Below are 57,671 nucleotides of genomic sequence, written 5' to 3'. Positions count from 1 at the left end.
AAGGCTGGAATCGCAACATCGGCCTCAACGATCCCACCGCGCACGCGGAGATCCAGGCCCTGCGCGCGGCGGGGCAGGCGGTGTCCAATTACCGTTTTCCGGGCGCCACCCTGTATGTCACCCTGGAGCCGTGCACGATGTGCGCCATGGCGATGATCCATGCCCGCGTGGGCCGCGTGGTCTATGGCGCCACCGATCCGAAGACGGGCGCCGCCGGCAGTGTGTTCGATACCCTGGTATCGCCGTTGCACAATCACCGCGTGGAGGTCGTAGGCGGGCTTCGCGCGGATGAGGCGGGCGACATGCTGCGCCGGTTTTTTCGCGCGCGGCGCTGACCGCCCGCATTACACCGCGTAAGGGGCGAGCGCCTGGGCCACGCCTTCGTCGATCTTGAGGTCGATCAGGGCATCCGCGCGCGTGACGCCGCGGTTGATCGAGGCGATGGGCAGGCCGCGCCGAGAGGCTTCGAGCACGAAGCGATACCCGGAATACACCATCAGCGACGAACCGACGACGAGCACGCCGTCGGCGCGTTCGAGGTGGGACCACGCGGTATCCACGCGCGCCCTCGGTACGTTTTCGCCGAAAAAGACCACGTCGGGCTTGAGGATACCGCCGCAGATGGTGCACTCAGGTATCCGGTAGGTCGAGAAATCGACGTGGTCGAGGTCGGCGTCGCCGTCGGGTGCGACCGTCGCGTTGAGTGCGAGCCAGTCGGGGTTGGCCGCTTCGAGCCGGGTCTGCATGGCGTCGCGTGAGGTGATGTCCCCGCATTGCATGCAGCGAACCCGATCGAGCCGTCCATGCAGGTCGACCACGTTGAGGCTGCCGGCTTTCTCGTGCAGGCCGTCGACATTCTGGGTAAGCAACAACTCGACGCGGCCGGCGCGCTCCAGGGCGGCGAGCGCGCGATGGGCGACGTTGGGCGACACGCTGGCGAAGTGCCGCCAGCCGATCATGCCGCGGGCCCAGTAGCGGGCCCGTGCCGGGGGCCCGCTCATGAACGCCTGCAGCGTCATGGGTGGGCGGCGTTTCCACGCGCCGTTGCCGTCACGGTAGTCGGGAATGCCCGAGTCGGTGCTGATGCCCGCACCGGTGATCACGAACAGCCGCGGATGCGCCTCGATGTAGGTGCGTAGCGTCGGATCGGCGGGGGCGGCGGCGGGCTGGCTCACGGGGGGTGACTATATCCGATGGGTGCCGACGTGCGCGCGAAGGGTGTCGAGCACGCGGCCCGCGTCGTGGCCGAAACGCCGGATGGCATTGTCGATCCATTCGCTGCGACCGTGGTCGAGATCGGCCTCGAGGGTGAGCCCGACCCGCGCCAGGTCGGTGGCCTCGGCCATGCCCAGCACGCCGGCCACGCGATGCAGCCAGGTCTGCAGATCGGCGACGCCGCCCTCGGCCAGCAAGGCGTCGAGCGAACGGATGTCACGGACGAGGGCATCTTCGAGAGCGTCGACCAGCTTCTGGAGCGACGCGTCGCCGCCGAGCGTCGTTCGCAGGGCGGTCACGTCGACGTCGACGCCGCGGGGCGGCAGGCTGAACGCCAGTTCGGCGATCAGGTGACGCCGGTGGCGCTCGTCGCTCTCGTTGTAGAACGCGCCGCCGAGCGCTTCGAGCAGGGCGATGGCCTCGCCGAAGGTGGATGCGTCGGCGGGCGTCGCGTCGCCGAAGACCGTGACGGTGAAATGCACCAGCTGGCTGCGCGCGTCGTCGCCGACCACGTCGACGCTGAGGCTCACCCGTTTCGCCGTCGTCACCTGCATCGCATGGGCGATCAGCCGCTCGAGCACGGCGCCGAAGGCGCCGAACGGACCGCGAAGGTCGATCGCCAGCGCGGGATCGACGTCGAGCGTGAGAATGACATCCATGCGGCGGGCGAGCGGCGTGAATCGGCGTCCGACACGGCGTAGCAGGTCGGGAAGCGACGTCGCGCGGTGGATCCGCGCCCGGTGCCGCCCATAAGCGCGCATGCCGGCGGTCAACGACGCCTCCAGCCGGGAAAGCAGTGACATGATCGGTTCGCGTATGTTCAACTCGTCGCCCCGCGTGGTAAGCCGGCGAGCGACGCGGCGTGGAATGGATCGGTTCTGGAGAAGGGATTACTCATGGCTTATCGCGTCATCCTGGCTGACGACCACCCGGTGGTGCTCAAGGGGCTCACCCTGGCGTTGACCAAGGACCGGGTCGCCGAGGTGGTGGGAGAAGCGCAGTCGCCGAACGCGCTGCTTTCGTTGCTGGGGGAGACCGCCTGCGACGCGCTCGTGACCGACTTCAGCATGCCTGGGCACGAGGACGACGGCCTGCGTTTGCTGGCGGAGGTGAAGCGTCGCCATCCCGCCTTGCCGACGATGGTGATCACGACGGTGGTCAACCCCGCGCTTTATCGCGAGATGCTCGCCACGGGCGTCATGGCGCTGGTGGGCAAGACCGGCGACGCCCGGGAGATTCCGGAGGCGTTCGTATCGATGATGTCGCAAAGCGTCTACCTCGGTTCGTCGGTGCGTGAGCTGCTCAGGCGGCCGTCCCGCGTGAGCGCCCGGGACGGGAGCTGGGGCACGCTGACGGCGTTGTCGCCACGGGAGTTGGAAGTGCTGCAGTTGTTCGCGGCCGGGCAAAATGTTTCCGAGATCGCCCGGGCGACCGGCCGGGGACTGTCGACGGTGAGCCAGCAGAAGACCAACGCGATGCGCAAGCTCGGGCTGGGCACGGACACCGAGGTGTACGAGTACGTCGACTACCTCCAGTTGCCGAAGCCATCCGACTCCGGCTCACCACGATAGCCGCCGCAGGCGTCGCGGGACATGGAAGAAATCTCAAATACGCGTCGGTCTTGCACGCCAGGTTGACGTCGCAGTCAGGTAAGCGACCTACAATGCGTCCGCTATGCGCCATGGGGCGCGTTCGAGGAGATCGCTTCGGTGAGTACGCATACCAGCCCGCTGGCGGGCAAGCCGGCGACGGACGGCAAGCTCGTGGATCTGGGCGCCCTGACGGCGGCCTACGTCGACCTGCGCCCCGATCCGTCCGTGCCCGAACAACGGGTGGTCTTCGGCACCTCGGGGCACCGTGGCTCGTCCTTCGAGCGCTCGTTCAACGAGTGGCACGTGCTGGCCGTGGTCCAGGCCATCTGCGACTACCGTCGGCAGGTCGGTGTGACCGGCCCGGTCTACGTGGGCATCGACACCCACGCGCTCTCGCAGCCCGCGTTCGAGAGCACGCTGGAAGTGCTCGCCGCCAACGGCGTGGAGACCTTCGTCTCCACCGACGGGGAATACACGCCGACCCCGGCGGTCTCCCACGCCATCCTGGCGCATAACCGCGGGCTCGAGACCGGACAGGCCGATGGCATCGTCATCACGCCGTCCCACAACCCACCCGACAGCGGTGGCATCAAGTACAACCCGCCGCATGGCGGCCCCGCCGATACCGATGCCACTTCGTGGATCGCCCGGCGCGCCAACGAACTCATCGAAGGCGGGTTGCGCGAGGTGCGGCGCATGCCATTCGCGCAGGCGATGAAGGCCTCTACCACGCACGCGTTCGATTTTCTCCAGCGCTACGTCGGCGACCTGGGCGATGCGCTCGACCTGGAGATCGTTCGCGCCAACGGTGTGCGCATGGGCGTGGATCCCCTCGGCGGCGCGGGCGTGCACTACTGGAGCGCCATCGGCGAACGGTATGGCCTGCACCTGACCGTGGTCAGCGAGACGGTGGACAAGACCTTCGCCTTCATGTCACTGGACTGGGACGGCAAGGTCCGCATGGATCCGTCCTCGGCCTACGCGATGCAGCGCCTGATCGGGCTGAAGGATCGCTTCGACGTGGCCTTCGCCTGCGACACCGACCATGACCGTCATGGCGTGGTGGCGCCGAGCATGGGCCTGCTGCCGGCCAACCATTACCTGGCGACCGCGGCGTGGTACCTCTTCCAGAACCGTCCGGGCTGGCGTCCTGACGCTGCCGTGGGCAAGACCGCGGTGAGCACCGGCCTGATTGATCGCGTCGCCGCGCACCTGGGCCGTCCGCTGCGGGAAGTGCCTGTGGGATTCAAGTATTTCGTCTCGGGCCTCTTCGACGGCAGCCTCGGCTTCGGATGCGAGGAAAGCGCCGGCGCGTCGTTCCTGGCGAAGGACGGGTCGCCGTGGTCGACCGACAAGGACGGCATCGTCGCCGCGTTGCTCGCGGGAGAAATGACCGCGCGCATCGGCCGCGATCCGGGCGAGATCTACCGCGAGATCACCGGCAAACTCGGCGACCCGGCCAATGCGCGCATCGACGCACCGGCCAGCCACGCGCAGAAACAGAAACTGTCCCGGCTCGATCCGGCCCAGGTGACCTCGCGCACGCTGGCCGGCGATCCCGTCGTCGGCGTGATCAACCAGGCCGATGGCCAGCCCATCGGTGGCATCAAGGTGATGTCGGCGCAGGCATGGTTCGCGGCGCGACCGTCCGGCACCGAAGACATCTACAAGGTGTACGGCGAGAGCTTCCGCGGCCAGGCGCATCTTGAGCTGGTGCTCAAGGAAGCCCAGCAGATGGTGGACGCCTCGCTGGCCTGATTTCCGCCGCCGGTGTTCGTGTGCCCGCTATCATGGCGGGCATCCGTTCGACGAGTCATCCCCATGTCGTCTTCCTCCCCTCCCTTGCGCGTGCTGGTCGGCTCGCGCAATCCGGTCAAGATCGCCGCCGTGCGGAATGCCCTCACACCGCTTTTTCCTGGGCGTGACGTGGCCTGCGAGGGCGTGTCCGCACCATCCGGCGTGCCTGACCAGCCGATGACCTCCGCGCAGACTCGCGAGGGCGCCCTGAACCGGTTGAACGTCTGCCGTCAATCCGGAGAAGCCGACTTTTACGTGGCGCTCGAGGGAGGCGTCGACGTGACTGTCGACGGTCCGGGCACCTTCGGGTACGTCGCCATCGCCCACGGTGACCGGGTGTCGGTCGGATGCAGCGCCTGGCTGCCGCTGCCGCCCGTGGTCTACGAAGCGCTGCTCGACGGTGACGAACTGGGGACGGTCATGGACCGTCTCTTCGGCACCGTCAACATCAAGCAGCAGGGCGGCGCCATTGGCCTGGTGACCAACGGCCATGCCACCCGCGAGAGCGCGTACACGCAGGCCCTGGTGCTCGCGATGGCGCCCTTCCTGCATCCGGCCCTTTACGGCGTCGTCGACGATTGACGCGGTGGCGGCCGGCGAGCGGCCGCCACCGCGATCCGTCAGCGCATGCCGCCAGCGACGAACAGCAGCTCGCCGGTGAGCCAGCGTGCATCGTCGGAGGCCAGGAAGGTGACGACCGACGCGATGTCGTCCGGCTGGCCGATACGGCCCAGCGGCGTCTGCGCCACGAGCGCGTTCTGGAAGTCCGAACCGATGAAGCCGGCGCTGTTGGTGCCTTCGGTCTCGACCATGCCCGGGTTCACCGAATTGACGCGGATGCCGCGCGGGCCGAGTTCGCGGGATAGCACGCCGGTGATCGCGTCGACGGCGCCCTTCGTGGCGGAGTAGACGAGGCTGGCCTCCGGCGTAAGGCGCGTCACGGACGAGCCGATGTTGACGATGCTGCCACCTTCGCCGAGGTGGGCGGCGGCGGCCTGGCTCACGTAGATCAGGCCGCGCACGTTGACGTCGAAGGTGCGCTCGTAGTGCGTGTCGTCGATGTCGCCCAACGGACGGAACTCATAGACGCCGGAGTTGTTCACCAGCACGTCGAGCCGGCCGAACGTCTTGATGGCGGCGTCCACCAGGGCCTGGGCCTCGGCTTTCTTCGACACATCGCCGCCCACGGCGATGGCCTTGCCGCCGGCCGCTTCGATCTCGGCCACCACCTTGTCGGCGCCGGCCTTGCTCGAGGCGTAGTTGACCACCACCGAGGCGCCGGCGGCGGCGAGCGAACGGGCGATCGCCGCGCCGATACCCTTCGACGCGCCGGTCACCAGGGCGACCTTGTTCTGCAGCTTGCTCATGAGGAGATTCCTGTTTGTTGGGATGTGGACCCGCTTGCGGCGCAGGCCGCGGAAGGGGAGACCGCGAGCGGCCTGTGCCAAGGGATGGGGACGCCCGGCGCAGGGAGTCATAGCCCGTGGTTCAAAACATCTTTGACCATCGCTCACGATTGAAGCGCCCGCGAGGTGCTTGAAAGCGAGCGCATGCCCCTCATCCATGGACGATGCCGCGGCGCCCGCCGTGGTTCTTCCGATCGCTGGAACCCCCTGCATGAGCCACATCGCTGCTTCCGAACGGGTCGACACCTTCGACTACGTGATTTTTGGCGCCACCGGCGACCTCACCATGCGCAAGCTGTTGCCGGCGCTCTATCGCCGCTTTGCCGCCGGGCAGGTCCCGGACGACGCGCGGATCGTGGGCACGGCCCGTTCCCCGCTCGACGACAAGGCCTGGCGCGAGCGTGCGCGCCAGGCGCTGGGTGAGCACGTGAACGATGCCGATTCGTCCGTGGTCGACCGTTTCCTTGCGATGCTGCGTTACGTGAGCCTCAACGGCGCCGACGCAAACGCCCATTGGGACGGGCTGCGTTCGCTGCTCGACCGCGACGACCGCGTGCGGGTGTTCTACCTCGCCACCGCCCCGGCGCTCTACGGTGACATTGCGCGAAACCTCGACGCGAAGGGGCTGCGCACCGAGACGTCGCGCATCGTGCTGGAGAAGCCGATCGGTACCGACCTGGATACCGCGCGTCGCGTCAACGAGGACGTCGGCCGCTATTTTCCCGAGAACAGCATCTTCCGCATCGATCATTACCTGGGCAAGGAAGCCGTGCAGAACATCATTGCGTTGCGTTTCGCCAACCCGATGCTGGAGCGCATGTGGGATCGCCAATCGGTGGATTACGTGCAGGTGACCGCGGCCGAGACGGTCGGTCTGGAGGGCCGTGGCGGTTATTACGACGGGTCGGGCGCGTTGCGCGACATGATCCAGAACCACCTGCTGCAGGTGCTCACCGTGGTAGCGATGGAGCGGCCGGTCTCGCTCGACGCGGATGCCCTGCGTGACGAGAAGGTGCGGGTGCTGGCATCGCTCAAGCCGCTTGACCGCGACGACCTGGGCGCCAGCGTGGTGCGCGGCCAGTACGTCGAGGGCACCAGCGGCGGGAAGGCGGTGCCCGCGTACAACGATGAACTCGACGGCGAGGCGCCCAGCCGCACCGAAACCTTCGTCGCCCTGCGCGCCGAGATCGACAACGCGCGCTGGCGCGGCGTGCCGTTCTACCTCCGCTCGGGCAAGCGCCTGCCGCGCAAGCTGACCGAGATCGTGGTCCAGTTCCGCGCTACGGAGCCCGGCCTGTTCGGGGACGGGCATACCGGCAGCCGCCTGGTGATCCGGGTGCAGCCGGACGCGAGCGTCACCCTCCCGCTGTTCGTTAAGCACCCGGGCAATGGGTTCGCGCTTGAGGAGGCCGATGCGTCGTCGCGCTTGGACCCGGGTGCCGCCGGTGGCTTCCAGGATGCCTACGAGGGGCTGCTGCTCGACGCGGTGAAGGGCAATCCGGCGCTGTTCGTGCGCAAGGACGAAACCGAGGCCGCCTGGGCCTGGGTCACGCCGATCCTGGAGGCGTGGCAGCGTGATGAGGGCGGCCCCGACGCCTATGAAGCGGGCACCTGGGGCCCGGCCTCCGCCCGGCATATGCTCCAGCGGGAAGGGCATGCCTGGGCCGAGGACGCCGCGGCGTAACGGCAGGGTGGGCGGCCATGCCGGCCGCCCATTGCATCTGGCATTCCCGGCCGCATTATCGGGGGAGTTTCCCGTCCCTACCGGAGCGCCTGATGGCCACCTACGGCAAGACCCCCGACGCCCTCGCGAAGCTCACGCCCGAACAGTTCCGCGTGACCCAGCAAAACGGCACCGAGCGTCCGTTCCACAACGCGTTCCACGATGCGAAGGATGCCGGGCTCTACGTCGACGTCGTCTCCGGCGAGCCGCTGTTCACCTCGCTCGACAAGTTCGACAGCGGCTGCGGCTGGCCCAGTTTCACCCGTCCGGTGGAGAGCGCCCACGTGAAGGAACTGCACGACGGCAGCCACGGCATGATCCGCACCGAGGTCCGTTCCGCGCATGGCGACAGCCACCTGGGGCACGTCTTTCCCGACGGTCCGCGCGATCGGGGTGGCCTGCGTTACTGCATCAACTCGGCGTCGCTGCGTTTCATTCCCGTGGCCGATCTGGACAAGGAAGGCTACGGCGACTACGTCAAGCTGTTCGGGGGTGAGGCATGAGCGAGAAGGCGATTCTGGCCGGCGGTTGTTTCTGGGGCATGCAGGACCTCATCCGCAAGCAGCCCGGGGTGATCGCCACCCGGGTGGGCTACACGGGCGGCGACGTGCCCAACGCCACCTACCGTCACCACGGCACCCATGCGGAAGCCATCGAGATCGAATTCGATCCGGCAAAGACCAGTTATCGCAAGATGCTTGAGTTCTTCTTCCAGATTCACGATCCGACCACGCTCAACCGCCAGGGCAACGATGTCGGCATGAGCTATCGGTCAGCCATCTTCTACCTCGACGAGGCTCAGAAAACCGAAGCGGAAAACACCATCGCCGACGTCAACGCCTCCGGACTGTGGCCTGCCAAGGTGGTCACCGAGGTCGCGCCGGCCGGTCCGTTCTGGGAAGCCGAGCCTGAGCACCAGGACTACCTCGAACGCTACCCCAACGGCTACACCTGCCACTTCATCCGGCCGGACTGGGTGCTGCCTCGCCGTCCGGTTTGACCAAGCGCGAGGTTGATCGTCTTACGACCTCGCCGATACGTCATGGCGAGCAACGTTCCGATGTAACGCGCTCGCGCTAACCCATGGCATCGCGGCGGGTCCCGGCCTGCGCCGGGACGACGGTTGGGGGCGTCGCACCGGCGATCGGGTCCCCTCTACGCCGAACGACGGTCGCCCCGCAGTCCCGGCACATCCAGCAACGCGGGCATGCGGTCGATCACGGCCAGCGCGCCGACGCCGTGGAGATCGAGTGACTTGTGGTAGCCGTAACTCACCATCACCACGGGCACGCCGGCATCGTGGGCCGCCAGCACGTCGCTTTCCGAATCGCCCACCATCACCACGCGGTCGAGCGATACGCCGGCCACGGTGGCCAGATGCTTGAGCGGCACGCCGCTGGGCTTGCGCTCGGGCAGGGTGTTGCCGCCGACGATGCCGTCGATGTAACGCATCATGCCGCGGGCCTCGAGCAGCGGGCGCACGAATTCCTCGTTCTTGTTGGTGCACACGGCGAGTTTGATCCCGCGCTCGTGCAACGCCTCCAGCGTATCGACCACGCCCTCGTACGCGATGCCGTCCAGGGCCGTCTCGGCGTAGTGCCCGAGGAAGCCCGGCATCACGTCGTCGATATCGGCATCGCTGCCCGCGTGTTGGAACGCGTAGGTGATGAGCTTGCGTGAGCCTTCGCCCACCCAGCCGGTGATGGTGGGCACATCATAGGTGGGCAGCTTCCAGTCACGGAGCGTGCGGTTCACGGCGTCGGCGATGTCGGCCGCGCTGTCCACGAGCGTGCCGTCGAGGTCGAAGATGACCAGGGAGAAAGAAGACATGGAGGGCTCCGGGGCAGGGCGCCCGATTCTAGCCGGGTTGCAGGCCTTGCCTGAGGAGGGCGACGGCGTGCCGTGCGATGTCCGCGGGCGTGACGTGCCCACGCACGGGATCGCCATGCCATCGCCGTGACGCCGTCATCGGCAGCACGGTGAGGCTGAGCACGGTGCCCATCAGCAGCGCGGGGTCGAGGTGGGGGTTGAGTTTGCCCTGGGACTGCCAGCGGCGGATGGTCTCGATCAGGCGGATAGGGCGTTCCTCGTCCCCGAAGCGACGGCGGATGTGCTCCTTGAAGACGTGGCTGTCGCTGATCATCTCGCCGAAGATCACCGGTCCCACCCAGCGATGTTCGCCGGCCAGCTCGACGAAGCGCTCGGCCAGTTCGGTGAAGGCATCGACCGGGTCGTCCGCGTGCGATTCGAAGATGCCGCCGATGCGCTGGCGCATGGGCAAGATGTGCTCATCGTAGACCGCATCGAACAACTGCTCGCGGGTCTTGAAATAGTAGTGCACGGCGGCTGGTGTCATGCCGGCCTCGCGGGCGATGGACGCGAGCGTGGTCTCGGCGAAGCCCTTGTACGCGAACAAGCCCAGGGCGATCTCGATCAGGCGCTGGCGCTGGTCGGGACCGTCGGGCCGTGAAGGCGGTCGGCCGGGGCGCCGGCCGCGACGTGGGATGGAATCGACCACGGGTTCTCCAGGGGAAGACACAACCGGTCATGCATAGCACGGGCGACGGCCCATTGACGATGGCCGACGTTGACGCATATATTAAATCATCACTTAATTAATTTTAGCGAGCCGCCGTGTCTTCTTCAACGCCCGCGACCGCGACGCCGTCGTTGCGCCTCCTGTTTCCCGCCCTGATGCTCGCGATGCTGCTGGCGGCCCTCGACCAGACGATCGTGTCGACGGCGTTGCCAACCATCGTCGGCGAGATGGGTGGGTTCGACCAGCTCTCCTGGGTGGTCACGTCCTACCTGCTGACATCGACCGTGGTCGTGCCCCTGTACGGCAAGTTCGGCGACCTCTATGGCCGCAAGGTCGTGCTGCAGACCGCCATCGGCATCTTCCTCGTCGGTTCGGTGCTGTGCGGCGTGGCCCAGGACATGACCCAGCTCATCCTCATGCGCGCCCTGCAGGGGCTGGGTGGCGGCGGACTGCTGGTGGTGACCATGGCGGCGATCGGTGACGTCATTCCACCGGCCGAACGCGGCCGTTACCAGGGCCTGTTCGTCGGCGTCTACGGCCTGGCGACGGTGATCGGCCCGCTGATGGGCGGTTTCATGGTCGACCATCTCTCCTGGCGATGGATCTTCTACGTCAACCTGCCGTTGGGCGTGCTGTCGCTGATGGTGATCGCCACGGCCTTCCATCCGCACGTGAGCCACGTAAGGCACCGCATCGACTACTGGGGCGCCGGCTGGCTCACGCTCGCGTTGAGCTGCCTGATCCTGTTCACTACCGAAGGCGGCACGGTGCTGCCCTGGTCGTCGCCGCAGCTGTGGTTCGTCCTGGCCTTCGCGGTGGTGGGCGTCGTCGGCTTCGCCTACGAAGAAAGCGTGGCCGAGGAGCCGATCATTCCCCTGGCCCTGTTCCGTCATCGCACCTTCCTGCTGAGTTGCCTCATCGGCTTTTTCGTCGGCGCGGCGCTGTTCGGCTCCACCACCTTCCTGCCGCTTTACCTGCAGGTGGTCAAGGGCGTCTCGCCCACCGGTGCCGGTCTGCAACTGTTGCCTTTGATGGGCGGCGTGATGGTGAGTTCGATCGTCAGCGGTCGCGTGATCAGCCGCATCGGCCGCTACCGCTTTTTTCCGATCATCGGCACCTTCCTGGCGGCCGTGGCATTGATCCTCCTCGGCACCCTGCACGACGACACGCCGCTGGCGTTCCTCTACGCCTATGCCGCGTTGCTTGGCCTCGGCCTGGGCATGGTGATGCAGGTGCTCGTGCTGGCCACGCAGAACAGCGTGGACATGCGTCTGCTCGGCGTGGCCACGTCCGGTGTCACGCTGTTCCGCTCCATCGGCGGATCGCTGGGCGTGTCGATCTTCGGCGCGATCTTCAGCGACGGCCTCGCATCGCGCCTGGGCGAGCAGGCGGTGCAGGGGCGCCGTGGCATGGGGCCGGAGGCGCTGGCGAAGCTCCCGCCGGCCGCGCATGCCGCGTACACCCACGCGTTCGGTGCGTCGTTGCATACGGTCTATCACGTGGCGGCGGGCGTCATCGCCGTCGCGTTCGTCCTGGCCTGGGGCATGCGCGACGTGCCGCTGAGGCAGCACCGCCGCCCCGGTTAGCAGGGTGGGCCGTACGAATACGGACGATCGCTGTCCGTCGTCGTACGGTTTGCCGGGCGATACGTACGCGGCATCGCGGCCCAGCGCCTTGGCACGGCTCCTGCTATGTCACATCGCATGGACATCGCTCGCCCCGCCGTTCCGCTATTTCGCCGTCCCCGCACGCTCTGGCTCGCGGGTGCATCTGCCGCGCTGCTCGTCACGCTCGCCGCGACCTTGGCGATCGGCCAGGCCGCGCCCCATGTCGACCGCAACGACGTCTGGATCGGTACGGCGCAGTGGGGCCAGATGCAACGCGAGATCCGCGCCACGGGCACGCTTGTGCCAAAGCAGATCCGCTGGATCACCGCTGGCGCGGCGGCCACGGTGCAGCAGGTTGTGGTGGAGCCGGGCGCGCGCGTGCGGGCGGACACGGTGATCCTGCAACTGGTGAACCCCGAACTGCGGGCCAACCTCGAGAAGCAACGTGCCGCGCTGGCAGGCGCCGAGGCGGCCGTCGTCGCGCAGCGGGCGCTGCTTCGTTCGCAACGGCTGGATGCCGATGCCCTCCGTGCCCAGGCAAACGCCGACCTCCTGGTCGCCGACGTCCGGCGGATCGCGAACGAACGCGCCTTCGCGAAAGGGGCGTCGGCCGAGATCGACGTCGCGCAGAGCCGGATCACGGTGGCGCAGGATCGCAAGCGCCTCGCCATCCAGGACAAGCGCGTCGCGGCCATCCGCGCCAACGCCGATGCCCAACTGCGCGCCGAGGAGGCTCGCCGCGATGAAGCAGCCAGCGCGCTCGACATCGCCCGCCAGCAGGTCGAGTCCTTGAGCGTGCGGGCCGGTATCGACGGCATCCTCCAACAGGTGGAGGTCGAAGCCGGGCAGCAGATCGCCACGGGCGCAAAGCTCGCGCGCGTCGCCCGGCCCGACGAACTCATCGCCCGCCTGCAGGTGCCCGAGACCCTGGCCCGAGACGTGGCCCTCGACCTGCCCGTGGAGGTCGATACCCACGGGGGCCTTGCCCGGGGCCGCCTCGTGCGCGTCGACCCGTCGGTGCGCAACGGCAGCGTCACGGTCGACGTCGCGTTCGACGGCCCGTTGCCCGGTGGCGCACGGCCGGATCTCTCGGTGGACGGCCGCATCGTTCTCGGCACGCTGTCGCACGTGATCAGCGTAGGGCGTCCCTATGCCGCGACGCCCGATGGCCCCGGCACCCTGTTCGTGTTGCGTGGCAGCGACGACCGGGCGCACCGCGTACCCGTCCGTTTCGGCGTCATGTCGAGCGACCGGGCGGTGGTGCGCGAGGGCCTTCGCGCGGGCGACCGGGTGATCCTTTCGGACACGAGCCGGTGGAACGGCTACGACACGTTACGCTTACGCTAAGAGGGAGAGCGACCGCATGACCGACACGCCATTGATCCGCCTCGAGGGGCTGGGCAAGGTATTCCACACCGACGATGTCGAAACGCACGCCCTGTCAGGCGTATTGCTCGACATCGCGGCCGGCGATTTCGTGGCGATCACCGGGCCGTCCGGCTGCGGCAAGTCCACGCTCCTGTCGGTGCTGGGCCTGCTCGACTCGCCCAGTTCCGGGCGGTTGCTGCTGGATGGCGCCGACGTGGCCGGGCTCGACCTGCGCCGGCAGGCCCACGTGCGCAATGCCAAGATCGGCTTCATCTTCCAGGCCTTCAACCTCATCGCCGACCTCACCGTGGAAGAGAACGTCGCCCTGCCGCTTACGTTCCGCCCCGATTACCGGCGCGACGCGGCGCAGCGGCGCGTCCGCACGGTGCTCGACCAGGTGGGCATGAGCCATCGCCACCGGCATTACCCAGGGCAACTATCCGGTGGCCAACAGCAGCGTGTCGCGGTAGCCCGCGCCCTCGTGGGCGAGCCTCGCATCCTGCTCGCGGACGAACCGTCGGGCAATCTCGATTCGCACAACGGCGAGGCGGTGATGCAACTGCTTGAGCAGCTCAACGCCGACGGCGCGACGTTGTGCATGGTGACGCACGATCCGGCCTTCGCCCGGCGCGCGCACCGCGTGGTGCATATGCTCGATGGCCGCATCGTCGACGAGGACACCTTCGAGCGTCTGCGCGGTGACGACGGCGCCGCGATGCCGTTGCTCGGCGAGGCATCGCCGTGATCCCCGCGACGATCGTATTCGCCGAGCTGCGGCAGTCGTGGCGTGGCCTGTGGCGCCGGCCGGCTTTCCTAACCCTGGCCACGTTCACGCTCGCGCTGGGCGTGGCGACGATCACGGCCACGTTCTCGCTGCTCGACCAGGCCTTGCTCAAGCCGTTGCCGTTTCCCCATGCCGAGCGCCTGGTCACGCTCGGCTCGTACTGGATGGACGACCAGAACCTCGCTGCGCCGGGGTATTACGCGCCGCTCAAGACCATGGACGCGATCGAGTCCGCGGGCTTTATCGAGGGCGGGCCCGCCAACGTGAACATCGCCCCCGGTGGGCGCCCCATGGTGGTGGCAGGGATAAAAGCGGACCGCGGCTTTTTTGAAACCCTCGGCGTGTCGATGGCCCTGGGGCGCAATTTCGACGAGGACGAGGGACGTCCCAACGGGCCGCCGGCAGTGTTGCTCTCGCAGGCCACCTGGCGTGACCGCTTCGGCGGCGATCCCACGGTGGTGGGCCGTTCGCTGAACGTCGAGGGGCGCGACATGCCGATCGTCGGCGTGCTGCCCGCGTCGTTCCAGTGGCCCTGGCCGATCGACCTGGTGATCTCGATGCAGCTACCGGCGGTATCGGACGACATGAACACCAACCAGCTGATCGTCGCGCGAATGAAGCCGGGTGCGACGTTGGCGGGCGTTTCGGCGCAGACGGCGGCGATACTCACGCCCCTGATGCTCGCAGGGACCCCCGCCAACGAGGCGAAGCAGGCCCGCGATGCGCTGCGCCAACAGCCGCCCAACGCGTTGCCGCTGATGTCGAGCGTATTCGCCAGCAGCACGGGAAAGACCGTGTGGCTCTTCCTGGGCGCGGGTGCATGCGTGCTCCTGATCGCTGTGATCAACCTTGCGAGCCTGGTCATGCTGCGCTCGCTGACGCGGACGCACGCGATCGCGGTGCGCGCCGCGCTGGGGTCGTCGCCGGGACGCCTCAGCCTGCCGGCGTTCGGCGAGGGCGCCTTGGTCGGCCTGCTCGGTGCCGTGTCGGGCCTGGCGATGGCATGGGGCGGGCTGCGGCTCATCGGTGGCATCGTGCCCCCCGAATGGATGCGTGGCGAGCGCGTCACGCTGACGGGCACCAGCGTGCTGTTTGCGCTGGTCGCGGGCGTGCTGGCGGCGGCCGGCGCGACCCTGCTCGCCGTGGTACGCAGTCGTCGTCGCGACTGGCGGCGCGAACTGGTCGGTGGCGGACGCGGAGGCATCAGCCGCGAGGACGGGCGCGCGGGGCGTGCCCTGGTGGTGGCGCAGGTCGCGGTCGCCGTGGTGTTGCTGATCGGTGCCGCGCTGTTCATGCGCACGCTGCATCGGTTGGAGTCGGTGCCGATGGGCTTCGTCAGTCGCAACGTCAGCACCTTTACGCTGTCGCCGATGAAAAAGCGCTACGTCACCATCGGCGACGTAGCGCGCCTGACCGACGACGTGGTGCGCCGCCTGCGCGACCTGCCGGGCGTGGAAAGCGCCGGGGCGGCGAGCAACCTGCCCACGGGCAGCCAGCTCAACTGGCCGATCGTGCTGCCGGACGGCACGACGTTCGGCGTGCAGTACCGCTTCGCAAGCCCCGGTTTCTTCGATGCCGTGGGCATGCCGTTGCTGGCGGGACGGGGCATCGAGGCCACCGATGTCGCCGGCGCGGATCCGGTCTGCGTCGTCAGCGCGTCGTTCGCGCGCACCTACATGAAGGAGCCCGATCCGATCGGTCACGTCGTCACGCTGTTCGTGGGGCCCCAGTTACACGTGGCCCTGCGTGTCGTCGGGGTGGTGGGCGACGTACGCCAGAAAGGGCCCGCGGAACCGGCACCGCCGATCCTTTACACGCCGCTGGCCCAGGTGCCTCCGGTGGTGTGGTCGTTCCTGCAGGGCTTTGGCCCGCTGAGTTTCGCGGTGCGCAGGCATCCCGGCACGGGGCTCGACGACGCGACGCTGGGCGGCGCGGTCGAATCGGTCGCGCATGACCAGCCCATTTCCGACGTGAGCACGCTGGACACCGTGGTCGCGTCGACCACGGCGGTGCAGCGTCTCAACCTCTTGCTGGTCGGGCTGTTCGCCGTGCTGGCGTTACTGCTCGCGTCGGTGGGCCTGTATGCGGTGATGTCGGTGGCCGTCGCGGCGCATCGCCACGATTACGGTGTCCGCGCTGCGCTGGGGGCGACGCGCGCTCGTCTGCTCTGGACGGTCGTCCGGTCGGCGGCGACGCAACTCGGCTGGGGACTGGCGATCGGCCTGGCCGTGTCCATGGTGCTTTCAAGGATGCTTTCGGGCTTCCTCTTTGGCGTGCAGCCGCTCGATCCCGTGGCGATCGGCGCGGTGCTGCTCGTTCTTGGCGGCTCCGGCCTCGTCGCCAGCCTGCCGCCCGCGTGGCGCGCAGCGCGCGTGCGACCCATGCAGGCCCTGCGTACCGACTGACCGCGCCTACCCGACTGATCTAGACTCGCTTCCCATGTCCGATATGCCAGCGACGGCCGACACCCTTCCTCACGTTCTCGTGGTCGACGACCAGGAGGCCGTGCGCGACGCGCTACGCCTGTTGCTCAAACATGCCGGCTACCGCGTCACCCTCGCGGCGTCGCCCGCCGACGCGCTGGCGTGTCTGCGGGACGACGATACATCGGCAGCACTGGTCGACATGAACTACGCCCAGGACACCACGTCCGGCGAGGAGGGCCTGGCGCTCATCCGTGCCATGCGCGCGCAGCGTCCCGAGGTGCCGATCGTTGCGATGACGGCATGGGCGAGCATCGACCTGGCGGTGCGGGCCATGCGCGAAGGCGCGGTCGATTTCGTCGAGAAGCCTTGGCAGAACGCGCGACTGCTGAGCGTGCTGAACGCGCGCATCGCCTTGCAGCGGCGTGAGCGCGACGTGCGTCGGCTGGGTGAGGCGCAGTCGCTGCTGCTCGACGACGGGGACACGTTCGTGGCCGAGTCGGCGGCGATGCGTCGCCTGATGAACGACGTGGACCGCATCGCCCGCAGCGACGCCGCCGTGCTGCTGCTCGGTGAGAACGGCACGGGCAAGAGCGTGATCGCGAAGCGCCTTCACCAGGCCTCGTCCCGACGGCAGCGGCCCTTCGTCAAGGTCGATATCGGCGGGCTGGCGCCCACGTTGTTCGAGGCCGAGTTGTTCGGCCACGTCAGGGGTGCCTATACCGACGCGCGCCAGGATCGGGCGGGGCGCTTCGAAACGGCCGATGGCGGCACGCTGTTCCTCGACGAGATCGGGAACCTGCCCCTTGAGCAGCAACCGAAACTGCTGCGCGTACTGGAGGATGGCGAATTCGAGCGTCTGGGCGCATCGCGCACGCAGCGGGTCGACGTCCGCATCGTCGCCGCGACCAACGCCGATCTGGATGCCGAGGTGGATGCCGGGCGCTTCCGCGAGGACCTCCTGTACCGCCTGAGCGTGTTTCCCCTGCGCGTGCCGCCGTTGCGCGAGCGTCCCGACGACGTGGTGCCGCTGGCCAGGCATTACCTGACCGCGGCGAGCCGGCGTTACCGGCGCGATACCCCTGTCATGGACGCCAGCGTGGAGCGCGCGCTGATCGAGTATGCGTGGCCGGGCAACGTGCGCGAACTGGCCCATGCCATGGAGCGGGCCGCCTTGCTGGGCGGATCGCGGGTGAGCGTGGCCGACCTGCGCCTGCGCCGATCGGCGCGCACGCGGGGCGTGGAGGACATGACCCTCGACGATGCCGAAGCGATGATGTTGCGCGGCGCCATCGAACGCCACGATGGCAACCTGCTGCGTGCGGCAGAGCACCTGGGGATCACCCGGCAGAGCCTCTACCGGCGCATGGAAAAACACGGACTGCAACGCGATGAGGCGTCATAACCTGCTCGTCGCGTCGCCGGCCCTGCTGGCGCTCGCATGCGTGTTGTGCGTCGGGCCACCCGAGCCCGCCGAAGCGCTGGCCCTGTTCGTGCTCGTGGTGGCGCTGACGTTCGCCGCCTCGCATGTGCTCAGCCACCGGCCAAGCCGGCTGCAGACCGTCGCCAGCCTGTTGGAGGCGTTGCGTGAAGGCGACTACGGCGTGCGTGCCACCGTTACCGGGCATCGCGAGGGCATCGGCGACATCGCCGTACGCTTCAACGAACTCGCCGAACGGCTTCAGGACGAACAGCGCAGCCTGCAGGAGTCGGTACAACTGCTCAGCAAGACGCTCGCCGCCCTGGACGGCGCGGTGTTCGCCTTCGAACGTGACGGGCGCCTGCGCCTGGTCAATCCGGCCGGCGAGCGCCTGCTCGGGCGTCCCGCGGTCGGATTGCTCGGTGCCGACGCCTTGTCGCTGGGACTTGCTCCGTTATTCGACGTCGCGTCCGGCGAGATCGTCGCCCATGCGTTCGCCGGCTCATCGGGGCGATGGCAGGTCGGGCACGCGCGTTTGCGCAGCCGGAGCCAGGATGGCCGGCTGCTGGTGCTGCAACCCATGGAGCGGGCGTTACGGGAGGAAGAGGCCCACGCCTTCCGGCGCCTGCTTCGCGTGCTCAGCCACGAAATCGCCAATTCGATGGGGCCCATCGGCTCGATGGTCGACACGTTGCAGGGCCTGCTTCCCGGACCGGGACGGTCGTTGGATGCCGACCTGGACGCCGACCTTCGCCACGGCTTGACCGTGATCGGCCAGCGCAGCGCGGCACTGCAGCGTTTCGTCGGCCAGTACGCGCGTATGGCGCGCCTGCCACCGCCGTGCCTGGCACGTGTCGACGTGGGGGCGCTGTGTGCACGAGTCGTCGACCTGTTCGACGATCCCCGGTTGAGGCTTCGCGCCGGCGGCGCCTTGGCCGTGCAGGGCGACGCCGACCAACTGGAGCACGTGCTGATCAATCTGCTGTGCAATGCGGTGGAGGCGGGCGGCGAGGCGGCCGTGGTCCTGGCCTGGCGACGGGAAGGCGCCGTGGCGGTCGTCGATGTCAGCGATCTTGGGCCCGGTATTCCCTCTAGCGGCAATCTCTTCGTGCCGTTCTTCACCACCAAGCCGCAGGGCGCGGGCATCGGCCTGGCGTTGTCGCGACAGATCGTCGAGGCGCAGCACGGCACGCTCGAACTGCACCCGCGCGACGATGCCCGGGGCGCCATCGCCCGGATGACGCTGCCTGTCGACGGGGCGGAGTAAGTGGGAACCGTTCGCATGTTCTTTCGAATCGACGCGTCGATTCGGCAAATCGTCCCCTCGGTGGCGACGGGGCCGGGCGGGGTGGCGCGGGACGCTTAGTATCGGACAGGTTCGCCACGGCATGCCGCTGGCGAGCACCACCAGTGCGTTTCCCACCGTGCAATCACTTCAGGAGAGTTCTGCCATGCAGCCGTCCAACGAATCGATCACGACCCGCGCTTTCGCCCGCATCAACGCTTCGGACGTCACCGAGGTGACCAAGGACAAGGACGACAAGGGCCTGTTCCTCACCATCGACACCACCGACCGTCCGGAACCGGAACACTTCATCCTCTGAGCGTCCGCCACCGGAACGACATGCCCCGGAAGGGGCGTGTCGTCCTGGACCGTCCTCGTCGTCCCTCGCGGATCAGGCCATGAAACGTCCCCTCATCCTTGCACCCGATATCGATCCCCACGCCTGTGCCGCGGCCTGGGCACTCGAACGGCAGGGCGTCACGCCGTTGTGGATGCCTTCGTTGCAGGCGCGCCCCGGGGTGCACTACACCTTCCATATCGCCAACGACGCGCTGTCGCTGGAGGATTCGCTGCGCGGCGACGACCGCATCGGCGCGGTCTGGAACCGCCGCCTGCACGATCCCGCGCCACACTGTGCCGACGCCGATCGCACGTTCGCCGAGTGGGAGTGGAAGCTCTTCCAGCGTGGCCTGTTCAGTATCGCCCAGAGCGTCGGCGATGCGTTGTGGATCAACCCGCTACCCGCCGCCCAGCGCGCCGAGCTCAAGCTGGTGCAACTGGACGCCTGCCGCCGGCTTGGCATCCCGTTTCCCGACACCGTGGTCACCACCGACGCGGAACAGGTGGATGCCCTGCGTCGTCGCTGGGGACGCATCGTCTTCAAGAGCTTCCTCGTGCATCACTGGGAAGAGAGCGACAGCGGCCGCATGCACGCGGTCGGCGTGACCCTGCTCGACGACCACAGCGATCTGCCGCCGGAGGCCATCGCCGTCTGTCCGGGCATCTACCAGCGATACATCGAAAAAGCGGCCGACGTACGCGTGACCGTGATGGGTGAGCGCATGTTCGCGCTCAAACTGACCCGGCGCGCCGGAGGCGGCGGTTTCGTCGACTGGCGCGGCCACGCAAAGAGCGGCGAGCTGCTCGCGCAAGCCTTCACGCTGCCGGGCGACGTGGAACAGAAACTGCGCGCCCTGATGCGCGAGTTGAATCTCGTGTTCGGTGCGGTCGACCTCGTGATCGATCGCGAGGGCGGTTATCACTTCCTCGAGGTGAACCAGGCGGGCCAGTTCCTCTTTATCGAAGAGATGGCGCCGGAATACCCGATCCTGCGTTGCCTTACCGCGATGCTCCTGACCGGACGCACCGACGCGCCGCTCGAGGCGGTGCAGGGCGTGGACATGGCATCGTTCCGGCAGTCCGAGGCCATCGAGGCGCTCGGCGAGCGGATAAGCGAACGGCCGCCGGAGCGGCCGTTGCTGACGATCGAATGAGCCTGTCGGCGGTTGCCGCGGCCCTCGGGGACCGCGGCAACGCCAGGATCAGAACTTCTGGTCGTAGCTGACGTAGAAGAAACGATCCACGTCGAACGCCGAGTTGTACGGCGGCACGCCCGAGGACGCGGCGTCGTAGTACAGCGGGCCCTTGCGGTTGAACACGTTGTTGATGCCCAGGGTGAAGGTGCCCTGCCACGGTGCGCGGTAACGGAACTGCGCGTCGTTGAAGGTGACCGATCCCTTGCGGGCGACGCCCAGCGTACCGGTGTCGTTGTTGACCTGGTTCGGGTTGGAGCACTCGAAGCTGTCGACGCAGACGTCCTTGAGCCCGGAGAAGTAACGCATTGTCCAGCTCGCGCCGAACGACTTGTATTCCCAGTTCAGGGCCAGGTTGGAGCGCACGCGGAACTCGCCGGCGGAGGCGTTGGTGGCCACGGCCTGGTTGACCTGGTAGCCGACCAGGTGGCGTGCCGGGGCGCCCGGACCCGCCGTCTCGTCGTACTGCTTCAGGTAGGTGCTGTCCGACGCGATCGAGAACGTGCCGATCGACGTCTCCGGCAGGCGGTAATGCACGCCGAAGTCGTAGCCCTGGGTCTGGATCGTGCCGACGTTGGCGGGCGTTTCCAGCAGGTTGGTGATCGTGCCGGTCGCGTCGCGCGTCACGTTGTTGCAGAACGACGGAATGTTCTGGATGTAGCAGAAGTTCAGGACGCCGTTCGCGGTCAGGTTGGTGATCGCGTTGGTGACCTGCACCTTGTAGTAGTCGAGCGTGAAGTCCAGGCCCTGCACGTAGTGCGGGCTGTACACGAGGCCGACGGTGCGGGTGATCGACTTCTCCGGCTTGACCTGGGTGCTGCCGCCCTGCAGGAACGGCACCTGGCCCGAATCGCCGTTGGCGCTGGCGATGGGCTGGCCGTTCTGGTTGACCTGGCGGAAGTTGGCCGGCACGCCCTGGGCGGCGCAGACCGGCTTGGCGGCGGCCGAACCGTAGACCGCGTCGCACGGGTCGAGATAGTTGTCGAAGGTCTGCGCCGTGCCCTGGAAGAGATCCTGGATGCTCGGCGCGCGGAAGCCCTGCGCATAGGTGCCGCGGACGAGCAGGTCGTCGATCGGGCGGTAGCGGAAGCTGTACTTGTTGTTCGTGGTGCTGCCGAAGTTGCTGTAGTGCGAGTAGCGGCTGGCGACGTTGACGCCGAGCTCCTTCGCGCCGGGCAGGTCACGCAGCAGCGGCACGTCGAGTTCGAGGTAGGCCTCGTTGACGATGTAGCTGCCGTTGGTCGGCTGGCTGGCGGGGTTGGTCGTCAGGCCGAGCGCATCGGTGGCGTCCGGCGTGAAGCGGCCTTCTTCCTTGCGGTGTTCGACGCCGCCGGCGATGCTGACCGTGCCGCCCGGCAGGTCGAACAGGCCGCCGCCCACGTTGGCGCTGAAGTCGTTGGTCTTCTGCGTGGCGCGGTCGGTGGCGAGGTAGCCCAGGTACTGCCACAGCGCGGGGCTCAGGGCGGCGGGGCCACCGGCGATGTTCCACGGCAGGCAGCCGGCCGCCCGGTCGGCGGCATTGGCGCAGGCCACCTGGCCGTTGACCAGCGTGGTGGGGCCGAGGGCCTTTTGCGCGTTCGGCAGGAACACGTTGCCGTTGTAGACCTGTTTCACCTTCGACTGCGAGTAGGTGTAGGTCGCGTCCCAGTTCCAGTCGTGGTTGATGAAGGTGAAGAAGCCTTCGGCGCCCACGTCGATGTGCGCCATGCGATCCTTGTTGAACGAATCGCGCGGTTCTTCGGTCAGGCGGCGGGCGAAATCGACGTCCTGGCCCGGGAACGGGTTATAGGCGTTCTGGCCCGACAGCTGCAGGCCCGTGGCCGACGTGCTGAACGGATAGCCGGCGACGACGGTCGACGAGTCGCGCACGCTGTAGCTGGCCGTGCCGTGCAGGGTGACGTTGTCGGTCAGGTTGTAACGGTCGGTGAGGAACAGGTTGCGCAGCTTGGTGCCGGCGCGGAAGGTCGAATCGGCCTGGGTGTTGTAGCCGTTCGCGTCGCGCTGGTCGTAGTCGGCCAGGTTGGACGCGTTGCCGCCCGGGCGCAGCACGTAGCTGGTGCCGTCCGGCGCGAGGATGTTGCCTTCGTTGGTGAGGCCCAGGCGAGCGTCCGGATGGCGCGGACCCTGCGGGTAACGCGTCAGCGAACGGGTGTTGCTCATCAGCGGATCGGTCTGCTGCTGCGTGGCGGCGAGGATGATCGAGTTGTTCTTGGTGCTGTGGCCCCAGGTGAACTCGTAGTTTTTCTGGTCGCCGTCGCGCTTGCCGTTGGTGCCGTAGTAGACGTTGGCTTCGGCACCGTCGAACTTCTGCTTGGTGACGATGTTCACCACGCCGCCGATCGCGTCGGAGCCGTAGATCGACGAGGCGCCGTCCTTGAGGACGTCGATGCGCTCGATGATCGAGACAGGAATGGTCGAGATGTCGGTGAGGCCGGAGAGGTTGGTGCTCCAGCGACGACCGTTGACCAGCACGAGGGTGCGCTTGGAACCGAGGTTGCGGATGTTGACGTAGCTGCCGCCGACGCCATCGCCGTTGGCGAGCGGGTTCTGGTTGCTGATGTCGGGCGTGCCGGTGGAGGGCAGGCGGGCGAGCACGTCGTTGACGTTGGTCAGGCCGGTGGCCTGGATCGCCTTTTGGTCCATGGTGTAGATCGGCTGCGACGTCTCGACGTCGACCGAACGAATGCGCGAACCGGTGACCACGACGGTCTCCATGTTCTGCGACTTGGTGGCGTCGGGCGCGGCATCCTGCGCCTGGGCGGCGACCGAGAGCAGGCACGCGCTCAGCGCAACGACGAGGGCAGTGCGCTTGGGAGCGCCCCGGAAGGAATTCGTATTCATGCTGACCTCCGCGCTTCGCCTCGCGGCGAAACGGCAACTTCGGAAGGGACGGCACCTGGGGAAGGGAACCGACCTGTGGGGTTTGTGGGGAGGGTGGGGAAACCCGGCCGTCGATTCCCCTGCGGACTAGACGGCGTAACGGGAACATAACGCCAGCGTCATGGGAGTGACAAGACCATGCGAGAAAGAAAAGCGAAGATTCGCAATGTTTTACGACGTGCCGCACGCTGCGCGCGGGAAGTGGACCGTGCCCGCGAACCCTCAGGGCTTCGATGGAACGACGTCGGCGCACCGGGCGTCGTGACGTGACGCGACGCCCGCCGCATCGCACGGCGGCAGGTAGAGCATGCGCGGCGGTGGATGCATCAGGAAGTTTTGATGCGAGATGTTCCACGCGTACGCCCCCGCGAGCGGAAAGGCGAGACAGTCGCCGGGCGCGAGGGCATCCACCGGTTGCCGTCGGGCCAGTACGTCTTTCGGCGTGCAGAGTTGTCCCACCAGGGTGACCTTCTCGTGCGCGACCGCGACGTCACCGTGGCCACGCCAGACCACGAACGGATGATCGTGCCCTTGCGCGGGCGGCGTGCGGAAATGGTGGGTGCCGCCGTGGGCGACGGCAAACCACTCGCCATGGCTGCGTTTGACGTCGAGCACCTCCATGACGTACCAGCCGCAGGCCACGCTGACGAAACGCCCGGGCTCGAAACGCAGCCGCAGCGTCTCGTTGCGATCGGCGAGCAGGCGGCCCAGGCCCTCGCAGAACGCGGCCCAGTCGAAAGAGCGAGACGGGTCGGCATAGTCCACGCCGAAGCCGCCGCCCGCGTTGACCGTGGTCACAGCGACGCCGTGATCGCGCTGCCAGCGATGCACGATGTCCAGGTACGTGTTCACCAGGCGAAGTTGTATCGCGGCGTCGCACTGGTGAGACATCAGGTGGAAGTGAAACCCCTCCAGCGTGAGTCGCGGCGCATCGCGGAGGATGGCCAGGGCCGCCGGCAGGTCGGCTTCGTCCATGCCGAACGGCGTGGGCTTGCCACCCATCATCAATCGCGTGTCGCCGACGCCGTCCACGCCGATGTTCATGCGCAGGAAAACGCTCGCCGTGCGGTTCGTGCGGTGTGCGATCGCCGCGAGGCGGCGTAGCTCGCCGAGGCTTTCGACGTGGAGCGTACAGCCGGGGATGGCGATGGCATCCCTGATGTCGGCGTCGAGCTTGCCCGGTCCGCCGAAGAGCAGGGGCTTGCCCGGCTGGTGCGCGCGAAGCCATCGAAGCTCACCGCCCGACGCGGCCTCGAAACCGTCGACCCACGGCGCGATCGCGGCGAGGACGGGCGCGTCCGCGTTGGCTTTCGCCGCGTAGTAGAGCTCGCAGCCGGCGGGAAGCGCCTCACGCATCGCGCGCACATGCGTGCGCAAGGCATCGATGTCGTAGACATAGGCGCAGACCGGATCGTCGCTCTCCTGGCGCAGGCGCCGCACTTCCTCGCGCACGCGCGACCCATCGATCCGGAGCGTCATGCGGCCACCACCCAAGGTGCCTGGGTGCCGATCGGACTGGGCAAGGCGGTGTAGTCGGCGTCGCGATCGGCACGACGGAACAGCCGCGTGCGCAGGTTGTTCTTGCTTGGCAGCGCGTCGCCGTCGACCAGGCCCTGGAGAGCGGGCTGACGGCCGTGCCGCGCCTGCCAGCCCCGGGCCAGATCGGCGATGCTCTGCCACATGCGATGTTCCAGCGCCAGGTCGTCGCCGCACAGGTGGAAGATCGCCTCGGCGAGATTGTTGACGAGCGCGCAATAGGCGATCCGCTTCCAGCCGCGGTCCGCCGAATAGCCCAGCGAGGCCCGGGCCCGTTCCGAGAGGCCGTCCAGGCGCCCGGCAGGCCAGTGATGCTCGACGAGCTTGGTGCCCTCCAGGTCGCGTACCCATACGCGGGCGGGCATGCCGCGGTCGAAGCCGACCACGGTGTTTTGCAGGTGGGGCTCCAGCACCACCCCATGGCGGAAAAAGGCCAGCCACGTCCCCTCCAGCAGCCGCGCGGCGTAGGACTGGAACCAGGCCAGCGCCATGGGGGCGTACGGACCGCCCAGGCCTTCGACCATGCGTCGACAGACGCTGTGGCCGTCGCGGTCGGTGGTGAACAGCGCGCCGGCCACCTGGGGCCGGTAGCGCTTGCGATGCAGCGGCGAGAGGTTTTCCCGATAGAGCATGCCGAAGCCTTCGGTCAGCTCGCGCAGCGCGTCGGCGTCGTCGGAGAACGCACTGAAATCGAGCGTGGTCGCCGCCGGTTCCACCATCACGTCGAAGCCGGGCACCTGCCGGGTGACGTCGCGCCAGACGGGTTCCAGCAGGCGCGTCAGCGCCACCGCGCTTTCGAGTTCGTACCAGGCGTTCTTGCGCACGCAGTTGGTCAGGCGCACGTGGATCGAGAGCTTGAGGAAATAATCCAGCGCCGGGTGATACATCGTGCGCACCGACGAGGTGGGATACAACGCGTCGCCCAGGGGGCCCAGCGGCTCGACCCAGCCCGCCGCGATGGCGGCTTGCAGCGGCGGCTGGGCGAGCAGGCGCTCGGCTTCCCAGGGATGGCAGGGGTAGCGGTCGGTGCCGCCCGACACCGTCGCCAGCGTCGCCCGCACGTCGCGGCCTTGCCCGCGGAACAGGCGCGGGTCGATCCGGAACCAGAACAGCGGCACGCGTGCGCGGATCTCCGGCGAGGCGTCGAGCACCAGCGGCAACGGCAGGCCCTCGCGGCTCTTCGGCGTGGGATGCATCGCGTGGCCCCATAGCATGCCTTGCTCCGCGTCGAGCAGGGCGTCGCCTGTCAGCGGCGCGTCGAGCGAGCGGGCGAGCAGTTGCCGTGCGACCTCGATGCTGTTCATCGTCTGCGCGTGCAGTTCGCCGTTGAAGCCGCATTCGGGGGCGAGGCGCTCGAGCAGGAAACGCACCGTGGCGTCCGCATCCGCGCAGCGCCAGGCATCGCCCGGCGCCTTCAGGTAAGGCGGCGAGGCAAACTCGCAGCGCCCCAGCCGGCTGCTGCGCGCGATGCCGATGCACAACGCGTAGCCCGGCTCGGCGAACGTCATGCGGAGCATGCGGCCGCCGACGTGGGCGAGGCCACCTGGGGCATCGTGTCCGCGATCGTCCAGATCGGCCTGGCCACGAGGCAAGGCGAATTCACGCAGGTAGCAGTTGATCCAGCAGGCGATGGCCTGTCGTTCGGCCTGGGCCTGGTACCACTGGTCACGTATCGCTGGCGGGGACATGGAGCGACCTCTTCAGGGGACGGAAGACAAGGGCGGCCGTCGCCACGGCGGCGAGGCCGGCGAGCGCGGCCGCGACAAAAGGCGCGGCCAGATCGATGCGCGAAACGAGTGCGCCGGCAGTCAGGCCGCCTGCGGCACCCGCCCACTTGCCGCAGGCGTCGAACAGGCCGAAGACGTGGCCGGCGTGGCCGCCTGCGGCACGCTGGCCGAGTGCGCGATTGAGTCCGCCCAGGGCCAGCAGCATGCCCGCGCCGTAAAGCAGGCGGGCCGCCACGATCCACGCCGGCGATGGCGCCATGGCGTGGGCCAGGCAGGCGAGCGAGAACACCCCGAGCCCTAGTAGCAAGGGACGATCCGGTGCCATGGCGGCGCCGCGCCACCACGGTAGGGCCACTAGGTACACCAGGTGCGGAAGGCTGTAGAGCAGGCCCGCGGTCGCATCGCGGGTGACACCGAGGCGTTCGGCGTATGGCACGAAATACGGGAAGGTCACCACCATCGCGAAATAGAACAGGAACTGCACGCCGAGCAGGCCGAGCCAGTCGCGCCAGGCGGGAGCCGTCGCGCGTGTCGCCGCGTGAGTGGCGTGGCCATCGTCCCGGGGCAGGCACAGCGTCACCGCGAAGGCCACCAGCGGCAGCAGGGCCAGATACCGGTAGAGCGCCTGCGGCGAGCCCCATGCCATGGCAAGGCCGAGCAGCGCAGGTGCCGAGACCATCGCCAGTCGTGCGGAAAACTGCGTCCAGTCGAGCGCGCGGGCGAGGGAGCCATCCCGGCCGAACTGGGTCGCGAGGTAGGCGTTCGCGGCGGCGAGCGATCCGCCGCACGTGCCCTGGATCGCCAGGGCGAGCACGAACCAGCCGAGGTGAGGGGCGAAGCCCGCCATGGCGAAGCCGAGCGCCAGGCCAAGCTGTGCACGCAGGAGCGACAGGCGCCGGCCGTAGCGATCGGCGAGGCGCCCCCACGTGGTGGCCGTCAGCGCGGTGCAGACCGTCGGCAGCACGTAGAGCGCGCCGGCCAGCCAGGCGGGTGCGTCGGGTGCCAGGGCACCAAGCACGCGCGGCATGAACACCGGCATGCCCAGGGCGGTGAAGGCGGCGAGATAATGCGCCGTCAGCACGGGTCCGAGCACGCGCATCATGCGTCCCCGCGCAGCCGCGGATCACGCATGAAGTTCGGTCCGCTGTCGCCATAGAACTTGTTGATGTCCGAGGCCCCGGTTGCCTGCTTGCTGAGCAGGCTGCCCGCGCTCAGCAGGTATTTCACCGGCAGGGCCTGCGCGTCGAACAGGCGTCGCGCCGGCGCGACGTCGATGCCGTCGCCGGCCAGCGCATCGAGGGTGGCGTCGACGATCCGGGCCAGCGCCGCGTAGAGGGGGCGTCTCAACGCCGGCGCGTGTTCGCTCACGCCCTCCAGCACGGCCAGCAGGCACAGTTGCAGCGTGATCGTGCAGAACATGCGGGCGAGCGCCTCGTCGTCGTCGACGAGGATGCGTTCGTCGCGTGGCCGGCCGAGTGCGCGTACCGCCGGGGCGCTCGCGAGCAGGCGATCCAGGCGTACCCGCGCGGCGTCGTTGTCCTTCATCACCAGGGTCGGCGCGATACCCTGTCGGTAGGCGAGCACGGCGTTCTGCTGGTTGGACTCCAGCGCCACGCCATGGCACAGCCAGAGCCGCAGGTGCACCTCGCAGAGCAAGGTCGCGTAGGCGCGCCACCAGGCCATGACATCGCCGCCGTGGAAACGGTCGGCCACGTGCAGGGCGAACGGACGTCCATCCGGCATGGACGCGCATAGCGCCGCGACGGGCAGGAGGGTCTCGCCGTCGGACGGCGGGTAGGCACGCACGATGTAGGCGAGGTGCCGGGCGTCGTCCACATGGCCGCCGTGCGACTCGTCGACATGCACGTATCGCCCGCGCAACGCGGGGTCGTGGTCGCCGAGGTGCCGAAGCACCCGTTCGAACCAGTGGCCGTCGTAGATCGTGGACGGCTTGATGAGGCGCAGGTTGAGCGCCCCGAGCGTACGCATGAGCAAGGGCAGCTTGACGTGCCAGCGCGGGTGGGCCAGCGGCACGACGGTGCGCACGGACAGGGTCGGGCGCACGGCGAGGTAGCGCCGAGGCGCGCGAAGGCTGCCGTTCGGCAAGGCGAAGCCCTCCATCCGGTCCCAGGTCAACGGATGCGCCGGCACCAGCGCGTGGCTGGCATGCAGGTCGGTGGGCAGGCCCACTTCGGCCATCGTCGGCCAGAAACCAGGTGTCGGCGTGGTCAGCGTCAGCGACGATCGTGGCACCGCCAGCCAGCACAGTTCGAAGGTGGGCGCGAACTCGGGAGCGTAGGCCCGCACGTCATCGTCGCCGAAGCCGGACTTGGCGCGTGCGGTGGGATAGAACGGATGGTCGCGATAACTCGCCAACTGATCGCAGCGCAGGGCGCGCTCCATGTCGTCCGGATCTGTGAGCGCCTCGGCGAGATGGCGTGCCCGCAGCGCGTAGCCTTCGCGGGCGAGCGCGCGATGCGCGGCGGCGCACGCGGCTTCCGCGGCGTACTGGCGGTGCAGGGCGACCGTATCGTCGTCGAGCCCTTCGCCGATTCGCTCGAGCCAGCACGACGCGCCTTCTTCGTAGTGCGTCGTGTCGCCTGCCTCGCGCAACCAGCCGTGCGACACGGCCCCGATGGCCTGCAGGTCATCGCGGCGTTCGACGGGGATCCACAACGTGCCGGCGGGCAGGTGCGTCACGCGCCACCACAGCGCCGGGGCCTCGTGCGGCCACGTGCGCAGGTGTCGGGGCTGAGGGATCTCCGCGGTGCCGAGGGTCACCAGGCGGCGCACGTCTTCGCGCAGGCAGGCATCCACGATGCGCCGGGTGACGTAGGCGTCGTCGGCCGCGGTGACGTTCGGGCGCGCGGTCATGCGAGTGCCTCCGCGGGTTCGGTCGCCTCGATGTGCCAATGCAGCGTCGAGGCGATCGCCCGCACACCTTCATCGAGGGCGGCCTCGTCGTCACCGACGGTGCTCACGATGCCGAGGTAGTCCTTGTTCGAATGGGTCAGACGGATCGATTCGCCCTCGTGACGCAGGGCCCGGTAGTGCGCCTGCCAGCCGGGGGCCGCCATCGAACGGTCTGCGCTGGCCGATACCAGGCGCCCCTGGTTGGCTGCCACGACGTAGTCCACCCGGGCATGCCGTCGCGTCGGTTCGGGCAACACGAGCGGTCCGCCAAGGTGCGGCTGAAGCAGCGTCTCGAACCAGCGGCCGCCGTGCATGCGGTCGAGCATGAACTCGCGACCGTCGCCGATGCTGCGGTAGTTGATCTCCACCAGCACCGGGCCGTTCCCGGTGAGGATGAACTCGCTGTGGCAGATGCCGATGCCGACGCCGAAGGCCTCGACCTGGGCCAGCGCCTGCGCCATGCCGTGCGTGACCGCCGGGCCGTTCCAGCGCGCCTCGAGTTCGACGAAGTGAGGCGGTGCCGACAGCGTCACGTCGAAGCCGCCGATCGCGTGGAGTCGTTCGCCGTCGCCGAGGGTTTCGAGCGTGAACAGCGGGCCCTCGATAAATGCCTCGAGCAGCACCGCACGCCCCGGATGGCGCTGCCAGAAGGCGTCCAGGTAACGGTCGAGCGCGTGAGCGTCGGCGCAGAGGCTGACGTCCATGCTGGCGACGCCTTCGCGCGGCTTGGCTACGATGGGCCAGGGCACGTCGCGGGGCGGCGTCGCACCCGGGGACAGGGCATGGAACCATGGCGTGGGCAGCCCCCGTTCGCGCTGGCGCTCGCGCATCAGCGCCTTGTTCTTCGCCGCCTTGCAGGTGCGCCAGTCCTTGCCGGGAAGGCCGAACGCTTCGGCGACCAACGCCGTCGCGGTCTGCAGGTGGTCGCTGTTGGAAAACACGGCCGCGGGACGGATGCCCGCGCCGTGCAGCGCATCGATCGCACTGAGCGGATTGAAGACATCGCACTCGATGATCGCCGCGGGCGTATCCGCCGGGTGTGCATCGAAATGGCGCAGGTGCTCCAGGCGCCGGTCGGTGAGCAGTACCGTGGGCAGGCCCTGGCGGTGCGCGGCGGGAACAAAACCGTGTGTCACCGCCGGATGACAGACGTGCGTAAGGATGACGAGCGGGGAATGATCCATGCCGGCTTCACCTTGGGTGGGGAGATACGTTGTGCCGCGCGCGGCGTGACGGGGAACGTCCGCAGGCGGATGTCGATGCGTTAGAAGGCCAGCTCCACGCCGGCCGTGAACGTGCGGCCCGGCGCGGACTCGCGGCCCCAGGGGCTCGTGTCGATGCCACGGAAGTAGTAACGGCGATCGGTGAGGTTGTTCACCGCCAGCGTGCCCTTGAGCGCGCCGGTACCGCTGCGGGAGAACGTGTGCGTGACCTGGGCGTTCCACACGGCATAGGCCGGGAGCGGCCCCACCGAGGCGATCGCGTTTTCGGTCGGCGTGTTGGCGGCGTCCGTGAAGGCCTTGCTGAAGTAATAGCCGTTGACCGCGACGGTGGTCGCGCCGAGGTCGTATGACGCGCCGAGGTTGTATTGGCGGCGCGAGGTGTAGGGCACGCGCTTGCCTTCGAACGCACCGGACTCCTGGGAGGCGTCGAGGTAGGCATAGCCCACGTCGAGGCTGAGGCCGCGCACGTTCGCCGGGCTCCAGCGGAACTGGCCCTCGACGCCCTGATGGCGGGTCTTGCCGATGTTGCCGTAGGTGCGCGTGGTGTTGTCCAGCACGATCTGCTTGTCGAAGTCGATGCGGTAGACGTCGACGTCGAGGCGGACGTCCTGCGTCGGCGTGAAGCGGAAGCCGGCTTCGTAGTTCCACGCCAGTTCGGAATCGAGGTTATCGCCGAACACGATCTGGGTGACCTGCGGCGCGCGCAGCGAACGCTGCGCATCGGCATAGAGGTACCAGTCCGACGATGCCTTGTAGCCGACGGTGAGGCCCGGCAGGCCGTTGCGGATGTCGTTCTGGGTGGTCTTGCCGCTGGTGCGGTCGCGGTAATCGGAGTCGAGGTGCTCGTAGCGCAGCCCTGGCGTGACGGTGAGCCGGTCGTCGAGGAAGCCGATGGCGTCGCTCACGTAGGCCGCGATCGCGCGATCGCTGAATTGCCAGTTGCGCACCAGGGTATACACGCCGTTGTCCAGGCCGGTATTGCCGACGAGGAAATCGATGTCCTCGCGCTCGGCGCGCACGCCGACCGTGATCGTCTGGGTCACGTTGCCGTCCACGTGCAGCGACACCCGCGGCTCGGTGCCGTAGACGCTGAAGCCCCGCGGTGCGCTTTGCAGCAGCTGCGGCGCAAGGTCGGAGCGCCAGGTCTGGGTCGAGGCGCGGCGCATGCCGACGACGAAGTTACGCGTGCTTTCCGCGCCGAAGCTGGTCCAGTCGAACTGCGAGCGATCGAATGGGCCCCACGCGCCGAGGTCCTGCTGGTAGGTAAGCGAGCTGCGCGTCGTGCGTCCGCTGAACCGATCGAGCGGGCGCGTGGCCTGGCGCGGATTGTCGCGATAATCTGCGGGCGCGAGCGCGCCGGCCAGATCGAGGCCGGCGACGTAGCGGCCGATGCTCGCCTTGATCAGCTTGTCGTCGGCCACCCACCATTCGGTGCGCAGGCGCACGTTCTTGACGTCGGTATCGCTGTGGTCGCGCCAGTAGCGGCCCTTCTGCCAGTCGGCATCCAGCTGCATGCCGAAGGTGGGGGTGAGGTAGCCGCCGGTGCTGACCGAGGTGTCCTTGAGGTAGTGGCCCTTGCCACCGGCGGTGACCTTTTCGCCGAGGGTGGTGGTCCACGCCTCGGGAATCGCCTTGCTGACGAGGTTGATCACGCCGCCCACGTTGTTCGGGCCGTATTGCACGGCGGCGCCGCCGCGCACGATGTCGATGCGATCGATCTGGTTCATCGTGACGGGAAACAACGACAGGCTCGTCTGCCCGTAGGGCGCGAGCGACAGCGGAATGCCGTCCTCCAGCACCTGCACGCGGCCGCTGCGGCTCTCGTAGAGGCCACGCAGCATGATCTGGGGCAGGGCGCCCGTGCCGGTCTCGTCGAAGATCTTGATGCCCGGCACGTGCTGGAGCGCGTCGTCGAGCGAACGGTAGGCGCGGGTCGAGAGCTCCTTCGCGTCGATCACCTGGCGGCTGCCCGCGTACGTGCGCACGTCTTCCGGGTTCGATGCGTTCAACACGTTGCCTTGCACGGTAACCGCCTGCAGATCGCGCGGCTTGGTGGTGTCGGTGTCGTCCGCGTGGACGCGGGAGCCGAACAGGGCGCCGCCGATGGCGAGGCTGAGGCAGGAGAGTCGCAGGATGGCACGCACGGCGGTTCGATCCTTCAGGAGGTCAGGGTGGACAGGTCGGATGTCAGTTCGCGACGGCGCGCGCGCAGCGCGCCCATCAGCAGGCCGCGGTCTTCGCCGGCGAGCAGCCAGCGGGGATGTCGCGCCAGCCAGTGCTCGCGTTGCGCGGCGTTGCGGGGATTCGCGCAGAACGGGATGCCAGCCTCGTCGCAGTGCCCCGCGAGGTCGAGCAGGCGTTGCCATACGCGGGGGTGCAGCGGGTCGGGACCCAGGCCCAGGTCAAGGGCAAGGTCGAGCGCGCCTTCCATGACCAGGCTGATGCCCGGCACGGCGAGGATGTCGGGCAGGGCGTCGATGCCGGCGTCGCTCTCGATCATCGGTATCACGCGGATCGCGTCGCGCGACCCGGCGATGTAGTCGGCGAGCGAGCGCTTGCCGAACCCCGTGACGCGGCCCCCGGTGATGCCGCGTCGGCCCAGGGGCGGGAAATGCGCGGCCTCGACGGCACGGCGTGCCTGGGCGACGGTTTCGAGCCGCGGGATCACCACGCCGGTCGCACCGGCGTCGAGCACGCGACCGATCAATTGGGTGTCCACCTCGGGTACGCGCACCCAAGGCTCGCAGCCACCGATCTCACAGGCGCGAATGGCGTGCTGGAGGTCGTCGGGGGACACCAGCAGGTGTTCGAGGTCGAGCACCGCGAAATGGTATCCGGCCGCGCCGAACATCTCGCACAGCAAGGGCGATGGCACCGAATTGAGCAGGCCGACGTGGCAATCCATGACAGGGGCCGTAACGGAAGACCCCTGGAGTATATCTAAATAGCAATCGTTATCAATTGCATTTGAGAATTTTCGTCATCTGGCGCCCGCGTTTCGTGATGCGTGGCGCACTCTCCGAAGGGTTCATCGACGTGTCGCGAAAACGCCATCGAGTTCGGGCCGTGCATGGAAACCCGCTTTTTCGAGGCGCTTCACCACTTCGCGCGGCACGTCGCGCCCGCTCGTCAGCTTGTTGGGGCTGCCGGTGTAATGAAACAGCTTGCCGCCCCGGCGTAGCACCCGGGCCAGGTGGTCGTAGAACGCCTGGGAATAAAGTTCACCGGCGATGCCGAAGCGGGGCGGGTCGTGCAGCACGGCATCGACCGATGCATCCGGCAGGGCCTGGATCGCCTCGGCGACGTCGGCATGGGTGAGCGTAAGACGGCCCGCCGCGGAAGGGGCATCCGGGTCGGGCGACCACGGATTGAGCGTGCGCAGCCACAGCACCTCGCGGTTCTTCTCGAACGATTGCATGCGTCCGACGCCAGCCTCCAGGCAACACGCCGCGAAATAGCCCAGACCGCCGCACGTGTCGAGCACCGTCTTGCCGCGCGGTTCGACCAGCGCGACCTTGCGTCGCGCATCGTCCACGGGCGACTCCCGGGCCGTGGGCAGCATCTTGATACCGTCGATCTCAAAGGTCGGCGCGCCCCACTCGGTCGGCACGAGCTTGATCAATGCGCCGGCGAAACGCGACACCGCCTCGTAGCCGTCGCCCTCGCGGTAATAGATCGTGCGGTCCTTCAGCCCCTGCGCATACGGGTGATCGTGTCCCAGTCCGTGCCAGTGCGTGTCGCCCAGCGTCACCGTCACCTGCGAGCGACCCAGGTCGAGCGAGCCATGCCACGTCGCCTGGCCGGCATCCCGGGCCGTGAGCAGGGCGAGCGCGACGTCGCGCGTGAGCAGGGGGCCGGCGTAATGCGCCATGGAATCGTCCGGAAAGGCGGTAACGCACCATTATGCCTCGTGTGCCGGACACGTCGGCGCGCGGAGGCGCCGGTTGACCCTCCGGCGGCGAATCGATTAAGGTCCGCGGCCCCGCGTGATGCGGGTAAGTGGTTGACTGCGAAGGTCAAGGCAAGGATTCGCGATGGAGGGCCGTAGCGCCTTCCCAGGGAGATGTCATGATTCATCAGGATCGCGAGTGTGTCGCGACGCACGGTCGTCCGGCGTGGAAGGCCCGGGCCAACAGCACGTTTCCCATGCTCGTCGGCATGCGCGATGGCCGCACGCGCTGGGAGCAACTCTGGTGGCAAAGGGTGAAGCCCCGGCGCTTCGTGCTTTGCTGCATTCCGTTTTTCATCGACGACCTCGCCCTCGGTGACGAGGTGGAAACCACGGCGCGGCATGTCGTGCGCGCCATCGTGGCGCGATCGGGCCAGGCGACCTTCCGGGTATGGAACGAACAGCGTGATCCATGGGTCCGCGACACCGTGCTCAAGGCCGTCGAGACGTTCCGGCCGTGGGCGGAATGGCGTTCGACGGACCTGCTTGCGTTGAGCGTGGACGCCAGGGCGGCCGGCGCGATGGCCGCGCGCCTGCATGCGCTGGCGCGGCAGGGGCTGATCCGCGTCCGCGCCGGCGAGGTCGCCACGCCGGGGTAACATGACCGTCTGGCCTTCCCCGATGGCAACCTCATGAACGAGTCCCGCGATCGCCGCGTTACCGCGTTGTTCGGCATCGACCTGCCGGTGGTGCAGGCGCCGATGGCCGGCGCCACCACCGCACAGATGGTCGTGGCCGTGAGCGATGCCGGTGGCCTGGGTTCGCTGCCCGGCGCGGCGCTGACCGTGGCGCAGATGACGGCGGCGCTGGACACCATCCGTGCCGCCACATCGCGCCCGATCAATCTCAACTTCTTCGCCCATGTCGCGCCGCCGCCCGATCCTGTCGCGCAGATGGCGTGGCGCGCGCGGCTGGCCCCTTACTACGTCGAGCACGGCCTCGACCCGGCACTGACGCCGTCGCCCGGGGGGCGGGCACCGTTCGACGAGGCGTATTGCGCAATCGTTGAGGCGTATCGTCCCGAAGTCGTGAGCTTTCACTTCGGCCTGCCCGACGCGACGTTGCTGCGGCGGGTGCATGACACCGGCGCGAAGGTGATCGCTTCGGCCACCACCGTGGCCGAAGCGCGCTGGCTGGTCGAACGCGGCGTCGACGCGGTGATCGCCATGGGATACGAAGCGGGTGGGCACCGGGGCAACTTCCTCGGCGACGACATGGCGTCCCAGGTCGGCACGATGTCGCTCGTGCCGCAGGTGGTCGACGCGGTGCCGGTGCCGGTGATCGCCGCGGGTGGCATCGCCGACGCCCGTGGCGTGCGGGCCGCCTTCGCTCTTGGCGCGTCGGCGGTGCAGGTCGGCACCGCCTATCTGTTCACGCCGGAGGCCCAGGTGGGCGATGCGTATCGCGCCGCGCTGCACGCGGCCACCGACGACGGCACGATGGTCACCAACGTCTTTACCGGACGGCCGGCGCGTGGCATCGCCAACCGGCTCGTCCGCGAGGTCGGGCCACTGTCCGACCTCGTGCCGGCGTTTCCGACGGCCGCCGCCGCGGTGGGTCCGCTGCGTTCGGCCAATGCCACCGACTTCGCCAACCATTGGTCGGGTCAGTCGGCGCCGTTGGCCAGGGATCGGAGTTCGGCCGAACTGACGCGGCTCCTCGGCGACGCCGCAGGCTTCAGCGCGACAGCGCCGGATCGCTAAGCGACGGCCGGCCGGTCTCGCGGTGGCCGGCGAGACGGCGCACGAACCGCGGATCGGTGTCGCAGGTGATGCTGAGGTCGTACCAGTGGTCGTTGCTGAGGATTTCCCACGGGCTCTCGACCCGCGCGCCCGGCATCAGCACGTGGCGACGAGGCGCCTGTCGCGTGTAGTCGTTGGGCGTGATCGTCACCGTGCACGGGCGGCTGCCATGGTTCTGCAGCACGAGGCGTAGCAGCCCGGAGAGTCCGTCGTGGTCGACGCTGACTTCGGGTAACGCGACCTGGCCGCGATCGTCGGCGATCGGCGGTTGCGTGCCGCCGAACTGGCGCAAGAAGCCATTAGGGCCGTGCACCGCCAGGTCGTAGGCGTTGCCGCTGTAGAGGCTGGTCCAGTAGTCCGATAGCCGCTTGCCCGCTTCGACGGTATACGCCCACGGACCATCGCTGCGCGACGCCGACGACACATGGAAGAACGCGCCCGTGGTGCCCTGGTTGTCGAAGTCGAGCCAGTAGCGTCCATGGTCGAGGTCGATGCGACCGGTCACGTCCAGTGCATAGGGCAGCGGGCGGCTACGTCGGCGCCCGGCTTCCTGCGCGGGCAGCGCGGTCTGGCCGAACGGCGCCGAGGGGCGGAACACGGTGTGATTGCCGCGATCGGGTTCATAGGCCGCGGTCGACGGCAGGCGCGGCGACTCCGTGTCGCGCTGGGCGAAGTCGAAGCAGTTCGTCAGGTCGCCACAGATGGCGCGACGCCACGCGGAGATGTTCGGCTCGCGCACGCCGAAGCGTTGCTCCAGGAAACGCAGGATCGAGGTGTGGTCGTAGGTTTCCGAACAGACGAAGCCACCCTTGCTCCACGGCGATACCACCAGCATCGGCACGCGCACGCCCAGGCCGTAGGCGCCGCTGACGAAACCCTTGCCGCCGTCGTAAAGCTCGCCGTCGATGCTGACGGTGGACAGGCCCTGGTCGCGCGAGGCCGGCGGGTAGGGCGGCACGATATGGTCGAAGAATCCGTCGTTCTCGTCGTAGGTGATGAACAGCGCGGTCTTTCCCCACACCTCGGGGTTGGACGTGAGCGCGTCGAGCACCTGGTCGATGTACCACGCGCCGTAGTTCGCCGGCCAGCTCGGGTGCTCGGTATAGGCTTCCGGCGCGGCGATCCACGACACCTGCGGCAGCCGGTCGCCCATCACGTCGGCGCGCAGCAGGTCGAACAGCGATTGGCCGCCCAGCGTGTTCGTACCGGTGCGGGCTTTTTCGTACAGGGCATCCCCCGGCTGCGCGTTGCGATACGCGTTGAAATACAGCAGCGAGTTGTCGCCGTAGTTGCCGATGTAGGGGTTGGACGTCCAGCCCCAACCGCCGGCCTTGTCGAGGCCTTTGCCGACGTCCTGGTAGATCTTCCACGAGATGCCCGCGGACTCCAGGCGCTCGGGGTAGGTCGTCCAGCCGTAGCCCTTCTCGGCGTTGTCGAGCACCGGGCCGCCGCCCTTGCCGTCGTTGCCGACGCAGCCGGTCCACATGTAATAGCGGTTGGGGTCGGTCGAGCTGAGCAGCGAACAGTGGTAGGCGTCGCAGACCGTGAAGGCGTCGGCCAGCGCGTAGTGGAACGGGATATCCTCGCGGGTCAGGTAGGCCATCGTCGTGGTGCCCTTGCTCGGCACCCAGGCATCGTAGCGGCCGGCGTTCCATGCCGCGTGCGTGTCGTTCCAGCCGTGTGGGAGGTCTTCGATGAACTGCAGGCCCAGGTCGTCGGCCACGGGACGGAACGGCAGCAACACGTCGTCGCTGCCGGGCGTGCGCGGCTGGTGCCATACCGAACGTCCGCTGGCAAGCGTGAAGGGTCGCGGATCGCCGAAACCACGCACGCCGCGGAGGCTGCCGAAGTAATGGTCGAACGAGCGGTTCTCCTGCATGAGGATCACCACGTGTTCGATGTCCTTCAGCGTGCCCGTGCGGCGCAGCGCGGGCGTCGCCAGCGCCTTCTGAATCGACGCGGGGATCGCGCCGGCCGCCATCGCGCCGAGGGAAAGCTTCAGGAAATTACGACGGTCCGTTGAAGTCATGGTGCGCTTGCCGTGATGTGACGATGCGGGCGAGTGTGCTTCACGACTATGACAGCTTCGTGCCCGCGTGAGTTGCCGTTTTTGTTCTGTGCGCCACGCCGCACTCCGGTATAGCCCAACGGACGTCCGTATCGGGTGATACGGATGGTCATAGCCATTCATTACCGCGGGGAGAGTTCGCCATGAAAGTCGCTTGTCTTGGTCTGGTTCTTCTGGTCGCCGCGTTCGGCGCGCACGCATCCGGCCTGTTCGATCGCGTCGGTGTCCACCAGGGTTACAGCAATGCGCCCGTCTGCCCGGAGGGCGAGAAGCCCGTCATGGCCGGCGTGGTCGACGGCCACATGACGTGGCGTTGCGTACCGGTCTAAACCGCATCGCTGTTCGGTTTCCCGGGCCGCTTCCGTCGGGGGCGGCCTCACGGCGTGCGCGCCGGATACACCCATACCGCGAAGGCGTTCGCCTGTGTGTCTTTGGCGTAACGCACGTCATGCGTCACGCATTTTCGGCATTTCTCCCGCGCCGCTTGCCGGGAACGCTGCGCGCGTAGCTGCGAAAGAGCCCGACGTAGCGCGTCGTTTCACGGACGATCGCAACGAATGCGTGCAACGCAAGCGCGACATCGCAAGAACTTGCGCGTTGCAATGGCCGTCACATTCTTCGAAGAATCTGGATGTCGATGCCGGGGCGATGCCTGCACGTGGCTCTCGTGCGCCGCCCGGGCGACACGTCATCGTTGATGAATCAGTGGGGGGCTTGATCGCTGTTCGAATGACCTGGCTTGGGTCATTCGCGTACCTCTGAGGGGAGGGGCGTTGGCTGCTGGGTCAGCCGTGGATTCCGTTGTCATCCGGCCGCTGTCGTGGCGCGGAAACGGGTTCGCGTGCCTGTAGGGATGCGTCGTTCGTGAAAACCGCTTTGCTTTTCTCGGGACAAGGATCCCATCGTTTCCAGATGGGACGGGCGTTGTTCGATGCCGATGCCGGCGTCCGCGCCCGCATGCAGGAAGCTGACAGCGTCTTTCGCGGACGTTGCGGCCGATCGTTGCTCGATGTGCTTTACGCGGCGGATGCCGTCGCGGATACGCCGATGGTGCGTCTGCTGCACAGCCACGCCGCGATCTTCATGGTGGAGTACGCACTCGCGCGCACGTTGCTGGATCGGGGACTGCGCGTCGACATGGTCGCCGGTGCCAGCCTGGGCTCGTTCGCCGCGGCCGCCATCGCGGGATGGCTCGACATGGACACGGCCATGGACGCCGTCATCGAACAGGCCTGGGCCGTGGAGCGTCACGCGGAACCCGGCGCCATGATCGCGGTGATGGGCGACCTGGCCGGGTTCGCCGACGCGAACCTGTTCGACATGTGCGAGGTGGCAGGACGCAACCTCGCCACCCATACCGTGCTCGCCCTGCCGGAGCGCCATGTGTACGGGGTGGAGACCCACCTGCGGGCGCAGGCGTTGCCCTTCCGACGACTGCCGGTCGCGTTCGCCTTTCACTCCCGCTGGATCGATCCCGCGCGCGAGCCGTACGACGCATACCTGCGTACGTTGTCCCTGCGCGACGATGGCCTGCCGTTCGCGTGCTGCGCGCGGGGCGCCTGGCTCGAACGGCCTGACGCGACGCACTTCTGGTCGGCGGTGCGCCATCCCATGAACCTGCCACGCACGTTCGACCTGCTCCACGCGCAGGGCGACGTGCGCTACATCGATGTCAGCCCCGACGGCACGATGGCCACCTTCCTGAAACACCATCTCCCCGCGGGGGCGTCCTCGCGGCTTCATCCGGTCATGTCGCCATTCGGCGGCGACGTGGCCCGGCTCGAGGCGCTGGTGCCTCGCCGCCCGCAGACACGCGTTACGCGCACACCGGAGTCGCATCCCATGAAAGCAGTCATCTTTCCCGGCCAGGGCTCGCAGTTCAGGGGCATGGGCAAGGATCTCTTTCCGCTCTTTCCCGACGAGGTGCGGCGCGCGTCGGACATCCTCGGTTACTCGGTCGAAGACCTCTGCCTTCAGGATAGCGACGGGCGGCTGTCGCAGACGCAGTACACCCAGCCCGCGCTTTACGTGGTGAACGCGCTGCACTACTACCAACGCCAACGGAGGGGCGAAGACGTCGACGCCGCGTTTTTCGCCGGCCACAGCCTCGGCGAATACAACGCGCTGCACGCGGCGGGCGTGTTTTCCTTCGAGACCGGGCTGCGGCTGGTCAAGAAGCGCGGTGAGCTCATGGGCAACGCCGGGGGGGGCGGCATGGCCGCCGTGCTGGGTACGTCGGCCGACGAGATCCGCACGCTGCTCGACGAACACCGCCTGCACGGCGTCGATATCGCCAACCTCAACACGCCGACGCAGACGGTGATCGCGGGTGACCATGAGGCGCTGAAGGCCGCGGCCGATCTGTTCGCCCGCCTGAACCTGCGCTACATCCCGTTGAACGTCAGCGCCCCGTTTCACTCGCGGCATATGCAGCCGGTACAGGCCGAATTCGCCGATTTCCTGCGCCAGTTTGTCTTCGAGCCGCCCAAAGCGACGGTCATCGCCAATGCCACGGCGCGGCCCTACGACGGCGCCCGCATCGTCGAGACCCTGGCGAGCCAGATCGCCACGCCTGTGCACTGGGTCGACTCCATCCGCTACGTGATGGGGCGCGGCGAGGTCGAATTCCAGGAGATCGGCGCCACCATCCTTTCGAAGATGGTGAACGAGATCCGCAGCAGCCAGACGCCCATCGTCGACGAGGTCGCGGTGAAGGTCGATGCGCTGATCGCCGATGCGGAAGATGCCGTGGCCGTCGACGGGGCGCGCATCACGGCCGATTCCCTGGGTAGCCGGCGGTTCAAGCGACGCTATGGCGTTCGCTATGCCTACCTGACCGGCGCGATGTACCGCGGCGTCGCGTCGGCCGATCTGGTGATTCGCATGGGAAGGGCGGGATTTCTCTCGTTTTTTGGCGCGGGGGGGCTGTCCACGGCAAAGATCGACGCAGCGCTCACCCGTATCCGGGGCGAATTGTCGGCGGATCAGCCGTTCGGCATGAACCTGCTGGCGAACTATGAATACCCCGAGCAGGAAGACGCGGTGGTCGACCTCTACCTGCGCCACGGGGTGACGAACGTGGAGGCTGCTGCGTTCATGCAGATGACGCCGGCACTGGTACGGTTTCGGCTGCGGGGCCTGCGCGCTTCTGACGACGGCGACGTCGCCTGCGACCATCGCATCGTGGCCAAGGTGTCGCGGCCGGAGGTCGCCCAGGCTTTCATGAGCCCGCCGCCGCCGGCCATCGTCGAGCGGCTGCTGGAGCGTGGCGAGATCACCGCGCAGCAGGCGGCGTGGGCGCGGCGCATCCCGATGAGCCACGACATCTGCGTGGAGGCCGACTCCGGCGGCCACACCGACGGCGGTATCGTGGCGGTGATGCTGCCGCCGCTGATGCGCCTGCGCGACCGCATGCAGGCCACCCACGGCTACGCCGAGCCGATCTGCATGGGCCTGGCGGGCGGCATCGGCGGCCCGGAGGCCGCCGCCGCGGCCTTCCTGCTCGGCGCGGACTTCATCGTCACCGGCTCGATCAACCAGTGCACGGTGGAATCGGGCATGAGCGCCGACGGCAAGACGCTGCTCCAGTCGATGGACATCCAGGACACCGAGTACGCGCCCGCGGGCGATATGTTCGAAATCGGTGCCCAAGTGCAGGTGCTGAAGAAATCGGTGTTCTTTCCCGCCCGGGCCAACAAGCTGCTGTCGCTCTACCGGCACCACGACAGCCTCGAGGACATCCCTGAACGTACGCGGCGGCAACTGGAGACCACGTTCTTTCGGCGCAGCTTCGCCCAGATATGGGACGACACCCAGCGCTACTTCCGTTCGGCCGGCATGGACCACGAGATCGCCAAGGCCGAGGCGAATCCCAAGCACCGCATGGCGTTGACCTTCCGCTGGTATTTCGCCTACTGCACGCGCCTAGCCATCGAAGGCAAGGGCGAGGACCGGGTCAATTACCAGATCCAGACCGGCCCCGCGCTGGGCTCGTTCAACCAATGGGTAAAGGGCACGCCCCTGGAACCCTGGACGGCGCGCCACGTCGACGATATCGCGCACCGGATCATGGACGCGGCGGCGGATCACCTGACACGGTCGTTCGCCCGACTTCGTCGCGCTTGAACCTCGGACACACACTCAGCACGGGCAACGCCATGAACGTCGGTCAGCAGTCGCAGCACGACACCCACGCGCCGGATTCCCGGCAGGACATCGCCATCGTCGGCATGTCGTGCCGTTTCCCCGGCGCGCGCAACTATGACGAGTTCTGGCACAACCTGACCGAGGGCCGCTCCAGCGTCGGCGAGGTGCCGGCCGACCGCTGGGACCGCGACGCGGTGTATTCGCCCGACGTGCGCGAGCCCAACAAGACCACGAGCAAGTGGGGCGGCTTCGTCGATGGCGTCGAATACTTCGACGCCGATTTCTTCGGCATCTCGGCACGCGAAGCAGCAGTGATGGATCCGCAGCAGCGGCTTATGCTCGAACAGGCCTGGGCGTGCCTTGAGGATGCCGGTTACGACCCTGCCGTCTTCAGTGGCACCCGCACGGGCGTCTACGTCGGCGTGTTCACCTTCGACTATCGCGATTACCTGGGTCGCGCGCTGGAGAGCGTGGAGGCGCACGTCTCGACGGGTACGCACACCGCGCTCATCCCGAACCGCATTTCGTATTTCCTGAACCTGCACGGTCCCAGCCTGCCGATCGACACCGCTTGCTCCAGTTCGCTGGTCGCCCTGCACAAGGCCGCGCACGCGATCCGCCGCGGGGAGTGCGAGCAGGCCCTGGTCGGCGGCGTCAGCGTGCTGTGCAGTCCGACCCATTTCATCTCGTTCGCCAAGACCGGCATGCTGTCGCCGGACGGCAGCTGCAAGACGTTCGACGAGCGGGCCAACGGCTACGTGCGCGGCGAAGGCGCGGCCATGGTGCTGCTCAAGCCGCTCGACGCCGCGATCCGCGACAACGACCGCGTGCTCGCGGTGCTGCGCGGCACGGCGATGAACCACGGCGGACACGCGCGGACGGTGACCTATCCCGGCTCGCTCGCCCAGTCGAACGTCGTGGCGCATGCGCTGCGCGAGGCCGACGTGCCGGTCGCGAGCGTGAGTTACGTCGAAGCCCACGGCACGGGTACGCCCAAGGGCGATCCCATCGAGATCGAAGGGCTGAAGATGGCCTTCGCCCGCGTGGCGGACGAACGCGGCGAGACCCTCGGCGAGAGATCCTGCGGCATCGGCGCGGTGAAGACCAACATCGGTCACCTGGAATCGGTGGCGGGCATGGCGGGGCTCATCAAGACAATGCTGTGCATGAAGCACAAGGTGTTTCCGCCCCTCGTGCACTACCAGCGGCTCAACCCGCGCATCTCCCTCGACGACAGCCCGTTCTTCATCGTCGATGCGGCCCAGCCATGGACCGCTCGGACGGACGAGGCGGGGCGCGAGTTGCCGCGTCGCGCCGGCATCAGCTCGTTCGGTTTCGGCGGCGTGAATGCCCATGTCGTGGTGGAGGCGTATCCCGAGACGGCGCGGGTCGCCGCGTCGATCGGCCCCGCGTTGGTCGTGCTGTCCGCCCGCACGAACGAGGCGCTGCGCGAACGCGCCACGCAGTTGATACAGGCCCTGGATACCCGTGAGGTGCGCGAGGCGGGACTCGCCGACCTGGCGTACACGCTCCAGGTCGGGCGCCAGGCGATGGCCGTGCGCCTGGCCTTCGTGGCGACGTCGCTCGACGACGTTCGCGCCCGCCTGGCGGCGTGGCTCGCCGGCACGCCGCGCGACGACGTGTGGGCGGGGCAGGTGCCCGTGGGCGAAGCGAACGCCCCGGTGACGCCGAACGACGACCTCTCGGCCGTCGGCCGCCGCTGGGTACGGGGTGACGCGTTCGACTGGTCGGCATGGCATGCCGACGACGTGCGCCGGCGCCTGGCGCTGCCGACGTATCCGTTCGCGCGGGAGCGCCACTGGGTGGACATGAAGCCCGGTGCCGCGGCCCAGGCCACCCTCCATCCCTTGCTGCACCGGAACACCTCGACCGTGGGCGGACTGCGTTTCAGCAGCCGGTTCTCGGGCGACGAGCCGTATCTCGCCGACCACGTGGTGCGCGGCGAGCGCACCCTGCCGGCGGCGGCCCAACTCGAGATGCTCCGTGGCGCCGCGGAACTCGCCTCGGCGACGGCCCGGGACTGGCGCGTCAAGGACGTGGTGTGGCTGCGTCCCATCGTCGTCGCCGATGCACCGAAGACGATCCATGTCGCGCTGTTCCCCGAGCCGGACGGCGCCTTGAGCTTCGAGGTTCATGACGACGACACGGTCTACACCGAGGGCGCTCTCGCGCCGGTCGACGCCGTCGCCGGTCGCCACGATCTCGACGCGCTGCGGGCGCGCTGCCCGACGCGCCGCGACGACCTGGCCGCGCTCTACGAGGCGTTCGATCGCATCGGCCTCGCCTACGGCCCCGCGCATCGCGTGGTGGGCGAACTGCTCGTCGGTGATGGCGTCGCGCTGGCCCGGCTCGTGCTGCCGGAGTCGCAGAAGCCCCAGCGCGCCGACTACGTCCTGCATCCGAGCGTGCTCGATGGCGCGCTGCAGGCGGCGATCGCCTGCGTGCCCGAGGATGGTGCGCTGCGCCTGCCGTTCGCGCTGGCATCGCTCGACGTCACGGGTGCGTGCCATGACGACGCCTGGGCGGTGATCCGGACACGACACGGTACCGATGGATCGCACGCGTTCGACATCGACCTGTGCGACGACACGGGCGTGGTGAGGGCGACGTTGGGCGGTTTGACCGTGCGCCCGGTCATGACGGCCGACGCGGTACGCACCGCATCGTTCGCGCTGGCCTGGCATCCCCGCGCCGCGAGCGCGGCGATGTCTATCGACGGGCGCCACCGCGTCATGCTGTTCGATGCGTCGGCAGCGGCGGCCGTGTCGCGGGTATTGCCCGAGGGCACCTGCATCCTGGTCGAGGGCCCGACCGACGTGGCAGCCCATTACGAGGCCGCCGCACTCCGGCTGCTGGAAGAACTGGCCTCGCTGGTCGCCGTGCCCGGGCGCCACCGGATCCAGGTGGTCGTGCCGACGGATGGCGAACGGCACCTGCTGGCTGGCCTCGGAGGCCTGCTGCGGACCGCCAGCCTGGAGAACCCGCGGATCGCCGGGCAGCTCATCGAGGTCGATGCCGGGCAGGACATGGCCGACGCGTTGCGGATCAACCGGAACGATCCCGCCCAGCGTATCCGTCACGCCGGTGGCGTGCGTCATGTCGCGGCGTGGGAAGAGGTCGTGGCGGCATCGCCCCCGACCTCGCCGTGGCGTACGGATGGCACCTACCTCATCACCGGCGGCGCCGGCGGCCTGGGTCTGATCGTGGCACGCGAGATCGCCCGCCAGGCCCGGGGTGTGACGCTGGTGCTGACCGGGCGCTCGTCACCGGGCGACGCCATTCGCGCGCGCATCGCGGAGCTGGAGGCGCTGGGCGCCAGGGCGAGCTATCGGCCGCTCGACGTCGGCGATCGCGCCGCCACGGAGGCGCTGGTTGGTAGCCTGCAGGGATTGCGTGGCATCGTCCACGCCGCGGGCGTGCTGCGCGACAGCCTGATCGTGAACAAGACGCCCGAGGAGCTGCGCGATGTGTTCCGGGCTAAGGTCGCGGGCACGCTGCACCTGGATGCGGCGAGCCGCGACCTGCCGCTCGACGTGTTCCTCTGCTTCGCCTCAACGTCAGGGGCGCTGGGCAACGTGGGGCAGGCCGATTACGCCGCCGCCAACGCCTTCATGGACGCGTTTGCCGCGCATCGCACGATTCAGGTCGCCGAAGGCGTGCGTCAGGGACGAACGCTCGCCATCGACTGGCCGTTGTGGGAGGAAGGCGGCATGCGCGTGGACGCCGCCACGCTAGGCGATCTCGCCGCGCGCGCGGGATTGCGCCCGCTGCGCACGGCGAGCGGACTGGACGCTCTGCACAAGGCGCTTGCCGGTGGCGCATCGCAGGTGATGGTGGCCGAAGGCGCGATCCGCACGTTCAAGGCCAGCCTTGAGCCCGCCATCGTGGCGGTGTCCGCATCGGCGGCATCCGACGACGCCACGCCGGACGCGCTGCGCGAGAAGGCCGAGCGCTACTTCGTGCGCCTGCTCGCCGACACGTTGGGGCGGCCGGCGCAAGGCATCGATCCACAGGCGCGTCTGGAAGCCTACGGCATCGACTCGATCCTCGTGATGGAGCTGACCCGCGCGCTCGAACAGGTGTTCGGCCCGCTGTCCAAGACGTTGCTCTTCGAGTACCAGACGCTGGCCGAACTGACCGGTCACTTCCTGCGCGACCATCGTGCGCGGCTGGCCGAGGCGCTTGGCGATACGTCCACCGAGGCGCCCATCGATACGCCACGCGTGGCGCGTTCGTCGCAGACGCCGTCGGCACGCCGCCCACGCTTCGGCACGACACCCGTCCCGCGCCCGGTCGCATCGATGCCGGCCGGGGCCGGCGAGATCGCCATCGTCGGCGTGGCCGGCCGCTACCCGCAGGCGGAGAACCTGGCCCAGTTCTGGGCGAACCTCAGCGCGGGTCGCGACAGCATCACCGAGATTCCCGGCGATCGCTGGGACCACACGCTGTACTTCGACGCGGATCGCAACGCGCCTGGCAAGACCTACAGCAAATGGGGCGGCTTCCTCGACGGCATCGACCGGTTCGATCCGCTGTTTTTCAACATCTCGCCACGCGACGCGGCGCTGATGGATCCGCAGGAACGGTTGTTCCTCGAATGCGTGCACGCCACGCTCGAGGACGCCGGCTACACCCGCGAGAACGTGGCCGAGGACGGCAACGTCGGCGTGTTCGCCGGGGTGATGTACGAGGAATACCAGCTCTACGGCGCGCAGGCACAGGCGCGGGGGCAGCCGCTGGCGATCTTCAACAGCCCGGCCTCCGTCGCCAATCGCGTGTCGTACTTCTGCAACTTCCATGGCCCAAGCATGGCCTTGGACACGATGTGCTCGTCATCGCTGACCGCGATCCACCTGGCCTGCCAGAGCCTGCAGCGGGGCGAATGCGCCGTGGCGATCGCCGGTGGCGTGAACGCGACCGTGCATCCGAACAAATACCTCATGCTCGCGCAGGGCCGCTTCATCTCCGGCAAGGGGCGCTGCGAGAGCTTCGGCGAGGGTGGGGAAGGCTATGTGCCCGGCGAGGGCGTGGGTGCGGTGCTGCTCAAGCCCCTGGCCCAGGCGCAGGCCGACGGCGACCACATCTATGGCGTGATCCGCGCCACGGCGGTCAACCACGGCGGCAAGACCAACGGCTACACGGTGCCCAACCCCAACGCGCAGGCGAAGGTGATCGAACGGGCGCTGCGCATCGGCGGCGTGGACGCGCGCCAGGTCAACTACATCGAAGCCCATGGCACCGGCACCAGCCTGGGCGATCCGATCGAGATCGCGGGCCTGGCCAAGGCGTTCCGTGCGTGGACGACCGACACGGGCTTCTGCGCGATCGGTTCGGCCAAGTCCAACATCGGCCACTGCGAAAGCGCGGCGGGCATCGCGGGCGTCACCAAGGTGTTGCTGCAACTTCGCCACGGCCAGATCGCGCCGAGCCTGCATTCGCAGGTGCTCAATCCGAACATCGACTTCGCGGCCACGCCATTCGTGGTGCAGCAGACGTTGGCGAACTGGGAGCGCCCGGTCATCGACGGAAAGGCGCGTTCGCGCCTGGCGGGCATCTCGTCGTTCGGCGCCGGCGGCGCCAACGCGCACGTGGTGATCGAGGAGTACGTCGCGCCCGCGCCGGTGGCTGCGGACGGCCCGGCTCTGATCGTGCTGTCGGCCCGTGACGAAGAACGGCTGCGCGAGCGTGTACGCCAACTGGTGGACCATCTCGCCGTTCTACCGCCCACGGTCACGCTTCACGATCTCGCCTACACGCTGCAAGTGGGCCGCGAAGCCATGGACGAGCGTCTCGGCCTGCTTGTCCATTCGCTCGACCAGCTGCGCGACGCGCTCACGGGGTGGCTCGACCATCGTCCCGGCGTCGACGACCTCTACCGCGGTCATGCCCGGAAGGGCAAAGAGACGCTTTCCGTCTTCGCTGGCGACGACGACGTCGATGCCATCCTGGATGCATGGTTCACCAAGGGCCGCTACGGCAAGCTGCTCGACGTCTGGACGAAGGGCTTCGCCGTGGATTGGCGCCGCCTTCACGCGACGGACGAACGCCGTCGCGTCAGCCTGCCGACGTACCCTTTCGCCCGCGAACGTTATTGGGTGGACGTGCCTGCCGCCCTCCCGTCGTCGGTCGCCGGTCAGGCGGCCCTGCACCCGCTCCTGCACCGGAACCTCTCCGATATGACCGGGCCCCGTTTCGGCGCACGGTTCGACGGTACCGAAGTCGTGTTCGCCGACCATGTCGTGCAGGGGCGGCGCATGCTTCCGGCGGCGGCTCAGCTGGAGATGGTCCTGTGCGCCATCGCCGAGGCCCTCGGCGACGCCCGCGAAGCCACCCTGAAGCACGTCACGTGGTTGCGGCCCATCGTGGCCGGTCCGGAAGGCATCGACGTGCGGGTCTCGCTCTATCCGGAGGCCGACGGGGCGATCGGTTTCGACGTCCACGACATCGACGAACGCATCGTGTATGCCCAGGGTTCGGCCTTGACCGACGACCGGCCTGCGGCGGTGACGCACGACCTCGATGCCTTGCGCCGCCAGCCGGGCATGGTCCGCGTGAACGCTGATGACGGCTACGCCGCCTTGGCCCGCATGGGCCTGGCCTATGGGCCGGCCTTTCGAGGCATTCGCGAACTGCACGTCGGACCGGACCTGACCGTGGCGCGCCTGGCGATGCCCTCGACCGCGCCCGCCGAAGGCTACCTGCTGCATCCGGCCATGCTCGATGCCGCGCTACAGGCCACCCTCGGTGTCGCGCTCGTCGCCAGGGATGAGACGCCGCGGGTGCCGTCGGCCCTGGCGACGTTGCAGGTGATCCATCCCACGGCGGCCACGATGTGGGCCGTGGTGCGCCACGGCGAGTCACCCGATGTCGATCTATGCGATGACGACGGCGTGGTCTGCGTGCGCCTGGCCGGCCTCCGGTTGACGCCCATGCCGGCCGCGAGCGAGGCCTCGACCGTATTCATGCAGCGCGTGTGGCGACCCGAGCCCGCCACATCGGCGGCCGACACGCCCGCGAGCCACAGCGTGTGGCTTTGCGGCGTCGACGCGACCGGTCTGCGCGATCGGATGCCGGGGGCCGTCGTCATGCCGTTCGCGGCCGACGACCACCTGGCGAGCCGCTACGAGGCCGCGGCGTGCCAGTTGCTGGAGCGGCTCCAGGCGCTCCGCGATGGCCGACACCTCGTGCAGGTGGTGGTGCCCGCCGAAGGCGACGATCGCCTCTTCGCCGGCCTCGTCGGCATGCTTCGCACCGCCCACCTGGAAAACCGCCGCATCGAGGGTCAGGTGATCGTCGTCGAGCCGGGGCAGGACATCGCCGCGGTGCTCCACGACAACTGCCACGCCGGCACCGGCGAAGTGCGCTACATCGGTGGCGAGCGCCAGGTCGCGGCGTGGTCCGCGTTCGAGCCGACACCGGCGCCGGTCTCGCCGTGGAAAGATCACGGGGTGTATCTCATCACGGGGGGCGCCGGGGGCCTTGGCCTGATTGTCGCGCGTGCCATCGCCCTGGCCGTGCGCCACCCGGTCCTGGTGCTGACCGGGCGTTCGGCGATGAACGACACGATCCGCGCGAGCGTGCGGATGCTCGAGGCGCTGGGCGCCGTGGTGCGATACCACGCGGCGGACGTCGCCGATGCCATCGCGCTGGGCGAACTCGTTCGCGGTATTCCCGAAGCGTTCGAAAGCCTGGACGGCATCGTGCACAGCGCGGGCGTGGTCCGCGACGGCTACCTGGCCGGCAAGACGCCGGCGCAGCTGCGCGAGGTGTTCGCCGCCAAGGTGGCCGGCACCCTTCATCTCGATGCCGCCACGCGGGACATGCCGCTGGACTGCTTCGTCGTCTTTTCGTCCATCGCCGGCGCGTTGGGCAACGTCGGCCAGGCCGACTATGCCGCCGCCAACGCGTTCATGGATGCGTTCGCCACGCGTCGCGCGGGACAGGTCGCGCGGGGCGAGCGGCAGGGCCGCACGCTGTCGATCAACTGGCCCCTGTGGGACGAGGGTGGCATGCGCGCCGACGAGGCCACGCGTGCCATGCTTTCCCGGCAGTGGGGCATGCAGGCGCTGGCGACGGACGCGGGCATCCGTGCCCTCGACCAGGCGCTGGCCGGGGACGCGGCCCAGGTGCTGGTGGTGCACGGCGACGCCGCGCGCATCCATGAGGCGATCGTGGCCGGCCCGCGCCCAGCCGCGACTGCTGCGACGGCGGCGACTTTGACGACGGTCGAGTCGCCGCCGTCGGCTCCCGCGTCGGCGGACACCCTGCTCGACGATCTGCGTCACATGGTGTCGGCACTGATCAAGGTGAAGCCCGAGGACCTCGACGGCGACAGCGGGCTGAGCGAATACGGTTTCGATTCGATCACCTTCACCGAATTCAGCAACGCCCTGAACCGGCACTATGGCCTCGAACTGACGCCGACGGTCTTCTTCGAATACACCACGCTGCGCGGCCTCGCCGGACATCTGGTTCGCGATCACGGCGTGTCCCGGCCGTCGGCCGCGACGGCCGCGCCCGCCAGGGCCGTGGTCACCGCGCCGATAGCGGTACCGGCCCCGGCCGCGAGCGCGCGGGTCCGCCGGGGTTTCGCCGTGGCGTCGCCGACGCCGGTGCGCGATCCGGTGGCGATCATCGGCATGAGTGGCCGTTTTCCCGGTGCCGCGGACATCGACGCGTTCTGGCACGTGCTGCACGAGGGACGCGATGCCGTGGGCGTGCTTCCGGACGACCGCGCCGACTGGCACGCGTGGTATGCGGAGCGTGCCGTGGACGCGCGCACGGTGCACGGCGGGTTCATCGACGGTCTCGACGCCTTTGATCCGGTGTTCTTCGGCATCTCGCCGCGCGAGGCCGAGTCGATGGATCCGCAGCAACGCCTGATGATGATCCACGTGTGGAAGGCGCTCGAAGACGCCGGCTACGCGGCGTCATCGCTGGCCGGGAGCGATACGGGGCTTTACGTGGGCACCATGCCCAGCGGTTACGGCACGCTTGCCAGCCGTGCCGGCGCGTCGATCGAAGGCTATTCGTCCACCGGCACCGTGGCGTCGGTCGGGCCGAACCGGATGAGTTACTTCCTCGACCTGCATGGGCCGAGCGAACCGGTGGAGACCGCGTGCTCCAGTTCACTCGTCGCCCTGCGCCGCGCGGTGCTCGCCATCGAGCGCGGCGACTGCGCGCTGGCCATCGCCGGCGGCGTCAACACACTGGTCAACCCCGAACTGCACATCAGTTTCCAGCAGGCGGGCATGCTCAGCCCGGACGGGCGCTGCAAGACATTCGCCGCCGACGCCAACGGCTACGTCCGCGGCGAAGGCGTGGCCATGCTCGTGCTCAAGCGACTGTCGGCGGCCGAACGCGATGGCGACCACGTCTACGGGCTGATTCGCGGTACGGCGGAAAACCACGGCGGCCGGGCGAACTCCCTGACTGCGCCGAATCCGTCGGCGCAGGCCGCGGTCGTCCGACAAGCCTATGAAGACGCGGGCGTCGACCCGCGCACGGTCGGGTATATCGAAGCCCACGGCACCGGCACGCCGCTGGGCGACCCGGTGGAGATCAACGGGCTCCGGAGCGCGTTCCGGGCGTTGTACGCCGGCGCGACGGATGCCATGGCGCCGCACTGCGGGCTCGGTTCGGTGAAGACGAACATCGGCCATCTCGAATTGGCCGCCGGGGTGGCCGGCGTGGTCAAGGTGCTGTTGCAGATGAAGCACCGCACGCTGGTGAAGAGCCTCCATGCCGAGGTGCTCAACCCCTACATCGACCTGACGGACAGTCCGTTTTACGTCGTGGACGGCAACCGCGAATGGCTCGCTCCGCGCGACGCCGACGGTCGGGTGCTGCCACGCCGCGCGGGGGTGAGTTCGTTCGGTTTCGGCGGTGTCAACGCGCATGTCGTGATCGAAGAATACGTGCCGTCGCCACGCGTCGAGGCGCCCGATGCGCCGGCCGCGGTGATCCTGTCGGCCCGCGATGCCGACCGCCTTCGCGAGCAGGTCGAGGCCTTGCGGGCGTTCCTGCCTCGGGCCGAGGTGTCGCTGGCGGATATCGCCCACACCTTGCAGGTGGGCCGTGACGCCATGGCGTGCCGGTTTGGCGTCGTGGTGTCGTCCCTCGCCGAACTGGAGGCGCGACTTGCCGCGTTCCTCGACGACGGGCGCGTCGAACCGCCGCACGGTGCACTCGGCGCCCTCGTCGGCCGATGGCTCGACGGGCAATCCGTCGCATGGCCGGCACCGGCCGGTGGCCCCGCGCCACGACGGGTAAGCCTGCCGACGTATCCGTTTGCCCGCGAACGTTACTGGATCGCCGCGAGCACGCGGGGTGCGACACGCCTGCATCCGCTGGTACACCGCAACGTCTCCGATCTCGCCGGTCCGCGTTTCAGCAGCCGGTTCGAGGGCGCGGAGTCATTCCTCGCCGACCATCGCGTGGGGGCCCAGCGTGTGCTGCCCGGCGTGGCCCAACTGGAGATGGCGCGGTTCGCCGTGGCCCAGGCCATGGGCACGGACGCCGCCTTGCACCTGCGCGACGTCGTCTGGTCGCGTCCCGTCGTGGTGGACGAGGGTGGCGTGGATCTGCACGTATCGCTGCATCCGCGTGGCAACGGCGAGGTCGACGTGGATATCCACGACGTCGACGGCATTGTCCATGGCCAGGGCAGGGTCACCGCGGCCCCCATCGCGGCTCCCGATGCGCTGGATCTGGACGCGCTGCGCCGTGAGGCATCGCCGGTCGACGTCGATGGCTGCTACGCGCGCTTCGAGGCCATGGGGCTGCACTACGGCCCGGCGTACCGTGGCATGAAAGCGCTCTTCGTCGGCGATGGCGTGGCGATCGCGCGGGTCGAGTTTGCCGGCACGGTCGATCCTGCCGTGGCCTGGCCCCCGGGGTTGCTGGATGCCGCATGGCAGGCATCCATCGGGTTGCGGGCCGACGCCGACGCGGCGTCGCTGCGCCTGCCGTTCGCACTGGACGCACTCGACGCGCACGGCCCCTGCGACCGCGCGATGTGGGCGGTGGCGCGGGCGCGCGACGGTTCGCACGCGGTCGACATCGACCTGTGCGACGACGCGGGTCGGCCGGCGTTGTCGTTGCGAGGCCTCGCCTTCCGGGCCGTCGGCGAGACGCCTTCGGTCGAGGTGGCGGTGCCCGCCGCGGTGGACGATGACTTCCTGGAGCGCGCCACGGGGTACTTCGAACGATTCCTCGCCACCGCCTTGAAGCTGCCGGCGCACCGGATCGACCGCAAGGCGCGCATGGAGGCCTACGGCATCGATTCGCTGATGGTGCTCGAACTGACGCGCAGCCTCGAGGGCTCGTTCGGTCCGCTGCCGAAGACCCTGTTCTTCGAATACCAGACCCTGGCCGGGCTGAGCGGCTACTTCGCCACCCGGCATCGCGACACCATGGCGGCGCTGCTCGGCCAGCCGCGCGCGGTCGCTGCCGTGGCGTCCGCGCCGGCCGTTCGGCGGGTGGAGCGCAGCGCATCGCGCTATGCCGTGCGCGAGCGGCGCGACGCGGCCGACACGATCGCCATCGTCGGCGTGGCCGGCCGCTACCCGCAGGCGGAGAACCTGGCCCAGTTCTGGGCCAACCTCAGCGCGGGCCGCGACAGCATCACCGAGATTCCCGGCGACCGTTGGGATCATTCGCTCTACTTCGATGCCGAGCGCGGCAAGCCCGGCAAGACCTACGGGCGCTGGGGCGGCTTCCTCGACGGGGTGGACCGCTTCGATCCCCTGTTCTTCAACATCTCGCCGCGCGAAGCCGAGCGCATGGACCCCCAGGAGCGGCTGTTCCTTGAATGCGTGCACGCGACGCTCGAGGACGCCGGCTACACGCGCGCCAACGTCGCCGCGAATGGTAGCGTGGGCGTGTTCGCCGGGGTGATGTACGAGGAATACCCGCTTTTTGGCGCGCAGGCGCAGGCGCGCGGCGAGCCGCTGGCGGTACCCGGGCATCCCGCGTCCATCGCCAACCGCGTGTCGTATTTCTGCGACTTCCACGGACCCAGCATGGCGCTGGACACCATGTGCTCGTCGTCGCTGACGGCGATCCACCTGGCGTGCCATAGCCTGCAGCGCGGCGAATGCGCCGTGGCGATCGCCGGTGGCGTCAACGTGTCGATCCATCCGAACAAGTACCTCACGCTCGGCGAGGGCCGCTTCATCTCCGGCAAGGGGCGCTGCGAGAGCTTCGGCGAGGGCGGGGAAGGCTACGTACCCGGCGAAGGCGTGGGTGCGGTGCTGCTAAAACCCCTGGCCCAGGCGGAAGCCGACGGCGACCACATCTACGGCGTGATCCGTGCCACGGCGGTCAACCACGGTGGCAAGACCAACGGCTACACGGTGCCCAACCCCAACGCGCAGGCGACCGTCATCGAACAGGCCTTGCGTGCCGGTGGGGTGGACGCGCGTGAGGTCAGCTACGTCGAAGCGCACGGCACGGGCACGAGCCTGGGCGATCCGATCGAGATCGCGGGCCTGTCGAAGGCGTTCGCCGGCTGGACGACCGACACGGGTTTCTGCGCGATCGGTTCGGCCAAGTCGAACATCGGCCACTGCGAAAGCGCGGCGGGCATCGCGGGCGTCACCAAGGTGTTACTGCAACTTCGCCACGGCCAGATCGCCCCGAGCCTGCATTCGCAGGTGCTCAATCCGAACATCGACTTCGCGGCCACGCCATTCGTGGTGCAGCAAACGTTGGCGAACTGGGAGCGTCCGGTCATCGGCGGTCGCGAGCGTTCGCGCCTGGCGGGCATCTCGTCGTTCGGCGCCGGCGGCGCCAACGCGCACGTGGTGATCGAGGAGTACGTCGCGCCCGCGCCGGTGCCTGCGGACGGTCCGGCGCTCGTGGTGCTCTCCGCTCGTGACGAAGAACGGCTGCGCGAGCGTGTGCACCAACTGGTCGACCATCTCGCCGTCTTGCCTGACACCGTGACGCTCCACGATCTCGCGTACACCCTTCAGGTGGGCCGCGAGGCCATGGACGAGCGTCTCGGCCTGCTTGTCCAGTCGCTCGACCAGCTGCGCGACGCGCTTGCCGCGTGGCTCGACGGCGAGCCGGTGTCGACCGAGTGGCACCGTGGCCGGGCGGGCCACGACGCGATCGCCGAGCTCGACGACGAGGCGATCGGCGCCGCCGTCGACACCTGGATCGCGAAGGGGCGCTACGGCAAGCTGCTTGCCCTGTGGACGAAGGGGCTGTCGCTCGACTGGCAGCGCCTGCATGGCGACGCGATAAGGCGCAGGGTAAGCCTGCCGACCTATCCGTTCGCAAAGGAGCGCTACTGGCTACCGGTCACGGACACCATGGCGACCGCTCCGGCCGCATGGCATCCCTTGCTCCACCGCAACACCTCCACGCTCGCCACGCAGCGGTTCAGCTCACGCTTCGACGGCGGCGAATGGTTCTTCGCCGATCACCGCGTGCATGGCGCGCGCGTACTGCCCGCGGCCGCCCAGCTCGAAATGGCGTATCGCGCCGCCGTCGAGGCCCTGGAGCATGAGGGCGCGCTGACCCTGACCGACCTGGCATGGACGCGACCGGTGATCGCGGGTGGCGCGCCCCTCGACCTGCACGTCACCCTCGGGCCCGACGAGGCCGGCACGATGCGTATCGAGATCCGTGGCGACGACCTTCATAGCGAGGGCCGTCTTCGCCCGATATCCGATGAACCGGTATCGCACGACCTGGCCGCGTTGACGGCGGCGTGCGACGTCGCTCGAATGGATGGCGCGACTTGCCGTCGCCGTTTCGAAGCCATGGGTATCGCCTACGGCCGCGGGTTCCACGCGCTGGACGCGGTCGCCGTGGGTCGCGGGACGGCGCTCGCCCGTATCGCGGCCCCCGCGACGGTCCGGCTCGACGGGTACACCCTGCATCCCAGTCTCGTCGACGCCGCGATGCAGGCCACCGTCGGCGCCATGGACGACGACGGCCAGGCATGGGTTCCCGCGTCGCTCGGCGCGCTCACCGTTCACCGTGCCTGTGAACCGTCGATGTGGGCCGTGCTGCGTTGGGCGGACGACGGTGCCACGCGTGCGTTCGATATCGACCTGTGCGATGACGACGGCGTGGCCTGCGTGAGCCTGCGCGCGCTGGCGCTTCACCCCTGGACCGCACCGTCGGGCCCCCGGCCGGCGACGACGACCGTGCTGCTGGCGACGCCCACATGGCGCGCCGAGGCGGCCGCGACTCACGGCACGCCGCCGGAGCGGCAGCACGTGATGCTTTGCGGCATCGATCCGGTGGGTTTGCCCCACGCGACCCATGTGCCGCTCGTCCACGATCTCGCCGCCGCCTATGGCGTCGCGGCCGCTTCGCTGCTGACCTGGCTCCAGTCATCCGGCCCCGCGCTCGTGCAGGTGGTGGTGCCGGACCGGGGGCCCGGCGAAGCGTTCGCGGGTCTGATGGGTATGTTGCGCACCGCCGCACTGGAGAACCCGGCGGTGATCGGCCAGCTCATTCGCGTTGGCGCGGCCGACGACGTGGCGAGCATCGTTGCGGACAACCGGGCGGCGCCGTCCGCGTGCCTTCGCTACGTCGATGGCCAGCGATACGTGGGCGCGTGGTCGGAGGTGGCCGCGTCGCCGGCACCGCCGATGCCGTGGAAGCCGGGTGGCGTGTATCTCATCACGGGCGGCGCGGGGGGCCTCGGCCGCCTGGTGGCGCGTGACATCGCACGACGTGCGCCGGGTGCCGTGCTGGTGCTTACCGGCCGTTCGCCGCTGGACGCGGCGATCCACGAGACGCTTGCCGAGCTGC

General features: G+C 68.5%; 35 protein-coding genes (2 of these 35 cut by a window edge). 20 read left to right on the top strand and 15 right to left on the bottom strand.

Features of this window, described 5'->3' with window-relative positions; translation table 11 throughout:
• Nucleotides 1–335 carry the 3' portion of a tRNA adenosine(34) deaminase TadA gene (gene tadA, locus PI246_RS16555; RefSeq protein WP_320552427.1) on the top strand. The gene continues 130 nt to the left of window position 1, outside the view, so 335 of the gene's 465 nt are visible here — the last part of the coding sequence; its start codon lies beyond the left edge, outside the window; it ends in the stop codon at nucleotides 333–335.
• A gap of 9 nt (nucleotides 336–344) precedes the next feature.
• On the opposite strand, the gene PI246_RS16550 is transcribed toward tadA, so the two are convergent.
• Entirely contained in the window at nucleotides 345–1,175 is an 831-nt protein-coding gene (locus PI246_RS16550) for an NAD-dependent protein deacetylase (RefSeq protein WP_320552426.1), read from the bottom strand.
• 9 nt (nucleotides 1,176–1,184) lie between these two features.
• Nucleotides 1,185–2,018, bottom strand: a complete 834-nt coding sequence (locus PI246_RS16545; RefSeq protein WP_320552425.1) for a hypothetical protein — start codon at nucleotides 2,016–2,018, stop codon at nucleotides 1,185–1,187.
• Nucleotides 2,019–2,111: 93 nt separating this feature from the next.
• Here PI246_RS16545 and PI246_RS16540 point away from each other — a divergent pair, with 93 nt between their 5' ends.
• The 3 genes from PI246_RS16540 to yjjX all read left to right on the top strand — a co-directional run bounded on the left by PI246_RS16540 (nucleotide 2,112) and on the right by yjjX (nucleotide 5,186).
• Nucleotides 2,112–2,786: a response regulator transcription factor gene (locus PI246_RS16540; RefSeq protein ID WP_320552424.1), complete on the top strand. Its 675-nt coding sequence runs from the start codon at nucleotides 2,112–2,114 to the stop codon at nucleotides 2,784–2,786.
• 138 nt (nucleotides 2,787–2,924) lie between these two features.
• Nucleotides 2,925–4,565 carry a phosphoglucomutase (alpha-D-glucose-1,6-bisphosphate-dependent) gene (gene pgm / locus PI246_RS16535; RefSeq protein WP_320552423.1) on the top strand — a complete coding sequence of 547 codons (1,641 nt, stop codon included), beginning with the start codon at nucleotides 2,925–2,927 and terminating at the stop codon, nucleotides 4,563–4,565.
• A gap of 63 nt (nucleotides 4,566–4,628) precedes the next feature.
• Entirely contained in the window at nucleotides 4,629–5,186 is a 558-nt protein-coding gene (gene yjjX / locus PI246_RS16530; RefSeq protein ID WP_320552422.1) for an inosine/xanthosine triphosphatase, read from the top strand.
• A 38-nt stretch (nucleotides 5,187–5,224) separates the two neighbouring features.
• On the opposite strand, the gene PI246_RS16525 is transcribed toward yjjX, so the two are convergent.
• Nucleotides 5,225–5,971 carry a glucose 1-dehydrogenase gene (locus PI246_RS16525; protein WP_320552421.1) on the bottom strand — a complete coding sequence of 249 codons (747 nt, stop codon included), beginning with the start codon at nucleotides 5,969–5,971 and terminating at the stop codon, nucleotides 5,225–5,227.
• A 250-nt stretch (nucleotides 5,972–6,221) separates the two neighbouring features.
• Between PI246_RS16525 and zwf the strand changes: the two genes are divergently transcribed.
• From zwf to msrA, 3 genes are all read left to right on the top strand, one after another.
• The gene (gene zwf / locus PI246_RS16520) at nucleotides 6,222–7,694 is read left to right on the top strand and encodes a glucose-6-phosphate dehydrogenase (protein ID WP_320552420.1); all 1,473 of its coding nucleotides are present in this window, start codon (nucleotides 6,222–6,224) and stop codon (nucleotides 7,692–7,694) included.
• A 92-nt stretch (nucleotides 7,695–7,786) separates the two neighbouring features.
• Nucleotides 7,787–8,236, top strand: a complete 450-nt coding sequence (msrB, locus tag PI246_RS16515) for a peptide-methionine (R)-S-oxide reductase MsrB (RefSeq protein WP_320552419.1) — start codon at nucleotides 7,787–7,789, stop codon at nucleotides 8,234–8,236.
• A complete protein-coding gene (msrA, locus tag PI246_RS16510) occupies nucleotides 8,233–8,733 on the top strand; it encodes a peptide-methionine (S)-S-oxide reductase MsrA (RefSeq protein WP_320552418.1) in 501 nt (166 codons plus the stop codon). The genes msrB and msrA overlap by 4 nt, the downstream gene beginning before the upstream one ends.
• A 155-nt stretch (nucleotides 8,734–8,888) precedes the next feature.
• Here the strand turns inward: msrA and PI246_RS16505 are convergent, their stop codons facing one another.
• Together PI246_RS16505 and PI246_RS16500 are read right to left on the bottom strand one after the other, a co-directional pair.
• Nucleotides 8,889–9,563: an HAD hydrolase-like protein gene (locus PI246_RS16505; RefSeq protein ID WP_320552417.1), complete on the bottom strand. Its 675-nt coding sequence runs from the start codon at nucleotides 9,561–9,563 to the stop codon at nucleotides 8,889–8,891.
• Between the two features lie 28 nt (nucleotides 9,564–9,591).
• A complete protein-coding gene (locus tag PI246_RS16500) occupies nucleotides 9,592–10,251 on the bottom strand; it encodes a TetR/AcrR family transcriptional regulator (RefSeq protein WP_320552416.1) in 660 nt (219 codons plus the stop codon).
• A 116-nt stretch (nucleotides 10,252–10,367) separates the two neighbouring features.
• Here PI246_RS16500 and PI246_RS16495 point away from each other — a divergent pair, with 116 nt between their 5' ends.
• The 8 genes from PI246_RS16495 (at nucleotide 10,368) to PI246_RS16460 (ending at nucleotide 20,652) form a co-directional block, all read left to right on the top strand.
• On the top strand, nucleotides 10,368–11,858 hold the full coding sequence (locus PI246_RS16495) for an MDR family MFS transporter (protein ID WP_320552415.1): 1,491 nt from the start codon (nucleotides 10,368–10,370) through the stop codon (nucleotides 11,856–11,858).
• 105 nt (nucleotides 11,859–11,963) lie between these two features.
• Nucleotides 11,964–13,226 (top strand): efflux RND transporter periplasmic adaptor subunit, encoded by a 1,263-nt coding sequence (locus PI246_RS16490; RefSeq protein ID WP_320552414.1) that lies wholly within the window; start codon nucleotides 11,964–11,966, stop codon nucleotides 13,224–13,226.
• A gap of 16 nt (nucleotides 13,227–13,242) precedes the next feature.
• Nucleotides 13,243–13,992 (top strand): ABC transporter ATP-binding protein, encoded by a 750-nt coding sequence (locus tag PI246_RS16485; protein ID WP_320552413.1) that lies wholly within the window; start codon nucleotides 13,243–13,245, stop codon nucleotides 13,990–13,992.
• On the top strand, nucleotides 13,989–16,436 hold the full coding sequence (locus PI246_RS16480) for an ADOP family duplicated permease (protein WP_320552412.1): 2,448 nt from the start codon (nucleotides 13,989–13,991) through the stop codon (nucleotides 16,434–16,436). The genes PI246_RS16485 and PI246_RS16480 overlap by 4 nt, the downstream gene beginning before the upstream one ends.
• A gap of 34 nt (nucleotides 16,437–16,470) precedes the next feature.
• The gene (locus PI246_RS16475; protein ID WP_320552411.1) at nucleotides 16,471–17,859 is read left to right on the top strand and encodes a sigma-54-dependent transcriptional regulator; all 1,389 of its coding nucleotides are present in this window, start codon (nucleotides 16,471–16,473) and stop codon (nucleotides 17,857–17,859) included.
• Nucleotides 17,860–18,694: 835 nt separating this feature from the next.
• Nucleotides 18,695–19,141 (top strand): sensor histidine kinase, encoded by a 447-nt coding sequence (locus PI246_RS16470; protein ID WP_320552447.1) that lies wholly within the window; start codon nucleotides 18,695–18,697, stop codon nucleotides 19,139–19,141.
• Between the two features lie 184 nt (nucleotides 19,142–19,325).
• Entirely contained in the window at nucleotides 19,326–19,478 is a 153-nt protein-coding gene (locus PI246_RS16465; protein WP_320552410.1) for a hypothetical protein, read from the top strand.
• A gap of 79 nt (nucleotides 19,479–19,557) precedes the next feature.
• Nucleotides 19,558–20,652 (top strand): ATP-grasp domain-containing protein, encoded by a 1,095-nt coding sequence (locus tag PI246_RS16460; protein WP_320552409.1) that lies wholly within the window; start codon nucleotides 19,558–19,560, stop codon nucleotides 20,650–20,652.
• A 48-nt stretch (nucleotides 20,653–20,700) separates the two neighbouring features.
• Here the strand turns inward: PI246_RS16460 and PI246_RS16455 are convergent, their stop codons facing one another.
• From PI246_RS16455 to PI246_RS16415, 9 genes are all read right to left on the bottom strand, one after another.
• Nucleotides 20,701–23,532 carry a TonB-dependent receptor plug domain-containing protein gene (locus PI246_RS16455; RefSeq protein WP_320552408.1) on the bottom strand — a complete coding sequence of 944 codons (2,832 nt, stop codon included), beginning with the start codon at nucleotides 23,530–23,532 and terminating at the stop codon, nucleotides 20,701–20,703.
• 261 nt (nucleotides 23,533–23,793) lie between these two features.
• Nucleotides 23,794–25,050, bottom strand: coding sequence for a type III PLP-dependent enzyme (locus PI246_RS16450; RefSeq protein ID WP_320552407.1), 1,257 nt, complete (start codon nucleotides 25,048–25,050; stop codon nucleotides 23,794–23,796).
• On the bottom strand, nucleotides 25,047–26,795 hold the full coding sequence (locus PI246_RS16445; protein WP_320552406.1) for an IucA/IucC family protein: 1,749 nt from the start codon (nucleotides 26,793–26,795) through the stop codon (nucleotides 25,047–25,049). The genes PI246_RS16450 and PI246_RS16445 overlap by 4 nt, the downstream gene beginning before the upstream one ends.
• Entirely contained in the window at nucleotides 26,773–27,936 is a 1,164-nt protein-coding gene (locus tag PI246_RS16440; RefSeq protein WP_320552405.1) for an MFS transporter, read from the bottom strand. Before PI246_RS16440 ends, PI246_RS16445 begins: the two co-directional genes overlap by 23 nt.
• The gene (locus PI246_RS16435) at nucleotides 27,933–29,708 is read right to left on the bottom strand and encodes an IucA/IucC family protein (protein WP_320552404.1); all 1,776 of its coding nucleotides are present in this window, start codon (nucleotides 29,706–29,708) and stop codon (nucleotides 27,933–27,935) included. The genes PI246_RS16440 and PI246_RS16435 overlap by 4 nt, the downstream gene beginning before the upstream one ends.
• Nucleotides 29,705–30,931: an ATP-grasp domain-containing protein gene (locus PI246_RS16430; protein ID WP_320552403.1), complete on the bottom strand. Its 1,227-nt coding sequence runs from the start codon at nucleotides 30,929–30,931 to the stop codon at nucleotides 29,705–29,707. Before PI246_RS16430 ends, PI246_RS16435 begins: the two co-directional genes overlap by 4 nt.
• An 80-nt stretch (nucleotides 30,932–31,011) precedes the next feature.
• On the bottom strand, nucleotides 31,012–33,114 hold the full coding sequence (locus PI246_RS16425) for a TonB-dependent receptor family protein (RefSeq protein WP_407069828.1): 2,103 nt from the start codon (nucleotides 33,112–33,114) through the stop codon (nucleotides 31,012–31,014).
• A gap of 14 nt (nucleotides 33,115–33,128) precedes the next feature.
• Nucleotides 33,129–33,875: an HpcH/HpaI aldolase family protein gene (locus PI246_RS16420; protein WP_320552402.1), complete on the bottom strand. Its 747-nt coding sequence runs from the start codon at nucleotides 33,873–33,875 to the stop codon at nucleotides 33,129–33,131.
• A gap of 123 nt (nucleotides 33,876–33,998) precedes the next feature.
• Nucleotides 33,999–34,841 carry a class I SAM-dependent methyltransferase gene (locus tag PI246_RS16415; protein ID WP_320552401.1) on the bottom strand — a complete coding sequence of 281 codons (843 nt, stop codon included), beginning with the start codon at nucleotides 34,839–34,841 and terminating at the stop codon, nucleotides 33,999–34,001.
• Between the two features lie 197 nt (nucleotides 34,842–35,038).
• On the opposite strand from PI246_RS16415, the gene PI246_RS16410 reads away from it, so the two are divergent.
• Both PI246_RS16410 and PI246_RS16405 read left to right on the top strand, forming a co-directional pair.
• Nucleotides 35,039–35,518, top strand: a complete 480-nt coding sequence (locus tag PI246_RS16410; RefSeq protein WP_320552400.1) for a DUF4265 domain-containing protein — start codon at nucleotides 35,039–35,041, stop codon at nucleotides 35,516–35,518.
• A gap of 33 nt (nucleotides 35,519–35,551) precedes the next feature.
• Nucleotides 35,552–36,622 (top strand): NAD(P)H-dependent flavin oxidoreductase, encoded by a 1,071-nt coding sequence (locus PI246_RS16405; protein WP_320552399.1) that lies wholly within the window; start codon nucleotides 35,552–35,554, stop codon nucleotides 36,620–36,622.
• Here the strand turns inward: PI246_RS16405 and PI246_RS16400 are convergent.
• Nucleotides 36,597–38,690, bottom strand: coding sequence for a phosphocholine-specific phospholipase C (locus tag PI246_RS16400; protein WP_320552398.1), 2,094 nt, complete (start codon nucleotides 38,688–38,690; stop codon nucleotides 36,597–36,599). The two genes, PI246_RS16405 and PI246_RS16400, sit on opposite strands and share 26 nt — an antisense overlap.
• Before the next feature lie 182 nt (nucleotides 38,691–38,872).
• Between PI246_RS16400 and PI246_RS16395 the strand changes: the two genes are divergently transcribed.
• From PI246_RS16395 to PI246_RS16385, 3 genes are all read left to right on the top strand, one after another.
• On the top strand, nucleotides 38,873–39,058 hold the full coding sequence (locus PI246_RS16395) for a hypothetical protein (protein WP_320552397.1): 186 nt from the start codon (nucleotides 38,873–38,875) through the stop codon (nucleotides 39,056–39,058).
• 535 nt (nucleotides 39,059–39,593) lie between these two features.
• Nucleotides 39,594–42,854 carry an ACP S-malonyltransferase gene (fabD, locus tag PI246_RS16390; RefSeq protein WP_320552396.1) on the top strand — a complete coding sequence of 1,087 codons (3,261 nt, stop codon included), beginning with the start codon at nucleotides 39,594–39,596 and terminating at the stop codon, nucleotides 42,852–42,854.
• A 32-nt stretch (nucleotides 42,855–42,886) separates the two neighbouring features.
• Nucleotides 42,887–57,671, top strand: the start of a protein-coding gene (locus PI246_RS16385; RefSeq protein WP_320552395.1) for a non-ribosomal peptide synthetase. 19,676 nt of this gene lie beyond the right edge of the window; 14,785 of the gene's 34,461 nt are visible here — the first part of the coding sequence; its start codon is at nucleotides 42,887–42,889; the stop codon falls past the right edge of the window.

The sequence above is a fragment of the Luteibacter sahnii genome (assembly GCF_034063545.1).
In the GTDB taxonomy this organism is placed as follows: domain Bacteria; phylum Pseudomonadota; class Gammaproteobacteria; order Xanthomonadales; family Rhodanobacteraceae; genus Luteibacter; species Luteibacter sahnii.
The sequence above is the reverse complement of the archived record's forward strand: the minus strand, read 5'-3'. Positions and strand labels throughout refer to the sequence as shown.

Excerpts from the sequence above, each read along its gene's own strand:
- PI246_RS16395 (WP_320552397.1), top strand. The coding sequence starts at position 38,873 with ATGAAAGTCGCTTGTCTTGGTCTGGTTCTTCTGGTCGCCGCGTTCGGC.
- msrA (WP_320552418.1), top strand. The coding sequence starts at position 8,233 with ATGAGCGAGAAGGCGATTCTGGCCGGCGGTTGTTTCTGGGGCATGCAG.
- PI246_RS16485 (WP_320552413.1), top strand. The coding sequence starts at position 13,243 with ATGACCGACACGCCATTGATCCGCCTCGAGGGGCTGGGCAAGGTATTC.
- zwf (WP_320552420.1), top strand. The coding sequence starts at position 6,222 with ATGAGCCACATCGCTGCTTCCGAACGGGTCGACACCTTCGACTACGTG.
- yjjX (WP_320552422.1), top strand. The coding sequence starts at position 4,629 with ATGTCGTCTTCCTCCCCTCCCTTGCGCGTGCTGGTCGGCTCGCGCAAT.
- PI246_RS16470 (WP_320552447.1), top strand. The coding sequence starts at position 18,695 with ATGGCGCGCCTGCCACCGCCGTGCCTGGCACGTGTCGACGTGGGGGCG.
- PI246_RS16450 (WP_320552407.1), bottom strand. The coding sequence starts at position 25,050 with ATGACGCTCCGGATCGATGGGTCGCGCGTGCGCGAGGAAGTGCGGCGC.
- PI246_RS16505 (WP_320552417.1), bottom strand. The coding sequence starts at position 9,563 with ATGTCTTCTTTCTCCCTGGTCATCTTCGACCTCGACGGCACGCTCGTG.
- PI246_RS16440 (WP_320552405.1), bottom strand. The coding sequence starts at position 27,936 with ATGATGCGCGTGCTCGGACCCGTGCTGACGGCGCATTATCTCGCCGCC.
- PI246_RS16410 (WP_320552400.1), top strand. The coding sequence starts at position 35,039 with ATGATTCATCAGGATCGCGAGTGTGTCGCGACGCACGGTCGTCCGGCG.
- PI246_RS16420 (WP_320552402.1), bottom strand. The coding sequence starts at position 33,875 with ATGGATTGCCACGTCGGCCTGCTCAATTCGGTGCCATCGCCCTTGCTG.
- PI246_RS16405 (WP_320552399.1), top strand. The coding sequence starts at position 35,552 with ATGAACGAGTCCCGCGATCGCCGCGTTACCGCGTTGTTCGGCATCGAC.
- PI246_RS16415 (WP_320552401.1), bottom strand. The coding sequence starts at position 34,841 with ATGGCGCATTACGCCGGCCCCCTGCTCACGCGCGACGTCGCGCTCGCC.
- PI246_RS16525 (WP_320552421.1), bottom strand. The coding sequence starts at position 5,971 with ATGAGCAAGCTGCAGAACAAGGTCGCCCTGGTGACCGGCGCGTCGAAG.
- msrB (WP_320552419.1), top strand. The coding sequence starts at position 7,787 with ATGGCCACCTACGGCAAGACCCCCGACGCCCTCGCGAAGCTCACGCCC.
- PI246_RS16540 (WP_320552424.1), top strand. The coding sequence starts at position 2,112 with ATGGCTTATCGCGTCATCCTGGCTGACGACCACCCGGTGGTGCTCAAG.
- PI246_RS16475 (WP_320552411.1), top strand. The coding sequence starts at position 16,471 with ATGTCCGATATGCCAGCGACGGCCGACACCCTTCCTCACGTTCTCGTG.
- PI246_RS16465 (WP_320552410.1), top strand. The coding sequence starts at position 19,326 with ATGCAGCCGTCCAACGAATCGATCACGACCCGCGCTTTCGCCCGCATC.
- PI246_RS16435 (WP_320552404.1), bottom strand. The coding sequence starts at position 29,708 with ATGACCGCGCGCCCGAACGTCACCGCGGCCGACGACGCCTACGTCACC.
- PI246_RS16490 (WP_320552414.1), top strand. The coding sequence starts at position 11,964 with ATGTCACATCGCATGGACATCGCTCGCCCCGCCGTTCCGCTATTTCGC.
- PI246_RS16455 (WP_320552408.1), bottom strand. The coding sequence starts at position 23,532 with ATGAATACGAATTCCTTCCGGGGCGCTCCCAAGCGCACTGCCCTCGTC.
- PI246_RS16400 (WP_320552398.1), bottom strand. The coding sequence starts at position 38,690 with ATGACTTCAACGGACCGTCGTAATTTCCTGAAGCTTTCCCTCGGCGCG.
- PI246_RS16430 (WP_320552403.1), bottom strand. The coding sequence starts at position 30,931 with ATGGATCATTCCCCGCTCGTCATCCTTACGCACGTCTGTCATCCGGCG.
- PI246_RS16445 (WP_320552406.1), bottom strand. The coding sequence starts at position 26,795 with ATGTCCCCGCCAGCGATACGTGACCAGTGGTACCAGGCCCAGGCCGAA.
- PI246_RS16460 (WP_320552409.1), top strand. The coding sequence starts at position 19,558 with ATGAAACGTCCCCTCATCCTTGCACCCGATATCGATCCCCACGCCTGT.
- PI246_RS16545 (WP_320552425.1), bottom strand. The coding sequence starts at position 2,018 with ATGTCACTGCTTTCCCGGCTGGAGGCGTCGTTGACCGCCGGCATGCGC.